The organism is Myroides sp. C6-3 (assembly GCF_050522425.1).
Taxonomy (GTDB): Bacteria; Bacteroidota; Bacteroidia; order Flavobacteriales; family Flavobacteriaceae; genus Flavobacterium.
This window is the reverse complement of sequence record NZ_JBMVQP010000001.1, coordinates 1-57671: the sequence shown is the minus strand read 5'-3', so window position 1 is coordinate 57671 and position 57671 is coordinate 1. Positions and strand designations below refer to the sequence as shown.

Annotated in this window: 59 protein-coding genes (1 of these 59 running past the window's edge); 42 read left to right on the top strand and 17 right to left on the bottom strand. The window is 36.4% G+C overall.

Annotation, left to right across the window (positions count from 1 at the left end):
* The 9 genes from ACPDG9_RS00295 to ACPDG9_RS00255 all read left to right on the top strand — a co-directional run.
* A protein-coding gene (locus ACPDG9_RS00295; RefSeq protein WP_430525868.1) for a heavy metal translocating P-type ATPase crosses the window boundary here: on the top strand, positions 1–1916 show its 3' portion. Its footprint begins 466 nt before the window's first position; the window shows 1916 of its 2382 coding nt (coding positions 467–2382); its start codon lies beyond the left edge, outside the window; it ends in the stop codon at positions 1914–1916.
* An 85-nt stretch (positions 1917–2001) separates the two neighbouring features.
* Positions 2002–2202, top strand: a complete 201-nt coding sequence (ccoS, locus tag ACPDG9_RS00290) for a cbb3-type cytochrome oxidase assembly protein CcoS (protein WP_430525867.1) — start codon at positions 2002–2004, stop codon at positions 2200–2202.
* A 12-nt stretch (positions 2203–2214) separates the two neighbouring features.
* Positions 2215–4398: a cytochrome-c oxidase, cbb3-type subunit I gene (gene ccoN, locus ACPDG9_RS00285; protein WP_430525866.1), complete on the top strand. Its 2184-nt coding sequence runs from the start codon at positions 2215–2217 to the stop codon at positions 4396–4398.
* Positions 4399–4415: 17 nt separating this feature from the next.
* A complete protein-coding gene (locus tag ACPDG9_RS00280) occupies positions 4416–4622 on the top strand; it encodes a cbb3-type cytochrome oxidase subunit 3 (protein WP_158961321.1) in 207 nt (68 codons plus the stop codon).
* Positions 4619–5596: a cbb3-type cytochrome c oxidase N-terminal domain-containing protein gene (locus ACPDG9_RS00275; RefSeq protein WP_430525865.1), complete on the top strand. Its 978-nt coding sequence runs from the start codon at positions 4619–4621 to the stop codon at positions 5594–5596. Before ACPDG9_RS00280 ends, ACPDG9_RS00275 begins: the two co-directional genes overlap by 4 nt.
* Positions 5597–5694: 98 nt before the next feature.
* Positions 5695–7116 carry a cytochrome c oxidase accessory protein CcoG gene (gene ccoG / locus ACPDG9_RS00270; protein ID WP_430525864.1) on the top strand — a complete coding sequence of 474 codons (1422 nt, stop codon included), beginning with the start codon at positions 5695–5697 and terminating at the stop codon, positions 7114–7116.
* Between the two features lie 19 nt (positions 7117–7135).
* A complete protein-coding gene (locus ACPDG9_RS00265) occupies positions 7136–7585 on the top strand; it encodes a FixH family protein (RefSeq protein ID WP_430525863.1) in 450 nt (149 codons plus the stop codon).
* A gap of 5 nt (positions 7586–7590) precedes the next feature.
* A complete protein-coding gene (locus ACPDG9_RS00260; protein ID WP_430525862.1) occupies positions 7591–8286 on the top strand; it encodes a sulfite exporter TauE/SafE family protein in 696 nt (231 codons plus the stop codon).
* A 512-nt stretch (positions 8287–8798) separates the two neighbouring features.
* Positions 8799–9197, top strand: a complete 399-nt coding sequence (locus ACPDG9_RS00255; protein ID WP_430525861.1) for a hypothetical protein — start codon at positions 8799–8801, stop codon at positions 9195–9197.
* A gap of 155 nt (positions 9198–9352) precedes the next feature.
* Here ACPDG9_RS00255 and ACPDG9_RS00250 read toward each other — a convergent pair whose 3' ends face one another.
* Positions 9353–9799: a hypothetical protein gene (locus tag ACPDG9_RS00250; protein WP_430525860.1), complete on the bottom strand. Its 447-nt coding sequence runs from the start codon at positions 9797–9799 to the stop codon at positions 9353–9355.
* A 232-nt stretch (positions 9800–10031) separates the two neighbouring features.
* Here ACPDG9_RS00250 and ACPDG9_RS00245 point away from each other — a divergent pair, with 232 nt between their 5' ends.
* The 13 genes from ACPDG9_RS00245 (at position 10032) to ACPDG9_RS00185 (ending at position 18302) form a co-directional block, all read left to right on the top strand.
* The gene (locus tag ACPDG9_RS00245; protein ID WP_430525859.1) at positions 10032–11060 is read left to right on the top strand and encodes a cytochrome-c peroxidase; all 1029 of its coding nucleotides are present in this window, start codon (positions 10032–10034) and stop codon (positions 11058–11060) included.
* 201 nt (positions 11061–11261) lie between these two features.
* Positions 11262–12035: an exonuclease domain-containing protein gene (locus ACPDG9_RS00240; RefSeq protein WP_430525858.1), complete on the top strand. Its 774-nt coding sequence runs from the start codon at positions 11262–11264 to the stop codon at positions 12033–12035.
* Positions 12036–12047: 12 nt separating this feature from the next.
* Entirely contained in the window at positions 12048–12659 is a 612-nt protein-coding gene (locus ACPDG9_RS00235) for a fumarylacetoacetate hydrolase family protein (RefSeq protein ID WP_430525857.1), read from the top strand.
* 6 nt (positions 12660–12665) lie between these two features.
* On the top strand, positions 12666–13019 hold the full coding sequence (locus tag ACPDG9_RS00230) for a hypothetical protein (protein ID WP_430525856.1): 354 nt from the start codon (positions 12666–12668) through the stop codon (positions 13017–13019).
* Entirely contained in the window at positions 13016–14260 is a 1245-nt protein-coding gene (locus ACPDG9_RS00225; protein WP_430525855.1) for a competence/damage-inducible protein A, read from the top strand. The genes ACPDG9_RS00230 and ACPDG9_RS00225 overlap by 4 nt, the downstream gene beginning before the upstream one ends.
* Positions 14261–14340: 80 nt before the next feature.
* The gene (gene rpmB, locus ACPDG9_RS00220) at positions 14341–14577 is read left to right on the top strand and encodes a 50S ribosomal protein L28 (RefSeq protein WP_002990304.1); all 237 of its coding nucleotides are present in this window, start codon (positions 14341–14343) and stop codon (positions 14575–14577) included.
* A gap of 26 nt (positions 14578–14603) precedes the next feature.
* Positions 14604–14786 (top strand): 50S ribosomal protein L33, encoded by a 183-nt coding sequence (gene rpmG / locus ACPDG9_RS00215; RefSeq protein WP_002990305.1) that lies wholly within the window; start codon positions 14604–14606, stop codon positions 14784–14786.
* Positions 14787–14793: 7 nt separating this feature from the next.
* The gene (locus ACPDG9_RS00210; protein ID WP_002990306.1) at positions 14794–14946 is read left to right on the top strand and encodes a DUF4295 domain-containing protein; all 153 of its coding nucleotides are present in this window, start codon (positions 14794–14796) and stop codon (positions 14944–14946) included.
* Positions 14947–15082: 136 nt separating this feature from the next.
* The gene (ftsY, locus tag ACPDG9_RS00205; protein ID WP_430525854.1) at positions 15083–16036 is read left to right on the top strand and encodes a signal recognition particle-docking protein FtsY; all 954 of its coding nucleotides are present in this window, start codon (positions 15083–15085) and stop codon (positions 16034–16036) included.
* A gap of 9 nt (positions 16037–16045) precedes the next feature.
* Positions 16046–16480, top strand: a complete 435-nt coding sequence (locus ACPDG9_RS00200; protein WP_430525853.1) for a lipocalin family protein — start codon at positions 16046–16048, stop codon at positions 16478–16480.
* 2 nt (positions 16481–16482) lie between these two features.
* The gene (locus ACPDG9_RS00195) at positions 16483–16815 is read left to right on the top strand and encodes a DUF721 domain-containing protein (RefSeq protein ID WP_430525852.1); all 333 of its coding nucleotides are present in this window, start codon (positions 16483–16485) and stop codon (positions 16813–16815) included.
* Between the two features lie 231 nt (positions 16816–17046).
* On the top strand, positions 17047–17760 hold the full coding sequence (ric, locus tag ACPDG9_RS00190; RefSeq protein ID WP_430525851.1) for an iron-sulfur cluster repair di-iron protein: 714 nt from the start codon (positions 17047–17049) through the stop codon (positions 17758–17760).
* Between the two features lie 89 nt (positions 17761–17849).
* A complete protein-coding gene (locus tag ACPDG9_RS00185) occupies positions 17850–18302 on the top strand; it encodes a CopD family protein (RefSeq protein ID WP_430525850.1) in 453 nt (150 codons plus the stop codon).
* Between the two features lie 65 nt (positions 18303–18367).
* On the opposite strand, the gene ACPDG9_RS00180 is transcribed toward ACPDG9_RS00185, so the two are convergent.
* The 4 genes from ACPDG9_RS00180 to recF form a co-directional block, all read right to left on the bottom strand.
* A complete protein-coding gene (locus ACPDG9_RS00180) occupies positions 18368–18943 on the bottom strand; it encodes an RNA polymerase sigma factor (protein WP_430525849.1) in 576 nt (191 codons plus the stop codon).
* On the bottom strand, positions 18940–20046 hold the full coding sequence (locus tag ACPDG9_RS00175; RefSeq protein WP_430525848.1) for a glycosyltransferase: 1107 nt from the start codon (positions 20044–20046) through the stop codon (positions 18940–18942). The genes ACPDG9_RS00180 and ACPDG9_RS00175 overlap by 4 nt, the downstream gene beginning before the upstream one ends.
* A 62-nt stretch (positions 20047–20108) precedes the next feature.
* On the bottom strand, positions 20109–21119 hold the full coding sequence (gene murB / locus ACPDG9_RS00170) for a UDP-N-acetylmuramate dehydrogenase (RefSeq protein WP_430525847.1): 1011 nt from the start codon (positions 21117–21119) through the stop codon (positions 20109–20111).
* Positions 21120–21143: 24 nt separating this feature from the next.
* Positions 21144–22226: a DNA replication/repair protein RecF gene (recF, locus tag ACPDG9_RS00165; protein WP_430525846.1), complete on the bottom strand. Its 1083-nt coding sequence runs from the start codon at positions 22224–22226 to the stop codon at positions 21144–21146.
* A gap of 134 nt (positions 22227–22360) precedes the next feature.
* Between recF and ACPDG9_RS00160 the strand changes: the two genes are divergently transcribed.
* From ACPDG9_RS00160 to ACPDG9_RS00135, 6 genes are all read left to right on the top strand, one after another.
* Positions 22361–23149: a tetratricopeptide repeat protein gene (locus ACPDG9_RS00160; protein WP_430525845.1), complete on the top strand. Its 789-nt coding sequence runs from the start codon at positions 22361–22363 to the stop codon at positions 23147–23149.
* A gap of 1 nt (position 23150) precedes the next feature.
* The gene (gene ribH, locus ACPDG9_RS00155; RefSeq protein WP_430525844.1) at positions 23151–23639 is read left to right on the top strand and encodes a 6,7-dimethyl-8-ribityllumazine synthase; all 489 of its coding nucleotides are present in this window, start codon (positions 23151–23153) and stop codon (positions 23637–23639) included.
* Positions 23640–23794: 155 nt separating this feature from the next.
* Positions 23795–25903 (top strand): DNA mismatch repair endonuclease MutL, encoded by a 2109-nt coding sequence (gene mutL / locus ACPDG9_RS00150; protein WP_430525843.1) that lies wholly within the window; start codon positions 23795–23797, stop codon positions 25901–25903.
* A complete protein-coding gene (locus ACPDG9_RS00145; RefSeq protein WP_430525842.1) occupies positions 25903–26652 on the top strand; it encodes a rhomboid family intramembrane serine protease in 750 nt (249 codons plus the stop codon). The genes mutL and ACPDG9_RS00145 overlap by 1 nt, the downstream gene beginning before the upstream one ends.
* Position 26653: 1 nt before the next feature.
* Positions 26654–27478 carry a rhomboid family intramembrane serine protease gene (locus ACPDG9_RS00140; RefSeq protein WP_430525841.1) on the top strand — a complete coding sequence of 275 codons (825 nt, stop codon included), beginning with the start codon at positions 26654–26656 and terminating at the stop codon, positions 27476–27478.
* A gap of 3 nt (positions 27479–27481) precedes the next feature.
* Positions 27482–28519, top strand: coding sequence for an endonuclease/exonuclease/phosphatase family protein (locus tag ACPDG9_RS00135; protein ID WP_430525840.1), 1038 nt, complete (start codon positions 27482–27484; stop codon positions 28517–28519).
* Here the strand turns inward: ACPDG9_RS00135 and ACPDG9_RS00130 are convergent.
* Complete coding sequence (locus tag ACPDG9_RS00130) at positions 28516–29655, bottom strand: MFS transporter (protein ID WP_430525839.1); 1140 nt, start codon at positions 29653–29655, stop codon at positions 28516–28518. The two genes, ACPDG9_RS00135 and ACPDG9_RS00130, sit on opposite strands and share 4 nt — an antisense overlap.
* An 88-nt stretch (positions 29656–29743) precedes the next feature.
* Here ACPDG9_RS00130 and ACPDG9_RS00125 point away from each other — a divergent pair, with 88 nt between their 5' ends.
* Positions 29744–30517 (top strand): AraC family transcriptional regulator, encoded by a 774-nt coding sequence (locus tag ACPDG9_RS00125; RefSeq protein ID WP_430525838.1) that lies wholly within the window; start codon positions 29744–29746, stop codon positions 30515–30517.
* Between the two features lie 67 nt (positions 30518–30584).
* Here the strand turns inward: ACPDG9_RS00125 and ACPDG9_RS00120 are convergent, their stop codons facing one another.
* Both ACPDG9_RS00120 and ACPDG9_RS00115 read right to left on the bottom strand, forming a co-directional pair.
* Positions 30585–31760 (bottom strand): MFS transporter, encoded by a 1176-nt coding sequence (locus ACPDG9_RS00120; RefSeq protein ID WP_430525837.1) that lies wholly within the window; start codon positions 31758–31760, stop codon positions 30585–30587.
* A 162-nt stretch (positions 31761–31922) separates the two neighbouring features.
* Positions 31923–32435: a GNAT family N-acetyltransferase gene (locus ACPDG9_RS00115; RefSeq protein WP_430525836.1), complete on the bottom strand. Its 513-nt coding sequence runs from the start codon at positions 32433–32435 to the stop codon at positions 31923–31925.
* A 333-nt stretch (positions 32436–32768) separates the two neighbouring features.
* Here ACPDG9_RS00115 and ACPDG9_RS00110 point away from each other — a divergent pair, with 333 nt between their 5' ends.
* Positions 32769–33332, top strand: coding sequence for a DUF1572 family protein (locus ACPDG9_RS00110; protein WP_430525835.1), 564 nt, complete (start codon positions 32769–32771; stop codon positions 33330–33332).
* 96 nt (positions 33333–33428) lie between these two features.
* The gene (locus ACPDG9_RS00105; RefSeq protein ID WP_430525834.1) at positions 33429–35462 is read left to right on the top strand and encodes a dipeptidyl-peptidase 3 family protein; all 2034 of its coding nucleotides are present in this window, start codon (positions 33429–33431) and stop codon (positions 35460–35462) included.
* 48 nt (positions 35463–35510) lie between these two features.
* Here the strand turns inward: ACPDG9_RS00105 and ACPDG9_RS00100 are convergent, their stop codons facing one another.
* Positions 35511–36290, bottom strand: coding sequence for a helix-turn-helix domain-containing protein (locus ACPDG9_RS00100; RefSeq protein ID WP_430525833.1), 780 nt, complete (start codon positions 36288–36290; stop codon positions 35511–35513).
* Positions 36291–36378: 88 nt separating this feature from the next.
* On the opposite strand from ACPDG9_RS00100, the gene ACPDG9_RS00095 reads away from it, so the two are divergent.
* On the top strand, positions 36379–37587 hold the full coding sequence (locus ACPDG9_RS00095) for a CynX/NimT family MFS transporter (RefSeq protein ID WP_430525832.1): 1209 nt from the start codon (positions 36379–36381) through the stop codon (positions 37585–37587).
* A gap of 70 nt (positions 37588–37657) precedes the next feature.
* On the opposite strand, the gene ACPDG9_RS00090 is transcribed toward ACPDG9_RS00095, so the two are convergent.
* From ACPDG9_RS00090 to ACPDG9_RS00080, 3 genes are all read right to left on the bottom strand, one after another.
* A complete protein-coding gene (locus ACPDG9_RS00090; protein ID WP_430525831.1) occupies positions 37658–38110 on the bottom strand; it encodes a hypothetical protein in 453 nt (150 codons plus the stop codon).
* Positions 38100–39401, bottom strand: coding sequence for a hypothetical protein (locus ACPDG9_RS00085; RefSeq protein WP_430525830.1), 1302 nt, complete (start codon positions 39399–39401; stop codon positions 38100–38102). The genes ACPDG9_RS00090 and ACPDG9_RS00085 overlap by 11 nt, the downstream gene beginning before the upstream one ends.
* 363 nt (positions 39402–39764) lie before the next feature.
* Positions 39765–41012 (bottom strand): DUF4886 domain-containing protein, encoded by a 1248-nt coding sequence (locus ACPDG9_RS00080; protein ID WP_430525829.1) that lies wholly within the window; start codon positions 41010–41012, stop codon positions 39765–39767.
* 230 nt (positions 41013–41242) lie between these two features.
* Here ACPDG9_RS00080 and ACPDG9_RS00075 point away from each other — a divergent pair, with 230 nt between their 5' ends.
* Positions 41243–41947: a DsbA family oxidoreductase gene (locus ACPDG9_RS00075; RefSeq protein WP_430525828.1), complete on the top strand. Its 705-nt coding sequence runs from the start codon at positions 41243–41245 to the stop codon at positions 41945–41947.
* An 82-nt stretch (positions 41948–42029) separates the two neighbouring features.
* On the top strand, positions 42030–42767 hold the full coding sequence (locus ACPDG9_RS00070; protein ID WP_430525827.1) for a toxin-antitoxin system YwqK family antitoxin: 738 nt from the start codon (positions 42030–42032) through the stop codon (positions 42765–42767).
* 113 nt (positions 42768–42880) lie between these two features.
* On the opposite strand, the gene ACPDG9_RS00065 is transcribed toward ACPDG9_RS00070, so the two are convergent.
* Positions 42881–43564, bottom strand: a complete 684-nt coding sequence (locus ACPDG9_RS00065; protein WP_430525826.1) for a hypothetical protein — start codon at positions 43562–43564, stop codon at positions 42881–42883.
* Positions 43565–43738: 174 nt separating this feature from the next.
* Between ACPDG9_RS00065 and ACPDG9_RS00060 the strand changes: the two genes are divergently transcribed.
* The 3 genes from ACPDG9_RS00060 (at position 43739) to ACPDG9_RS00050 (ending at position 49021) form a co-directional block, all read left to right on the top strand.
* Positions 43739–44956, top strand: coding sequence for a metallophosphoesterase family protein (locus ACPDG9_RS00060; RefSeq protein WP_430525825.1), 1218 nt, complete (start codon positions 43739–43741; stop codon positions 44954–44956).
* A 7-nt stretch (positions 44957–44963) separates the two neighbouring features.
* Positions 44964–48005 carry an AAA family ATPase gene (locus ACPDG9_RS00055; protein WP_430525824.1) on the top strand — a complete coding sequence of 1014 codons (3042 nt, stop codon included), beginning with the start codon at positions 44964–44966 and terminating at the stop codon, positions 48003–48005.
* 86 nt (positions 48006–48091) lie between these two features.
* Positions 48092–49021, top strand: a complete 930-nt coding sequence (locus ACPDG9_RS00050; RefSeq protein WP_430525823.1) for an energy transducer TonB — start codon at positions 48092–48094, stop codon at positions 49019–49021.
* Positions 49022–49054: 33 nt separating this feature from the next.
* Here ACPDG9_RS00050 and ACPDG9_RS00045 read toward each other — a convergent pair whose 3' ends face one another.
* From ACPDG9_RS00045 to ACPDG9_RS00035, 3 genes are all read right to left on the bottom strand, one after another.
* Positions 49055–49450 (bottom strand): ExbD/TolR family protein, encoded by a 396-nt coding sequence (locus ACPDG9_RS00045; RefSeq protein WP_430525822.1) that lies wholly within the window; start codon positions 49448–49450, stop codon positions 49055–49057.
* The gene (locus ACPDG9_RS00040) at positions 49431–50141 is read right to left on the bottom strand and encodes a MotA/TolQ/ExbB proton channel family protein (protein ID WP_430525821.1); all 711 of its coding nucleotides are present in this window, start codon (positions 50139–50141) and stop codon (positions 49431–49433) included. The genes ACPDG9_RS00045 and ACPDG9_RS00040 overlap by 20 nt, the downstream gene beginning before the upstream one ends.
* Before the next feature lie 302 nt (positions 50142–50443).
* Positions 50444–52111, bottom strand: a complete 1668-nt coding sequence (locus ACPDG9_RS00035; protein WP_430525820.1) for a formate--tetrahydrofolate ligase — start codon at positions 52109–52111, stop codon at positions 50444–50446.
* 254 nt (positions 52112–52365) lie between these two features.
* On the opposite strand from ACPDG9_RS00035, the gene ACPDG9_RS00030 reads away from it, so the two are divergent.
* Positions 52366–52947, top strand: coding sequence for a PhnA domain-containing protein (locus ACPDG9_RS00030; protein ID WP_430525819.1), 582 nt, complete (start codon positions 52366–52368; stop codon positions 52945–52947).
* A gap of 19 nt (positions 52948–52966) precedes the next feature.
* On the opposite strand, the gene ACPDG9_RS00025 is transcribed toward ACPDG9_RS00030, so the two are convergent.
* Positions 52967–53389, bottom strand: a complete 423-nt coding sequence (locus ACPDG9_RS00025) for an NUDIX hydrolase (RefSeq protein ID WP_430525818.1) — start codon at positions 53387–53389, stop codon at positions 52967–52969.
* Between the two features lie 315 nt (positions 53390–53704).
* Here ACPDG9_RS00025 and ACPDG9_RS00020 point away from each other — a divergent pair, with 315 nt between their 5' ends.
* The 4 genes from ACPDG9_RS00020 (at position 53705) to ACPDG9_RS00005 (ending at position 57341) form a co-directional block, all read left to right on the top strand.
* Positions 53705–54301, top strand: a complete 597-nt coding sequence (locus tag ACPDG9_RS00020; protein WP_430525817.1) for a cell wall assembly protein — start codon at positions 53705–53707, stop codon at positions 54299–54301.
* A gap of 37 nt (positions 54302–54338) precedes the next feature.
* Positions 54339–54713, top strand: coding sequence for a CD225/dispanin family protein (locus tag ACPDG9_RS00015; RefSeq protein WP_430525816.1), 375 nt, complete (start codon positions 54339–54341; stop codon positions 54711–54713).
* Between the two features lie 5 nt (positions 54714–54718).
* Positions 54719–55093: a DUF2752 domain-containing protein gene (locus tag ACPDG9_RS00010; protein WP_430525815.1), complete on the top strand. Its 375-nt coding sequence runs from the start codon at positions 54719–54721 to the stop codon at positions 55091–55093.
* A 229-nt stretch (positions 55094–55322) separates the two neighbouring features.
* Positions 55323–57341, top strand: coding sequence for a S8 family peptidase (locus ACPDG9_RS00005; RefSeq protein ID WP_430525814.1), 2019 nt, complete (start codon positions 55323–55325; stop codon positions 57339–57341).
* The last annotated feature ends 330 nt before the right edge of the window (positions 57342–57671 follow it).

Genomic DNA, 57671 nt, shown 5'->3' with positions numbered 1-57671 from the left:
ATTACGAAGAAAAACCCAACAGCATAGACCGCAGTTTGATTTACAAAATCGGGGTAGCCTTTTTCTGTTATGGAAATGTCATGATGTTGTCTTTTCCGGAATACTTCAATATTGATGATGTGTGGATGGAACAGTATAAGAGTTTCTTTCGTTGGCTGATTCTCGTTCTGTCTTTACCTGTTTTCTTTTATTCGGCTTCACCCTATCACAAGGCAGCTTGGACGGGAATCAAAACAAAAAATTACACCATTGATATTCCGATGTCATTGGGGATTATTGTGATGTTTATCCGCAGTACAGTGGATATTGTTTTTGATCTAGGACCTGGTTTCTTTGACAGTATGACCATGTTGGTGTTCTTTATGTTGTTGGGGAAACTGTTTCAACAACGCACCTATAATTTCTTGTCTTTTGAACGCGATTATAAATCGTATTTCCCAATTGCAATTACCAAGTTGAAAAAAGAAGGGGGAGAGGAACCTATTCAGGTTTATGAGGTTGAGCAAGGAGATCGCTTGTTGATTCGCAACCAAGAATTACTACCCGTTGATGCTATCTTATTGTCTGAGCGCGCTTTTATCGATTATAGTTTTGTAACAGGCGAGGCAATACCTGTTGAAAAGAAGTCAGGGGATAAATTATTTGCTGGAGGAAAACAGATGGGAGATGCAGTAGAAGTAGAAGCCATCAATAAGGTGTCTCAAAGTTATCTGACCCAATTGTGGAGTAATGAAGTGTTTCAAAAGCGCGTAGATTTAAAATATAAAACGATCACAGATACCGTTAGTCATTACTTTACTCCGACTTTGTTGACTATTTCTGTTTTGGCATTTACGGGTTGGGCCTTTGTTGATTTAAACAGCGCTTTTAATGTTGTAACTGCGATTTTGATTGTTGCTTGTCCGTGTGCTTTAGCTTTAACGGCACCATTCACACTTGGAAATGCAATTCGAATTTTAGGTCGGAAAAAATTCTTTCTTAAAAATGTAACGGTTGTTGAGCAAATGGCGAAAGTAGATACGCTTGTTTTTGATAAAACAGGTACTATTACGACCAATGCACAAGCTACAATCCAATACGAAGGAGCAGAACTCAGCAAAGATCAACAAAGCGATATTAAGAATCTAGTTCGAGCATCAAATCATCCATTGAGTCGAAAGTTATATGCTTTCTTACAAGCGAAGGTGGTGAGTAAACCTACCCAGTTTGAGGAAATTGCAGGAAAGGGAATTGTAGGAGAAATTGACGGCAAGGAGTATCGCATTGGTTCAGCAGTATTAGTTGGGATTGATCAGACAGAACGCCTAAATGAAACGGCTGTGCATATTGCTATAGCAGGACAGTATTGTGGGAAGTTTATTTTTGAGAATCACTACCGTCCCGGCTTAGCAACACTTTTTACAAACTTGCGCAAGCACAATTATAAACTCAGTATCCTCTCAGGAGATAATGAAGGAGAAAAGGAGTACCTGCAACGTTTATTGCCCCAAGATACGCGCTTAGCGTTTAATCAAAAACCCGAAGAGAAATTAGATTACGTCAAGCGATTGCAAGAACAAGGGGGAAATGTTATGATGATTGGAGACGGATTAAATGATGCAGGAGCTTTAGCACAGAGTAATGTGGGAGTTTCTGTTTCTGAAAACGTCAATGTATTCACACCTGCAAGTGATGCTATCCTTGATGCAAGTGTTTTTGATCAACTTCTCAGCTTTTTGGATTTCTCCAAACAATCTGTTAAAGTTATTAAGTTCAGCTATGTGCTTGCTTTGACGTATAATGTAATTGGAATTACGGTGTCAATTATGAATATGATGTCGCCTTTATTGGCTGCTATCTTGATGCCAATCAGTACGTTTACTATTATTAGTTTTGTTACTGTATTGACAAATTATTATGGAAAAAAGATAAAATAAAAAAACTAATTATTAGGTTTTTGGTGATATTTATCATATTTTTAGGTAATGTATATTGTTAACTTTGTTTTAATAATAATAAGGTATGAGTGTTATTTATTTCTTAATTAGTATCAGTGTTTTCGTGGCTGGGATCTTCCTATACATTTTTATTAAGTCAGTGAAAAGTGGTCAGTTTGACGACGCTTATACGCCTTCTGTTCGCATGTTATTTGACGACGAGTTGAAAAAAGAGGACAAAAAAGAAGAGAACAAAGACAAGGAAATTAATCAAAAAGAAAATTAAATATAAACAACTATGGAAGTGCAACAATTTTATTATGACAACAAAATTGTAAAGAAATTCCTTTACGCATCGATCTTTTTTGGTGCAATAGGGATGCTTGTAGGATTGCTATTAGCGGTAATGTTTATATTTCCTAACTTAACCGATGGTATTCCTTGGTTGAGCTATGGAAGACTACGTCCGCTACATACGAATGCAGTTATTTTTGCTTTCGTTGGAAATGCAATTTTTGCTGGGGTTTACTATTCTTTACAACGTTTGTGTAAGTCAAGAATGTACAGTGATGTTCTGAGTAACATTCACTTTTATGGATGGCAAACTATTATTGCTGCTGCAGCAATCACCTTGCCTCTAGGTTTTACTACTTCAAAAGAGTATGCTGAATTAGAATGGCCTATCGATATCGCTATTGCGGTTATCTGGGTTACTTTCGGGATCAACATGATTATGACGATCATTAATCGTAGAGAGCGTCATATTTACGTTGCGATTTGGTTCTATTTGGCAACTTTCGTTACAGTAGCAGTATTACACATATTTAACTCGTTAGAGTTGCCTGTTCACGGATTGAAATCATATTCTGTGTACGCAGGGGTTCAAGATGCACTGGTGCAGTGGTGGTACGGACATAATGCCGTTGCCTTCTTCTTGACAACACCGTTTTTAGGATTGATGTACTACTTCTTACCAAAAGCTGCTAATAGACCAGTGTATTCATATCGTCTATCTATTATCCACTTTTGGTCTTTAATTTTCTTATACATTTGGGCTGGACCACACCACTTATTATATTCCGCTTTACCTGAATGGGCGCAAAACTTAGGAGTTGTATTCTCTGTTATGTTGATTGCTCCATCTTGGGGAGGTATGATTAACGGACTTCTTACTTTACGTGGAGTTTGGGATAAGGTTAGAGTAGATCCTGTATTGAAATTCTTCGTTGTAGGTATTACAGGATACGGAATGGCGACGTTTGAAGGACCGATGTTGTCTTTGAAAAACGTAAATGCAATTGCGCACTATACGGATTGGATTATTGCTCACGTTCACGTAGGTGCTTTAGCATGGAACGGATTTATGACATTTGGTATGGTGTATTGGTTGATTCCTAGAATGACAAAAACAGAATTGTATTCTAAAACATTAGCCAATTTCCACTTCTGGATCGGTACGTTGGGTATTATTCTTTATACAATTCCTTTATATGTAGCAGGGTTCTCTCAACACTTAATGTGGAAAGATTTTGATCCTTCAGGAACGTTAAAATATGGTAACTTCCTTGAAACAGTAACAGCGATCATGCCAATGTATGTGATGCGTGCAATTGGAGGTTCATTCTACTTAATCGGATTATTTGTATTAATTTACTTAGTATACAAAACAGTAAGAGCTGGTAAACCAGTAGAAGATGAACTTGCAGAAGCACCAGAATTAAAGAGAATTTCTGCTTCTCGTTTAAGAGGAGAGGCTTGGCATACTTGGTTAGAAAGAAGACCAATTCAATTTACTATTCTTACTACAGTTGCTATTTTAATTGGAGGTATTGTACAGATTATTCCAACTATTTTTGTAAAGTCTAACATTCCTACAATCACAAGTGTAAAACCGTATACACCATTAGAATTAGAAGGTAGAGACTTGTATATCCGCGAAGGATGTGTGGGGTGTCACTCTCAAATGATTAGACCTTTCCGTTCGGAAGTTGAACGTTACGGAGAGTATTCAAAATCAGGAGAGTATGTATATGATCACCCGTTCTTATGGGGATCTAAACGTACAGGACCGGATTTAATGCGATTAGGACAGAAATATTCTGATAACTGGCATTTTAACCACATGTATAATCCACAATCAACGTCTCCAGGGTCTATTATGCCAGGATATAAATGGTTGTTCGATAACAAACAAGCTGATTTCTCTACTATTGAAAAGAAAATGAGCGTGATGAGAACGTTAGGTGTTCCTTATACGGATGAAGATATTGCAAATGCAAGACAATCCATGAAAGATCAAGGAGAGCAAATAGCGTTGAACTTACAATCAGATCCTGATTATACTGCATCATATTTAGCGAGCGAAAAAGCAGCTAGAGAAAATGGACAAGAGTTCGTTCCGATGAGTGAGCGTGAGATTGTAGCGATGATTGCCTACTTACAACGTTTAGGTACAGACATCAAAAATAGAGTTGAGGAATAATAAAAAGATGATACATTATGTTGAAATTTATTAAGCATACAATGGAAACAATAGGAGGAATAGAAATTTACCCTATTATCTCATTGCTGATATTCTTTACCTTTTTTGTTGGCCTATTCGTATGGGTATTTACCTACAAAAAGGAAACGATCGAAGAATTGAGCAATATGCCATTTCTAGATGATGAAAAGCACAATGTTGATCCTAATTCAGAAAAATTATGAAAAAGTATTTTCCAGTATATGTAAGAGTTCCATTACTATTCGTGCTATTTTACGTACTAGTAGAATGGGTGGCAGGCGGAACAGCACAAAGACCTGCTTTTGTAGATCATCCTGCGGTGCTTATTTTGTTGGGATTGTTTTTATTCGCTTTAATCGCTGTTGAAATTGTTGCTTCGGCAACCAATAGAGTGTTAAGACGATTGATGACAGCTGAAGAAATCGCAGCGAAAGAAAAAGAAGATAGTCTTTCGTTTGCGGATAGACCTTGGGTGAAGAAGTTAATGCAGAAAATGACGCGTACTAAAGCTATTAGCGATGAAAGCGAGTTGTTGTTAGAGCATGATTATGATGGTATTAAAGAGCTAGACAACGAGTTACCACCATGGTGGGTTGGGTTGTTCTACGTGACTGTTATCTTCTCTGTTGTTTACTTATTGAGATTCCACGTATTTGGAGGCGACAACCAAATTGTAGAATACGAAAAAGCAATGGCTATTGCGAAAGAACAAATCGAAGAGTATAAAAAAACGGCTGCTGATTTAATTTCAGCAGAAGATGCAAAATACTTAACAGATGAAGGTTCGCTAGCGGCAGGGAAGAAGATTTTTGATATGAACTGTGTAGCTTGTCACCAAGCTGATGGTGGAGGAGGAATCGGACCAAACTTAACGGATGATCATTGGATTTTAGGTGGAGGAGTGAAAAATATTTTCCATACCATCGCCAAAGGGGGTAGACCTGGAAAAGGAATGGTGGATTGGGAAAAAACACTAAAACCATCGGAAATCGAAAAGGTAACATCCTATGTTATTTCTTTAAATGGTACAACTCCAGCAAGCCCGAAAGAGGCAGAAGGAGATATCATTTGGTCTAAAGCGGAATTAGCAGCAACGAATGACGAGGCAGCTGATGAAGCAAAACCGGATGCTGTGGAAGCTCCAGCGGCTGATGAAGCTGAACCAGCTCAGGAGTAATCCATAGATCAAACAAAAAAAACTAATAAACACATAAGAAAAGGAGTTGAGTGAGTAGTATACGGGCTCAACTCCTTTTATAAAAAACACACAAGGCTATGGAAAATGGAAATAATGAGAGTTTTAGAGACTCGATAAGTACCATTGACAAAGATGGTAAAAGAGCATGGATTTATCCTAAAAAGCCGTCTGGCCCATTTTACAACAAGCGAAAAGTAGTTAGTTATCTTTTACTGGCTTTTTTGCTAACAGCCCCTTTCATTAAGATAAATGGAAATCAATTTTTGCTATTTAATGTTATTGATCGAAAATTCAACATTTTTAGCTTTCCATTTTGGCCACAAGATTTCTATCTGGTTGTAATTTCAATGATTATCGGTGTTGTTTTTGTAACCTTATTTACGGTTTCTTTCGGTCGTATTTTCTGCGGTTGGATCTGTCCGCAAACTATTTTTATGGAAATGGTTTTCAGACGTATCGAATATTGGATCGACGGTGATAGAGGAGCACAAATGAGATTAGACAAACAACCTTGGAATGCAGAGAAAGTGCGCAAGAGACTGTTGAAGTGGTTCATTTTCTTTGTGATATCTTTTATTATTGCCAACGTTTTTCTGTCCTATATCATCGGAAGTGACGCTGTACTTGCCATGATAGAAGATGGACCCTTTGTTCACATGGGGAATTTTATTGGACTGATTATTTTTACTTGTGCATTCTATTTTGTATTTACTTGGTTTAGAGAACAAGTATGTGTAATTGCTTGTCCTTATGGACGTTTACAAGGGGTTTTACTCGATGATAAATCGATTATTGTCGCTTATGATCACGTACGTGGAGAAAGTACAAATGGAAGAGCCAAGTTTAAAAAAGGCATGGACAGAAAAGCGGAAGGATTCGGAGATTGTATCGACTGTAAACAATGTGTCAATGTCTGTCCAACAGGTATTGATATCCGAAATGGAACACAGTTAGAATGTGTAAACTGTACCGCTTGTATTGATGAATGTGATTTCGTGATGGAGAAAGCAGGATTCCCTAAAGGGTTAATTCGCTATGCTTCTGAGTCAGAAATTGTTGAGAATAAACGCTATAAATTTACACCGCGCCAAAAAGGATATACCGCTGTTTTATCTATTCTGGTGGTTTTGTTAATCGGACTGGTGTTTTTAAGAACCGATGTTGAAGCTAGGGTATTGCGTGTAGCGGGTAAAACGTTTGAACACAAAGGAGCTAATATCTCTAATGTCTACACGTTTAAAATTATGAATAAAACGATGAAAGATTATGACAATCTTACGTTTAAAGTGAAAAAACCAGAAGGAGCACAAGTGCAAATGGTAGGGAAAGACGTCATCGAGGTGAAAAAAGAAAACTATAGTGAAGGAGTATTATTTATCGAAATTCCGCAAAAAGATCTCGATGGATATAGCACGAAGGTTATTATTGAAGTATATGATGGGGATCGTTTGATTCAAACAACCAAAACCAACTTCTTAGGACCTCGTTTATTGAATTAAAAATTAAAAATAGTTAGGTATGAAATTTAATTTTGGAACAGGTATCGTCATAGCAATTGGGCTATTTATGATATTCATTTTACAATATGTGATTCGCGTACAAGTTGATTCGAAATACGATAATCAACTCGTAACAGAAAATTACTATCAACAAGAAGTTGAGGTAGATTCCCGTCGTGAGAGAGAAATGGAAGCACTAAAACTCGAAGAACAAGTTACAATATACAGTACAACTGATGGAATAAAGATAACGTTTCCAGACAGTTTTGACTATAACAAAATACATGGAAAAATATTCCTATACAGACCGTCTAACCAGCAATTAGACTTTGATACTCTCATATCATTGTCTTCTTCCAATTTGCTCATACCTAACACAAATCTGGTAGACGGTCGTTGGGATATTGTGGTCGAGTGGAACTATAACGATGTCTCGTATAGAAATGTAAAAAAAATAACAATTAAGTAGAGGTATTGATTTCGGCACTTATTTTTGGCTTAGTAAGCAGTCTGCATTGTATTGGAATGTGTGGACCGATTGCGTTGATGTTGCCAATTAGCCAAAACAATCCGGTTTCAAAAATTAGGCAGATGTTCACCTATCACATAGGTAGGATATCTGCCTATTCTTTATTGGGCTTTGTTTTTGGTCTGTTTGGTAAAGGTTTGTATCTGGCTGGTTTTCAGCAACAATTATCAATTGTAGTAGGGGTTATTATGATTGTACTTGCGCTTATACCCACCAATAGAATTGGAAATTTTAACCTTTTAAAACCGCTGTATCGCTTTGTAAATTGGATTAAGTCTTCCTTGGGAAAACAGTTTAAAAAGAAATCACCGAGCGCCTTGTTCTTCATTGGTTTCTTTAATGGGTTTTTACCTTGTGGAATGGTGTATGTCGCCTTGTTTGGTGCTTTGGCTACGCAAGATGTACTACTGGGAATGGGATACATGGCTTTGTTCGGCCTTGGAACAATTCCCTTAATGAGCTTAGTTATTTACTTTAAAAATCTTTTCTCAGATTCGTTTAGAAGGGGAGTCATGAAGTACTATCCCCTTGTTATTATACTGATTGGTATGCTATTTATCATTAGAGGTTTGGGATTAAATATTCCTTTTCTCTCACCTGATACACTTAATCTCTTCGTTCGTGGAGAAGTAATGTGTTAAATAAAACTTAATTATGTGACTTTTGATCACCCCTCTTGTCTAAAGGATAGAACAGCAACAAAGTAAGATTGTTATTAGCTATGAAAAAGATTGCTAGTTGTTGTTCAAATGCTATAGAAAAAGAAAAGAAAAAAAAAGGAAAGACATTGTCTTTCCTTTTTTTTATACCTGTGTGATTCTACTATGTTGGACTCGTCAATCTATTGAAAGTTTTAAAACCTCTCTTTGTAGAAAATGACTACTTTGTATTCATAAATTTCTATTTTTAGTGTTTTATCATAAATTTTTGCATTTTTTGTTTGATTTACTTGTGTTTTTGGTGTTAATTTTTTGTATTTATGGTTGAATAGTCCTGTTGAGAATAACGTATTTATTTGTATTTAGTATAAAACATTTACTATTGCTTGTTTTTTTGTTATAAAAATGATGTATTTGTAAAAACAGAGTTGTGTTTTTTGGATAAAGTAATATTTCTTAAATTCACAGTAGAAAAAAATTAAAATTTGTTGTTTATGAAAGCAAAAGTACAGTATAACGATTTTAAAGGTACTGTGGCTGCGGACATATCAGATATGATCGCAGTTAACAAAGGGAATTACATCAGCAGTATTGGGGAGTACTTCGGTGTAGATCAAGAGCGTTTTAAGGTGGTAGGGGTTTCTCTACAGGGAATTCAAGATTTTGAATTAACTATGCTTTGTGTTGATAAAGTAAAAAGTACACCTTTCAAAGAGCATTTAGTAAAAATGCAATTTGATCTTGATGCAGAAGGACAAAAACGAATGTTAGGTTTGTTATTTAAACGATTAAATGTTGTTCTATTTGATTCAGGTGAAGAAGATTACGAAAATGACAACTATGATGAAGTTGTTAATTACGCAGATCACCATGAAAAAGAAGAATTAGAGTAAAAAAATCTAAATGGAATAAAGAGTTCTCGATGAAAGTCGGGGACTTTTTTTTTGGTTATGCGTGAACGGTTATGAGGTTAGAGAGTGCAGTGCAATTTTCTGGAATAAGAGGTACTCACCATCTCAACGCCTCACCATCTCGCCATCAACAAAAACTAATAATTGTCTTTTCTCCAAATCGCTACATCAGCTAGAATTTTTTCCGTATCAGGATGAACTTCTTCTAGGTAGTTTTCGGTATACAGTGTATAAGTAGCTTTGTCTAAGCGCAATTTAACTTGATTGTTGTTGATTACACGCACTGAAATCTGTTTGGATGAATCCACAAATAATTGATGTCTTTTTGACGTTTGATCTTCCTCTAACGTAAGAAAAATGGGTGTTTGCGTGCCGTTGAGTTTGCTGTCTTGTTGATACACCAATGTCGCCTTACCATCTTTATAAGTAAAATAGTAATTTTTAAAAAGTAGTGTTTTAGCGGTAAAAACTTTGGTTTTGTTTTTATCTAAGGTATAAGGTGAAGAAACTATGGTTTCAGTAGTTTGGCAACTCTGTACAAGAGGCGCCAAGGCTAATATAGTTAGAAGAAATAGTTTTTTCATAAGCTTGATTTGTGTAATTCAACAAGACCAAAATAAGATAATAATTCAATAAAACAAAATAATGTTTAGATAATAGTAGTTTTTCAACACATTTTAATTCAAAAGTAGTAGGGTTTGGGTGTTAATAATTGATTATTTTTAAATCTTAATTGTCAAAATGAAGTGATAATTATCAGTGTTTAAGAAAAAAATTGGCTGTAATTTAATATTAGAATTAAAAGTAGTGTGAATTATGATTAAAAAACTGATTTTAGTTGCTGTATTAGTATCATTTGTAGGATGTAAGCAGGATAAGTCAAATGCATTTGAATTTGTACAAAAAGAGGATGGCGGGTTATTTACCCAAGCCAAAACTTTTTTTCAACCTATTTCTTCAGTAGACGTTCCCGAAATAGATTCGGCAAAGGTGGTTTTAGGAAAGTATTTGTACTTTGATACGCGTTTGTCTAAAGAGGGGAATATCAGCTGTAACTCATGCCATAATTTGAATACCTATGGCGTGGATAATCTCGCTTTTTCTCCTGGAGATGATGGTTCGTTAGGAGGTAGAAATTCACCTACGGTTTTTCATGCAGCTTTGCACAGTATGCAGTTTTGGGATGGTCGTGCAAAAGATGTAGAAGAACAAGCAGGAGGACCAATCTTAAATCCTGTGGAACACAATATTAAAAACGAAAGAGAACTGGAAGAGCGCTTGCGTCAAGTTGAATTGTACAAGGAACAATTTGCGACGGTTTATCCAAGCGATAAACAACCTATTACGTTTAAAAATATCACCAATGCTATCGGAGCTTTTGAGCGCACCTTAATGCCCGCAAGTCGATTTGATCAATACCTAGAAGGCGATAGGGACGCATTGTCTGTTCAAGAACAAAAAGGACTTGAGACTTTTATGACTGTTGGTTGTATGACTTGTCACAGCGGAGTAGCCATGGGAGGTCAAATGTTTCAGAAATTTGGACTTTATGGGGATTATTGGGTCGCAACAAAGTCTGAAAAAGTAGATAAAGGCTTAGCTGATTTAAGTAATAAAGAAGCTGAAAACTATTTCTTTAAAGTACCTGGTCTGCGTAATATTGTACATACAGGGCCTTATTTTCACGATGGATCCGTAAGTGACCTAAAAGAAGCAGTGAAAATTATGGCTGATCTTCAAACCAATATTACCTTGACAACAGAACAGCTAGATGATATCGTAGCGTTTTTAGGTAGTTTGTCTAGTGATATTCCTGAAGAGGTTAAAAAATCACCTTTTAACTAAAGACTTCTTAGTAAAGTTGTTTGTATAGATGGACAAAAGCTATTCTTCTTTGAATAGCTTTTGTTCTTTGTATGTCTTGGAATCTCAGCTATAGGGTCGTAATGAGTTGAAACAAAAGTGAACGAATGAAAAGTTAACGGGTCAATCTATATCCCCTAAACTTTACATTTGTTATATTTGTAGCTAAATAAACCAAGAAGTATGGAGTTGAAATTACACAGACCTATTTGTTTTTTTGATTTAGAAACAACAGGAATCGATGTAGCAAGAGATCGAATCGTAGAAATAGCTATATTAAAAGTATTTCCCAATGGAAATAAAGAAAGTAAAACATGGTTAGTCAATCCTGAGCGTCCTATACCAGAAGCATCTTCTAAAATTCACGGGATTACGGATGATAAAGTTGCAAATGAGCCTACATTTAAAGAATTAGCTCCCTTGGTTTATCAAATAATTAAAGATGCTGACCTAGCTGGATTTAATTCTGATCGCTTTGATATTCCCTTACTAGCAGAAGAATTGCTTCGCGCGGGTGTTGATTTTGATTTAGGAAATCGCGTTACGGTTGACATTCAAACTATTTTTCACAAAAAAGAAGAACGCACATTAAGTGCTGCCTATAAGTTCTATTGTAACGAAAGCTTAGAGAACGCCCATTCAGCAGCAGCAGATACGCATGCAACCTATGAAATCCTAAAAGCTCAACTCGATCGATATGACGATTTGGAAAATGATATGCGTCTTTTGTCTGAGTTTACTACAAGAAAGAAAAGTGTTGATTTTGCAGGTTTTATTGCATTAAACGAAGAAGGGCAAGAGGTTTTTACTTTTGGTAAACACAAAGGTGTGTTAGTGGAAGAAGTACTAGAAAATGAACCGGGTTATTACGGTTGGATTCAAAATGCAGATTTTCCCTTGTACACTAAAAAGGTGCTAACTGGAATCAAGTTGAGAAAACTCAATAATAAACTATAAAAGAGAGGTTTTATGAAAATTATCTGTGTTGGAAGAAATTACGTTGAACACATTGCGGAATTGAATAACGAAAGACCAGATGAACCGGTATTGTTTATCAAACCCGATACTGCTCTTTTGGGAAAAGAGTTTCCTTTTGTACTTCCCGATTTCTCAGAAGATATTCACTATGAGGCTGAGGTGGTGGTGAAGATCACAAAAGTCGGAAAGTATATTGATGCAAAATTTGCCTCTAAATACTATGATCAAGTATCGTTGGGAATCGATTTTACTGCTCGAGATATCCAAGCGAAGTTGAAAGAGAAAGGCTTGCCTTGGGAGAAAGCAAAAGCATTTGACAATTCAGCTTTTGTAGGGGATTTTATCCCTAAAACGGAAGTAGGATCAGTGGATGAACTTGCTTTTTCTTTTGTTCAAAACGGACAAACAGTTCAACAGGCTACAACAGCGCAAATGATTTGGAAGATCGATGAGCTAATTGCTGAAATTTCAAGGTATTTCACTTTGAAAACAGGCGATTTAATCTTTACAGGTACACCTGCCGGTGTTGGGAAAGTTGCACCTGGTGATGTTTTAGAAGGATACATAGCAAATACTAAAGTTTTTGATTTAATCGTAAAATAACGAATTATGGCTCTTTTTTATGATGTAAGAGCGCTTTATGACAAGCACAGCAATAAGGAAGAATACGTAGTAGAAGAACTTATTGTTTATGTAGAGCAAATGTCAAAGCGATTGGATAAAATGAAAAAGCACATCGATGCAAAGAATTACGAAAAATTACAAAAGCACGTAACTGTTTTGCAACCCATTGTAGAAACCTTAGGGATGGATCAAGCCTGTGAGGAATTCAATGGAGTGCAAGAATGGATTGCGCAAAAAGGCAAAACCAAGGAGATTAAAGAAGTGTATAAATCACTGCGAAGACACTTGCGTTCTGCTGTGAAAGAAATTAAAAAAGATTACCAAATAACAGTCGAGTGAAAGCGAGTATCATTACCATAGGAGACGAGATTTTAATTGGACAAATTGTAGATACCAATTCAAATTTTTTAGCGAATTACTTGGATAAGTTGGGATTCGAAATCGTTGAAATACTCTCTATTTCCGATTCGGAATCCGCGATTAATGAGGCAATGCAAAGACAAGTAGATCGCGTTGATTTGGTTTTGATTACGGGTGGTTTAGGCCCGACAAAAGACGATTTGACCAAGCAAGTGTTTTGTCGTTTTTTCGAGGATGAGTTGATAGAGAATGCCGAAGTATTTCTTCATGTGAAAGCACTGATTGAGGAGTATTTTAAACGTCCTATTTCAGATCTTAATCGCAAACAGGCGCTGGTTCCCTCTAAAGCTACTGTGCTATTTAATCCGTTGGGAACAGCACCGGGAATGATGATGAAAAAAGGCAATACGCAATATGTGTCTTTGCCAGGTGTTCCTTTTGAGATGAAGGGAATTGTTGAAAATAGTTTAACTCCTCTGTTAAAAGAGCAGTTTACCCTGCGTTTTAACGTGCATAAAACTATCGTTGTCTACGGAATTGGGGAGAGTTTACTCGCTGAATATTTAACTGATTGGGAAGACGCCTTGCCGTCGGAAGTACAATTGGCTTATTTACCTAGTAGAGGTAGAGTACGTCTGCGCTTGTCTTCGGTTGGAACAAGTAAACAGCAGATTGAAGTTTTATTGGACGAGCTTATCGAAAAGATTCCCACAAAAGTCAAAGAAAATATTCGCGCTTATACCGATTTGAGTCGCGCTGAAGTCGTGATAGAAAAGCTAAAAGCAGAAGGGAGAACAATTGCTTGTGCAGAAAGTTGTACAGGAGGGAGATTATCCGTTCTTTTTAGTGAAAAAGAAGGAGCTTCCGCTTATTTTAAAGGCGGGATGGTTACATATGCTACAACGGCTAAAGAAACTGTTTTAGGGGTTCAAAAAGAAACAATAGCAAAGAATAGCGTGGTAAGTGAGCAAGTAGCTCGCGAAATGGCGGAACAAGTTCGCGCTAAATTTCAATCTGATTACGGCGTTTCAACTACAGGAAACGCAGGTCCGGCTAAGGGTGATTCCGAGGCAGATTTAGGTACAGTATATGTGGGGATAGCCTCGCATCACGGAAGCCATGCGCTGAAATTTGAATTAGGTCAACCGAGAGAGCAGGTTATTGAACGCGCCATTAGTCGCGCTTTGGAATTGGTATATAGCGAAATATTAAAAAAATAGTTGAAAGATTTTGTTTAGTAAAAATCTTTTTCGTTACTTTGCACCCTGATTTTGAATATTGAAATAAAAGATTAGATATAATGTCAAGAGTTTGTGAAATTACTGGAAAGAGAGCAATGGTTGGAAACAACGTCTCTCACGCGATGAATAAAACAAAAAGAAAGTTTTCTGTAAACTTAATTAAAAAACGTTTTTACATTGCTGAAGAAGACAGATGGGTAACATTAAAATTGTCTACCACTGCATTAAAAACAATTAATAAGAAAGGTATTACTGCTGTTTTGAAAGAAGCAAGAGTAAAAGGATTAGTGAAATAATTCGACCATAAAAAACAAGGAAAACGATGGCAAAGAAAGGTAATAGAATCCAAGTGATCTTAGAATGTACTGAACATAAAGCTTCTGGTTTACCAGGTACTTCAAGATACATCACAACGAAGAACAAGAAAAACACACCAGATAGATTGGAAATTAAAAAATTCAATCCTATCATGAAAAAAGTAACAATTCATAAAGAAATTAAATAATTAAGTCATGGCAAAGAAAACCGTAGCTACTTTAAGAACATCTTCTAAGAAGTTGACTAAAGCAATTAAAATGGTTAGATCTCCAAAGACAGGTGCTTACACATTTGTTGAGTCTGTTATGGCTCCTGATTTTGTAGATGAATTCTTGAGTAAAAAGTAATTTACCATTAAATATCTTGAAAAAAGCTGCCTTATTAGGTAGCTTTTTTCATTTTTAGTGCCTTCTAAGTTATAGCAAACAGCTATAAGATGGTATACTTTTATTCTTTATATTTGTACAAACTAATAGGAATGTTATGAGTTTTTTTAAACGAATTTTTTCTTCAGAAAAAAAGGAAACGTTAGATAAAGGATTAGAAAAATCTAAGACGTCTTTTTTTTCTAAGTTAACCAAAGCAGTAGCTGGTAAATCTAAAGTAGACGATGATGTTTTAGACAATCTAGAGGAAGTGTTAGTGACCTCAGATGTTGGGGTAAACACAACGCTAAAGATTATCGAGCGCATTGAAGCAAGAGTTACTCGTGATAAATACGTTGGAACAGAAGAGTTAAATCAAATTTTACGCGAAGAAATCGCAGGTTTGCTTTCTGAAACAGAAGTAGGTGAATCTACAGAATTTGAAATTCCAAAAGATAAGAAACCCTATGTTATTATGGTAGTTGGGGTAAATGGTGCAGGAAAAACAACAACGATCGGAAAATTGGCCTATCAGTTTAAAAAGGCTGGTTTAAAAGTGGTGTTGGGAGCTGCTGATACATTTAGAGCCGCAGCTATTGATCAGCTACAAGTTTGGGCTGATCGCGTTGATGTTCCTATTGTACGTCAACAAATGGGGAGTGATCCAGCCTCTGTCGCTTTTGATACCTTGCAATCTGCAGTGACTCAAAATGCGGATGTGGTTATTATTGATACAGCTGGTCGTTTGCACAATAAAGTAAACTTAATGAATGAGCTTGCTAAAGTGAAACGCGTGATGCAAAAGGTTATTGCTGATGCACCTCATGATGTTATGCTTGTACTGGATGGTTCTACAGGACAAAATGCATTTGAACAAGCCAAACAATTTACAGCGGCTACAGAGGTAACGTCTTTAGCTGTTACCAAATTAGATGGTACAGCAAAAGGAGGAGTGGTTATCGGTATTTCTGATGAATTTAGAATTCCTGTCCGCTATATCGGTGTAGGCGAAGGTATTGAAGATTTACAAGTGTTTAACAAATATGAATTTGTCGATTCATTTTTTAAATAAGAGTCAAGGATGCGTACATTAAAAATTTTTGCTAGCTTACTTCTTGTTGTTGTTTTACAAGCGTGTCAATCTAAAGCGGATACTGCGGCAGTTGTAGCTCATATCAATGGGTACTGGGAAATTGAAAAAGCCCAATTACCCGATGGTACCGAAAAAGACTATACGATCAATTCAACGATTGATTACTTTGAACTGAAAGAAGATCAAACAGGTGTACGTTATAAAGTAGTTCCTCAGTTTAATGGAGAGTACTTGACCAATGACAGACCTGAATCTTTTGTGCTCACAGAAAAAGAAGGTGCGCTTTGGTTGGTTTATAAAACCGATTTCGCAACTTGGGAAGAACAAGTGTTAAGTATTACCGATGAAAAAATGGTAGTCGAAAACGAAACCAAGATCAAATACTATTATAAACGAGCAAATCCCGTTCAAATTAAAGAGTAAACGTGAGTAAAAACTACAATCCTAATTACCGGAATAAGATTAGTCCTCGAGTAAGAGAAGCAAAGGGATTGTCTGATTTATTACAGCTCTTTAGAACAGAAAATAACCTCGATAGTGGACTGAATGAGTTTGATGTATATGAGGCTTGGAAAACGGTACTAGGGCCGGGTATTGTTTCGTATACGTTAGATGTAGCTTTTAAGCGAAATACCCTATACGTCAAGCTGTCTTCGTCTATCGTGCGGGACGAATTGAGCTACGGGAAAGAGAAAATTATCAAAATGTTGAACGAGGAATTAAAAAGGGAGCTAATTACAGCTTTAGTTTTAAGATAAAATGTACAGCGACAATACTCCAAAAGTAGTGTCGCTTTTTTTTAGTAAAAATAAAAGATAAAAAGGTCTTTTAATTAAACGCAAAGTTTTATCTTTGTGTAAGAAAGAGGAGAGCGAAACGTGTTTTCCTTTTTTATTCTCTAAATAAAAGATCTATATGTCTTTTATTTAAAAAAGAAGAAGCGGATTAACGCTAAAAAAGAGATTCAAAAACAACTAAAAAAAGAAGGTATGAAAAATAGAACAATAGGCTCATTTGTAGCAGAAGATTTTAGAACAGCAGCTATATTCAACAAGTACGGAATTGATTTTTGCTGTAAAGGCGGACGCACCTTAGCGGAGGTATGTGATAAAAAGAACCTAGAGGCAACAGCGTTAATTGGAGAACTAGAGCGTTTGATGAGTCAACAAGCGGAGAATACGATTGATTTTAGACATTGGCCTTTAGATTTGCTAGCGGATTATATTGAGAAAACGCACCATCGCTATGTTGAGGAAAAGATACCTGTACTCTTGCAGTTTCTCAATAAATTGAGCAAGGTCCATGGAGAAAGACATCCAGAGCTACATGAAATTAACGAATTATTTATCGGCTGTGCGCAAGAGCTTAGCCAACATTTGAAAAAAGAAGAATTGGTTTTATTTCCCTTTGTGCGCAAAATGGTAGCTGCAACCCTAACAGGTCAAGCTATAGAGGCACCTCATTTTGGTACGGTTGAAAATCCAGTAAATAAGATGATGCACGAGCACGACGGAGAAGGAGAGCGATTCCGTAAAATTGCGGCTCTTTCTAATCAGTATACACCGCCTGCTGATGCGTGTAATACGTATAAGGTGACTTTTGCCATGTTGAAAGAGTTTGAAGAAGATTTGCACAAACATATTCACTTAGAAAATAATATTCTCTTTCCAAGTGCGGTTCTCTTAGAACAGAAAGTAAACTAATAAACGATTCAGTCAAGACAAGAGTGCCTCTTCCTATAGAGGCACTTCGTGTTTCTGTTCGTTCTAATGCAAAAAGTAAAGAAGGCGTTATGAGTGAAATCCATATTTTATTGCTGTTTCATTTACTCAGTGCTACTATTTGGGTAGGTGGACATCTCGTGCTGAGTATTGTTGTATTGCCTCAAGTTTGGAAGGAAAAGAACATTGCGATGCTATTCAATTTTGAACGTAGATATGAATGGCTAGGGATGCCAGCTTTAGCTATACTACTTCTAACAGGAGTGCGAATGGCTTATGTGTATAACGTGAAAATAGCAACTTGGTTTGCGTTTAAAACCCCAATTGAAACAGTTGTTTCGCTTAAACTGCTCTGTCTGCTCAGTATCGTTTTATTTGCTTTGAGTGCGCAGTGCTATGTTTTACCGCGATTAAAAATAAATAGTAAAAAACTGCCTTTAATGACTTTTCACATTATTGCTGTAACCCTCATCAGTATTTTGATGTTGATTTTAGGGAGTTTTGTGCGCTATGGAGGGATATAAAGGGATTTTTTGACTTCTTCCTCGATTGTTGTTCTTCAAAAGGAACAGCGCCAATAGCTATTCAACTAAATGGTGAAATTCTGATCAATTTGTTTTAAAATAATTTCTGCTAGCAATTTTTTTGCGCGCATAATTTTAATTTTGACATTATTTAACGGTTCATTGAGTATACTGGCAATTTCATTATAAGAAAGCTCTTGAAAGAAACGCAATTCGATTACTTCTTGATAATGCGGTTTTAAAAGGCGGATGTAATTCTTGAAAATTTCTAAATTCTGTTCCCGAATTAATTCATCTTCTATGGTTTCCGAGTCGTCAATAATATTGTTGTATTGTTGTTCTTCATCCGTAATATCCACAAAGTGTACATTTTTTCTTTTGCGAATGAGATCAATATGTACATTTTTGGCAATAGTGATGAGCCACGTATTAAAAGCGTACTTACTGTCATAAGACTCAATGCTACTAAACGCTTTAGAGAACGTCTCAATAGTAATGTCTTCTGCATCTGATTCGTTTCCAGCTTGTTTTAGAATGAAATGATATACTTCAGACCAATACTGGTTTAATAGGGAGGTAAAAGCAGATTGATCTCCTCTTTTAGCTGCTTCTATATTTTGATTTGTTACACTTGTTTTCAAATTTTCTTACGTGTGATGAAATGTTTAAACGCAAAATAATGACCAGATAGTATATGAATTAGTTCAAAAAAAGGAAATATCCAAATCAAGTCTTTTTCATGGAAATTCTTCAGTAATTTTGCAAAGTAGAAGGTAGTGATTATATATCGAATTACAACTATACCTACTACTATTTCCCATAGATGTAAATGAAGTAAAAGAATGAGTAATACCACGTAAAAGGCCAAAACACTAAAGTGGTAAAAACGCACTTTCAGTTGGTTGAAAATACCTAGGCGTTTGAGTAACAAGCTATATTTTTTTTGCGTTTGAAAAGCACTGCTCCAGGAAGACTTTTGCTCTAAGGTGTTTAAGCTTTCGGGAGCTATGGTAAGAGCAGTATTTGCTTTTGTTGCAATTTGTCTAATAAACTCTTGTTCTTCCCCTTGAACGATTTTCATTTCCTTAATGAATCCGTTTACTTTGTAAAAAAGACTTTTCGTATAGGCCTGATTGTAGCTGTTGCCATAAAGGGGTTTGCCCATTTCGATCCACACAAAATTGTGCAGTGATTTAAGGAAATATTGAAACCTCTCATATTTGTTGCTCCAGCTTTTTTTCTTCTTCGCTAATGAGGTGTGGGCTAAAACTACTTGTTTTTTAGCAGAGAATTGTGCACTCATACTAGCAATCCAAAGAGGAGAATTGGGAAGTGTTTTCGGCTCTGTAAACAAAAGATGTTCAAATGAGGTAATCTTTATGCCTAAGGTCAAAGCGTATTTTTTATTTCCCCAAAAAGCCTCGTTATTTTCTACGTTGACTAATCGAGCAAATTTGTGTTGAGCTACAAATTGTTCAAGTAGTTCTAAACTCTCATCTTCTGAAGCATTATTGACTAAAATAAGCTCGAAAGTTCCATACTCTTGTGTGAGTATAGCTTGAAGAAAGGCAGGAAGTTCTGCTTCATTATCTTTGATATACACGACAACAGATACGGGAATACTCTGTTGGGTTGGTCTGTTTTTTAAGGCTCCATTGAAGGCAATATTGCTGTACAATACAACGTAATAAAGCGCGTGAAACAGTAAAATACCAATCAGTATGTAAAATAAGATGGTTAGCATGGTGTGTATACAATTTTATCGAGGAGCAAAGGTACCAATAATCGCTTTTTTGTGCAATACCTCTAAAAGATATTGACTTCGGCTTCTAAGTGAATATTAAAAATGTTAAAAACCTCATTTTGAATACTTTCGGATAGTTTTTTGATTTCGATGCCTTGGGCTTTACCGTAATTAACTAAGACTAGTGCCTGCTTGCTATGTACTCCTGCATCCCCAATTCGATAGCCTTTGTATCCAATGGTTTCAATTAACCAACCCGCAGGAATTTTGGTATTGTGTTCGTCTATGGGATAAGCAGGGATTGTCGGATACTTTACGCGTAAATGTTCATATAGCTCATTGCTGATAATCGGATTTTTAAAGAAACTACCACTATTGCCCAGTTCTGCTGGGTTTGGCAATTTACTGCTTCGAATCGCTATGACAGCCTGACTAACATCTTGAATCGTTGGTGTTGTAACCCCCATCTTTTCTAGTTCGCTGTGGATTACGCCATAGTTGGTATGTAAGTGGTGATTTTTCTTTGTTAATTTATAGGTTGCTGATAGAATAATGTATTGGTCTTTAGCTTCTTTTTTGAAAATACTCTCTCTATAGTCAAATTGGCACTGTGCATTGGTGAATTCTTCAATGTTTAGTGTTTTTATATTCAGTGCTTTGCAGCGAATCATAGTGTCTTTTATTTCTACACCATAAGCCCCAATATTTTGAATGGGAGTAGTGCCAACATGGCCTGGAATTAGCGATAAGTTCTCTAAACCTCCATAGTCTCTTGCTAAGGTCCATTGTACAAAATCATGCCATACTTCACTCGCATTGGCTTCAATCCAAATAAAATCGTCGCTTTCTTCAACGATTTCGATACCTTTTATATTGAGTTTAATAACTAGATTATCAAGGTCTTGCGTCAATAACATATTACTTCCGCCACTTAGAATAAAATAGTCCTCTCCAGGTGTAGATTGAATAATTGTCGTTAATTCAGTATGCGTGTTTACTTGTACAAATCGCTTAGCCTTTACGTCAAGGCCAAACGTATTATAGGGTTTTAGAGAGACATTTTCTTGAATCATAGCGTATTCTTGTATCAGTTTGTTTTATTCTACAGTAAAGATTTTGAAATCTTGGTTGATCGAGTTGAGTAAGGCTTCTGTTCGATCTAAATGGGTGTCTGTAATGAACATTTGCCCAAAGGTATCTAAGTTGACGAGTTCTAAAATTTGTCGCACGCGAAGTTCGTCTAATTTGTCGAAAATATCGTCAAACAATAAAATTGGCGCAATGCCATGTTGCTTCTTTAAGAATTCAAATTGAGCGAGTTTTAAGGCAATTAAAAAAGATTTTTGTTGCCCTTGGGAACCGAATTTTTTAATGGGACTTCCCTTGAGTAAAAAAATAAGATCATCCTTGTGAATACCCACTGAAGTATATTGTAAAGCTCGGTCTCTTTGTATATTTTGAGCAAACAATTCACGCATGCTGTGTTGTTCTAATTGCGATTCGTAAACTAAGTTGACATCGTCTTTATTTCCTGTAATCAATTGGTGGTAATGGTTGAAAATCGGAATAAATTCCCGTAAGAAATCACGGCGAATTTCATAGATTGGTTGCGCAATTAATTCAATTTGCTCGTTGTAAACTTCTAATGTGTCTCGATCAAAATAATTGTTCGTTACAAAGCTTTTCAATAGCGCATTGCGTTGTGTAATCAACTTTTGATGTTGAATAAGCAATTGCAAATAACTGCTGTTCATTTGGGAGATCACGCTATCTAAAAATTTGCGTCTAGTTTCACTACCTTCAATAATGAGATCGCTATCCGAGGGTGAAATAATAACCAAGGGAATAAAGCCAAAGTGATCTGAAAAGCGCTCGTAATTTTTATTGTTGCGTTTGAGGATTTTTTTTTGCCCTTTTTTTAGACTGCATAAAATCTGCTCGCGTTGTCCATTTTTTTCAAAAGTACCATCTATAACAAAAAAATCTGCTCCGTGTTTGATATTCTGGACGGCAATAGGATTAAAATAACTACGACCATAAGCGATATAGTAGATCGAATCTAGTATATTAGTTTTGCCAACGCCATTTAATCCAATAAAACAGTTTATTTTAGCATTAAATTCAAAAGATTTATCTTCAATATTTTTAAAATTTAGAAGATCTATTTTTTTTAAATACACGGGAATAAAGGTATTTTTAACGAGTGAGTGATTGTATTGTCTAATTTGGTTGCAAATTATCAAAAATATTAATAGTAAGCACTTTTATATTACAATAAAAATCATATTTTTGCCTTTCATTAAACTTTTTATACATGGCAACTTATAATAAAAGAGGTTATAAAGCTCCTAAACCGCAAGACGAAACGGTAGATAACGAATTTGATCAGTATAGTTCAGTTGATACTTCTAACAGTACTACGGCAGAGGTATTTAATTCCTTAGATCAAGGAGCAAATAAAATGGAAGGTTGGGTAGCGAGAAATCAAAAAGCAATTTTTGGTATCGTTGGAGCAATCGCTTTGGTTACTATTGGTTATGTTGGATATAATAAGTTTGTAGTTGAGCCTAAAAATGAAGAAGCAGCAAATGAGATGTTTCAAGCTCAATCTTATTACACTGACGCTTTCAAAAACGAAGCGGATAAACAAAATCTATTTAACTTAGCTTTAAATGGAGGAGAAGGTAAATTAGGGTTCTTAGGAATCATCGACAACTATAAAGGAACATCATCTGCTAACTTAGCGCACTACTATGCTGGAACAACTTACCTAAACCAAGGGGAGTTTAAAAAAGCAATTGAGCAGTTAGAGCAATATAAATTGGGTTCTGATATTATGATTGGATCATTGGCATTAGGTTCTATTGGAGATGCTTTCTCTGAATTAGGACAACATGCAGATGCTTTTGATTACTATAAAAAAGCAGCAGAACACAACAAAAATGATTTCAGTACACCTCGATTTTTATACAAAGCAGGTATTGCTGCTTTAGAAGATGGTAAGAAAGCGGAGGCGTTGAAAATGTTTAATGAGGTTAAGAACAACTATTCAACAGCTATGGAAGCGACGTTAGTTGAGTCTTTAATCGGTCTTGCTCAATAATATGGCAACAGCGAATAAAAACTTATCGGCTTACGATAAAACAAAATTACCTTCAGCTGCAGACATGAAAGTCGGAATTGTCGTATCAAATTGGAATGATACAATTACGGAAGGCTTATTTGAAGGAGCAAAGAAAACACTTTTAGATTGTGGTCTCCAAGAAGAGGGGTTAATTCGATGGGATGTACCTGGAAGCTTTGAACTGGTTTTCGGTGCTAAACGAATGATTGAGCGCTTTGAAGATTTAGACGCCGTGATTGTGATCGGTTGTGTAATCAAAGGAGAAACTATGCACTTTGAATTTGTTTGTGAAGGAGTTACACACGGAATCAAAGATTTGAATTTAATAGCAGATATTCCAGTTATCTTCTGTGTACTTACAGATAACACCCTAGAGCAATCATTGGCTCGAAGCGGTGGAGATATGGGGAATAAAGGGGTTGAGGCCGCGGTCACGGCTCTGAAAATGATTGCTTTAAATCGTTTATAATAAAATAAAGATAAGCCTGTGTAAAAGCAGGCTTTTTTTTATCAGGTCTATGTAATAAGTGAAAAAATAGTTAAGAAGGTAATTCCCCTATTTATTTCTTTAAATTTGTAAGCATAGAGTTCAAAGTTTTAATTAAAAAAATCTTCCTTTTTTAAATGTCTAATAGTATTCGATTATTACCAGATCACGTAGCTAATCAAATTGCGGCAGGAGAAGTGGTTCAACGACCTGCTTCTGTTGTGAAGGAATTGGTAGAAAACGCTGTCGATGCTGAAGCAACCGAAATTAAATTGGTGCTAAAGGATGCTGGTAAAACCTTAATTCAAGTAATCGATAATGGGAAAGGGATGAATGAAACAGATGCTAGAATGGCCTTTGAACGCCATGCTACATCCAAAATATCCAAAGCAGAAGATTTATTTTCCCTGCATACGAAAGGTTTTAGAGGAGAAGCACTCGCTTCTATTGCCGCTATTGCACACGTGGATTTGAAAACGTGTTTACGCGGTAGTGAATTGGGTACTCACCTGATTATGGAAGGATCTAAGGTAGTAACGCAAGAAGTTGCAGTAACGCCTCCTGGTACGGTTTTTTCTGTAAAAAATCTATTTTTTAATATTCCAGCACGTAGAAATTTCCTCAAATCGGACAATGTTGAATTTCGCAATATTGTAGACGAATTTGAACGAATTACGCTAGTGCATCCTGATATTAGTTTTACGCTCATTCACAATGGGAGTGAAGTGTTTAATTTACCGAGTTCTAACTTGCGTCAACGCATTGTCAATGTGTTTGGAGCAAAGACCAATGAGAAGCTCGTGCCCATTGAGGAAATTACAGAAATCGTAACGATTCGCGGCTTTATTGGTAAACCTGAATTTGCCAAGAAAAGTAGAGGGGAACAGTTTTTCTTTGTCAATGATCGATTCATTCGCAGTGGCTATTTGCATCATTCCGTTTTAGCTGCCTATGAAGGCTTGTTAAAAGATGGAACGCATCCTACGTATTTCATTTACCTCTCTGTGCCAACAAATTCAATCGATATTAATATCCACCCAACGAAGACGGAGATTAAATTTGATGATGAACAAGCACTATACAGCATTTTGCGCTCGTCGATTAAACACAGTTTAGGGCAATTTAACGTTGCACCTGTGCTTGATTTTCAACGAGACGAAGGTTTAGACGTTCCGTATGAATTTAAGGATAGAGAAGCTGAAACACCTTTGATAGAGATTGACACCCATTATAACCCTTTTACCAACGAAGGGATTAGTCCAACAGAAGAAGTGTACAATCCGTTCAAACAAACACCGAGTAGTTTGCGAGGGGAGCGTTCTGATTTTGTTGATCGAGGGTTTAACCCCTTTGAAGAGAGCTCTTTTTTGCGAAAAGATGCCCCAGAAGAGGAAGAAGAAGAAAAGGAAGATATCTTTGAAAGTAAACTGACAACCGCTAAATCAACTATTGATTTTTCATCTTTCAAACAAGAGGGAAGAAAAGCAGATGAAGCCGTTTTCTTTGCTAGTAAGTCCAATAAAACTGAAATCAAGAAATCATCAGCCAATGAAGTTGGGGCTTGGCAAGAAGTTTTTGAAGGATTAAAAGGGAAGGGAAGTTCACTAGATGTCAGCGGAATTACCTTTGAAGAAGAAGAGGTAACAGGAAGTTTGTTTGACGAAAGTACAGAAACAACAGTGGCCTCTCGTACCTTTCAAATTCAACGAAAATACATCGTCAGTCCGATTAAATCAGGAATGGTGATTATCAATCAAGGAAGAGCGCATCAACGTATTTTGTACGAGAAATTTATTGGAAATATAACGAAGTCCAATGCCGTTTCTCAACAGTTACTTTTTCCATTGACCTTATACTACGCGCCTTATGAAGTCGTTTTATTAAAAGAAATACGCACTTCTTTAAAGCAGATGGGGTTTGACTTTGAAGATATGGGGGAAGATCACGTTATTTTATCCGGTTTACCTGTTAATGTAGCAGAAAGTGAAGCGCAAATTGTATTAGACGATTTGATCATGAGTTTTCAGGAGGGAATTCCAGAAACGAATTACATTCAAACAGAGCGCATAGCCAAAACCTTGGCGCAAAGTTTGGCCGTAAAATCGGGAACCATTTTAAATGAAACCGAACAAGAGGATATTGTGAATTCTTTATTTGGATGTAAAGAACCCAACATATCACCATTTATGAAGCCTACTTTTATCACGATGAAAGTAGAAGATATTGAACGAAAATTTATACTGTAATGAGACTAACAGAAGGAGTAAAACAGTTATTGATTATAAACATCCTTTTTTTCGTAGGAAGCATGCTCGTACCTGCAACTTATGATTATTTAGCGATGTACTATTTTGGAAATGCTAAATTTCAATTTTGGCAACCGTTGAGTTATATGTTTATGCATGGAGGAATGATGCATATCTTTTTCAACATGTTTGCGCTATTCTCATTTGGTTCAACTTTGGAGATGATTTTTGGAACAAAACGCTTGTATGCGCTGTTTCTCATCTCTGGATTTGGGGCCGCTTTGTTGCATATGGGAGTAAATTACTATTCGGTATCTCACGGTGTAAATCAACTTATAGCCGCAGGCTACCAAGAAGGAGAAATTTACAGCTTATTGAAAAAGGGAATGTACAACACGGGGTGGGAATCTGTTTTAGGTTCTGGCGATTTGCGTGCAATGATTGCTGCTTTTAATACGCCAGTTGTTGGAGCTTCAGGAGCCGTTTACGGGTTTTTAGTTGCCTTTGCTTATATGTTTCCTAATGCGGAACTGATGATGATGTTTATTCCCGTACCAATTAAAGCCAAGTATTTTGTACCTGGTATTTTAGCGATTGATTTAATAGGTGGATTAACAGGAGGATTTAGTATTTTTGGCGGGGGAACAGGTATTGCTCACTTTGCACATGTCGGTGGGGCATTGACGGGTTTCTTACTCGTGCGTTACTGGAAGAAAAATCAGTTCAACCAAAATCGTTGGGATTTGTAAAATGAAAGCAATAGAGGATGTAAAGCGCAAGATCAACTTAGGCGATAAAGTACAACTACTTATTATCGTGAATATTGTTGTCTTTGTCTTGCTATATGGACTATCAATTCTCGCAACAGCTGTATATCACAGCATTTTTCCCTATGTGGCTTTTGTCGCAGATGGGGTAGAGACGTTCATGCGTTTTTGGACATTTATTTCCTATTCTTTTGTGCATGCGAATATTTGGCATCTACTGCTGAATATGATTATGCTCTTTTTTGTTAGCAATCTCTTCTTTACTTTTTTTACTACGAGACAATTCTTGTTTGTCTATTTTGTAGGTGCACTGGGTGGAAGTTTGCTATACTACCTATCGTCTTTCTTTTTCTCGATGGGCTACGGCTTAGTAGGCGCTTCTGCTGCGGTAATGGCTCCTTTAATTGCTGTGGCTAGTTTTGCCCCAAAGATGGAGGTGCGATTGGCTTTGATCGGAAGAGTAAAAATGATCTATATCGCTGCTGTGATTATTATAATTGACCTTTTTCAACTTTCATCTAGTAATGTAGGAGGACATTTGGCGCATTTAGGTGGTGCCTTAGTTGGCTTTGGTTATATCGCTTTGTTGAAGAACGGCGTGGATCTCGCTAAACAAAAAAAGAAGAGCGCAAAAAATAAATCGACATTTAAGAAGGTTTATGTCAATAAACAAGGAGATAAAAACGTTAATAGAGAAGAATCAGCGCAAAAGCAAATCGACACTATCTTAGACAAGATCAGTAAGTCCGGCTACGAAAGTTTAAATAAAGATGAAAAAGAGTTCCTTTTTCGTCAAGGAAAGAAGTAAGAGATGAAAAAGCTATCTTGGTTTAATAGAGTTGTATTTTTCCTTAATGTTCTGGTGGCGATCGGAACGTTATTGGGCTATCTATTGCCTTTTTTAGCACCTAAGTTGTTTCCCTTCCTTTCTGTATTTACTCTTATGCTTCCTTCGTTGCTCTTAGTGAACTTTTTCTTCCTAGTCTATTGGAGTATTCAAGTGAAAAAACAAGTGATCTTATCGGCTTTAATTTTGCTTTTAGGTGTTACTTTTATTACGAAATTCTATAAGATTACCGGAAAAAATGAACCTACGGCATCCGATGATATTGTATTGATGACCTATAATGTTCGCCTATTCAATCTTTTTAAATGGATTCCCGATGAATTTGTTCCACAAAAAATCAAAGAATTCATTGATTTACAAGATCCTGATATCCTGTGCTTGCAAGAATACTCAAAAAGTGCAGCTTTAGATTTTAAACAGTATCCGTATCAATACATCGTCTCTCATGGTGATAAAATCATGACTGGACAGGCTATTTATTCCAAACATCGCATTATTGATAAGGGAGAAATTAATCTTCCCAATTCAAATAACAATGTGATTTTTGCCGATGTACTCATCCAGTCTGATACGATTCGCGTATATAGTATTCACTTGCAGTCGATTAGTATTAGTCCGGATATTCACGAGAAATTAGATGAAGAAAAATCAAAGCGTATTTTTAAGCGTATCTCTAGTGCCTTTAAGGAACAGCAACTGCAATCGGAGTTAATTCAATCGCATATGAAAGACGCTACTCACCGCAAAGTAATTTGCGGCGATATGAATAATAGCGCTTTTTCTTATGTGTACAGTAATATTAAAGGCGATCTAAAAGATGCCTTTATAGAAGCAGGAAGTGGATTTGGAAAAAGTTATGATTTTCCCTATTATCCCATGCGTATTGATTATGTTTTTGTCGATCCAAATATTCGTGTTAAATCATTTAAAACGTATAGCAATTTTAAAAATTCAGATCACTTTCCGATCGTTACTCGTTTAGCTTTAACAGGCGATCACTAGGATTTTTGGCTGGGTAAAGTCAAGGCTAAGCACAGCGCAATTCCCGAAAACAGCACCAATACATAGCCTAGATTCGGCAACAAACTACTGAGGTATAATCCCAAGCCAATAAGTAAGTAGTAGAGCAGACCAAATAATGCTCCCGCCGAACCAATTGCCGTTTTGTATAGACTAAGAGCTTGACTCAGTATATTGGGAATCGCGATACCAAAAGCGGCAACAATCAGTAAGACTGGTACCAAAAACCACATCGTATCCAACAGAATTACGGCAATACACGCATTGGCCAAAGCCAATACCGCTGACCCTAAGATGAGTCTGTTACTAGCAACTCCTCGCTTAATACAGCTTTTATTAAAATAACTACCTAGAAAAGATCCTAAGGCTAATACGACTCCGCTATATCCATAAACGGAAGAATCATACCCATGCGATTCAAAAATAAAAGGTGCAAAGGAATAGTAGCTAAATAACATGACATTATAACTCATAACTAAGAGTGCAAAACGCCAAATACTGCGATCTGTATATATTTTTCTTGCAAGTTGAAGCAGGATACGTAGGGTGATTTTCTCTTTGGTTTGCTTGGTTTCAGGCAATTGATAGTGCGCCTTTACGACGAGGAACAAAGCGAGTAACGCCAGTAGGGCAAATACACCAACATGGCCAAAGGTTGAAACTGTAATTCCCCCTAGTAACAGTCCTATAACAGGACTGATCGACAAAGCAATTCCCATAATAGAAAAGACTTTGTTGAGTTCCACACCCGTATATACATCGCGCATCATGGTTTGGGTAATGACTGATCCTACTGCAATACCGAAAGCCGCAAGGACTCTAGCCGCAAGTACGATTTCGAAAGTCGGCGCAACCAAGGCCATGAGGGATGCTACCATATACGTTGTTAATCCCCATATCATCGCTTTTCTTCTTCCTATATAATCACTCTGTATTCCCCACCAAATAACCCCTAATGCAAACGCTATAAAGTAGGTGCTAATTGTCAGTAAGGCCTTGGTTTCTGTAACTTGATAGTGTTGAGTAATGCTCGGTAAAGCTGGACTATAGATGGTCTCAACAAATTGTGGAAACATCATTAATAGAACCATAAAGCTCAATTGTACTTTTGTTTTCATTTCTTTTTGAATTTCTCCTGCAAAATTCTGCCTAATTCCCCTTATCTTTATAACAGTATAAAAACAAAAAATATCAAAAAACGGACAAATGGCGTATTTAACTAGGGAACAAGAATTAAATTTAGAAGCGATCAATCAAGATGTTATTGGCTTAGCTTCGGATTTAGTACAGCATGATTCGGGTTTTCACAGCCATGAAAAGCACGCCCAAATACTCTATGCTTCTAGTGGATGTATGACTTTATTAACGCGAAATCGCCAGGTGATTTTGCCCCCACAAAAGTTATTGTATATACCAGCAGGACTTGAACATCGGGTGACGTTTCGCAATGTAGTGGCCTATCGATCGATTTATTTAGCTGTAGATCAACTGCAATTGGATGATTTAAACTTGCAAGTAAGAAGCGTGTCCTCATTGTTAGCGGAAATTATTGAACGCATTTGTTGGTGGGAATGGAAAGGTACCCCTACGGAGCAACAACAGCATATTTTACGTGTCTTCTGGGATGAATTCCAAGATGCTAAAGAAGAATCTTATGCCCTAGAAATTCCTTCTGACTATCGGCTTCAATCACTGATGACCGCTTTTATGATCGAAAAAAAAGTTCCTCCTTTTTTAAAGGAACTCACGCATCGCGTCGGAGCAAGCGAAAAAACGATTACCCGCATATTTAAACGGGAAACGAAGATGACGTATCAAGCTTGGCGCCAACAATGGAGGCTGTATCGCGCCATTGAACTCCTAGCAGAAAGCGAAATCATCTCGGATGTTAGTACCCAATTAGAATTTTCTTCAGACAGTGCTTTTATTGAGTTTTTCAAAAACCACACGGGGGTAACACCCACTAAATATTTTTTGTAAAAGCTTTTTTTGTTTGTTGATTGTGTTCCCACAACGCACAAACTTCACCACGCACAAAGCTCACTACCTACTTTACTGTAAATTTTCTAGAAAACATATAGACTAAACTCAAGATAATAATTGCGGTACTGACATACATGATTATGGGAATATGTTCGATGTGATCCTTGTAATACCACCCAGCGGCGAAAGCGCCTCCACCAATTCCAGCTTCTAAAGCGATATACATGGTCGAAACGGCTCTTCCTCGTTGGTCAGGTGAGCTAAAGTCGATCGTCCAAGCATTTAACGCCGGTGATAAGATTCCCAACGAAATACCATACATAAAGGCTCCCATGTACAAGCCGTTAACTGTCTGGAAAAAGGCGATGATCAAAAGTGAGAGGATAAGTAAAACCAACCCAATATTGATAATGAGTACTCGACCATATTGATCGGATACTTTACCTGCAAAAAAGCGAACCAATAAAGAAGAAACGGTAAAGATCATAAAGAAAACACCTTTGTTTTCAATACCGAGATGTCCCGTCCAATCGGGAATCAACGTAAGGATAACTCCATAGGCAATATAGGATAGAAACGTAACTAAGGCAGCGGGTAATACATTAAAGTCAAACAGATCTTTGCGCGAAATCTTAAAGAGAGAGAAGGAAAATTTTTCTTTCACCTTTAATGTTTCCTTCATATTGAGTAAAATAAGAATAGACAATAAAGCAAATAGAGCAGAGGTATAGAATAAAAAATTAATGGAGGTATAGATCTTGATTGTACTTCCAATAGCTGGACCAATAGCCATTCCTGTGCTAAAACAAATCCCGTGTAAGCCTAAGGCTTCTCCCCAGCGTTCTTTCGGAACAATGTCTGCTACATAAGCCGCGGTTGCTGTCGGTTTAAAACCAGTTGAAAATCCGTGTAACAAACGCAGAAATAAAAAACCCGATACGGTAGTTAAAATCGGATAAAGTAAGCTGCAAATAAAACAGACAATAGAACCAATCGCCATGATAGGTACACGTCCAATTTTATCGGTTAACTTTCCACTAAAAGGTCTTGAAATTCCCGCTGTAATAGTAAACAAACCAATGATTAACCCCTTGTATTCTGCTCCACCTAAACTCGATAAGTAATCAGGTAATTCTGGAATTAGCATATTGAAACTAGCAGAGAATAACAGCGAACTTAAACAAACCAGCATAAATTGAAGGTTGTATATCGGATGCGCGGATCGGGAAAATAAAGACATAGTGGTATTTAATTACTGCAAATTTATTGGAATAAATCGGGCTAGGTAATTTTTTTGTTGTGAGAAGGTGAGTTGATTAGAAGGTGAGTTGATGAGGAGTTAGAGCTAAAAAAATGTATCAAAATTCACCAATCTCTCTTCTAACTGCTAACAGTTAATCGATTACAAAAAATACTCAAAGTAGCTCTTGTTTTCTTTTGCTTCAATAAACGAAAAATTCATGCGATTGATCATGCGCACAGATTTTTCATTGGGAGTTTGTGCAACTGCGAGAATGCGTTTAACTTGGGGGTGTTGTTGTTTGATCAATTCTATTAATCCCAACGTGCCTTCTGTACCATAACCACCTTTCCAGAAAGCTCTTCCAATGGAGAAACCAATTTCAGCAGCTGTATCATCAACAAGTGTATAAACTGCTGTTCCCATCAATTGTTGGGTTTCACGATGAACAAATCCACAGCGAAATTTTTTACCTGATGCATTTTCTCGCTCTACTTGCTCAAGGTAGGTTTGTACCTCCTCCATCGTTTCAAAAGGAAGTGTTGTTCGATATTGCATCGCATCTTTATCAGAGTAAATAGCGAAAAGTGCTTGTGCATCGTTGGAGGTTAGAAATCGAAAATACGTGCGTTCCATTTCAGCTAACATATTGAAATCTTTTTTAGGAGTTTCCACAAAGTAAAGAAATAGTTTTGCTGTTTTTCGTTTTTCACTTGGGATTTAGTTCTATTTTTTCCTTTTTCTGATAAAAAAATGCCCTATACGATATTTGGGGGGCGTATAGGGCAAAAGTAGTATGAAAAAAAGTTTTTACTTGAATCACAATTACTGTGCCAAATAAGTAAATTAGACATTAAAATTAATGGAATATTGGAGGAAATTTAGAATTAAAAGAAAAACTTCATAGAAATGAAAATGGAGTATTTGATTTTTATAAAAAAGCATTTATTTTTCTTATAAATAAATTAAATTAGTGGAAATCAAAATACTAAACAAAAATAACGCACCATGACAATACAGGAGGTACAAGGCATTCGCAAGCAGTTTGAATACTACCGTATGCTAGCAGATAAAACGATTTTAATTCTTTCTCAGGAGGAGTTGAATTGGCAATACAACGAGGAAAGTAATTCTATTGCCATGTTGATGCGCCATATAACGGGAAATCTAGCTTCTCGTTTTACTAATTTCTTTACAGAAGATGGCGAAAAACCATGGAGGGATCGCGATAGTGAATTTGCTACTGGGGTTTATGATCGTCATGAATTGATTAGCAATTGGGATAAAGGCTGGTCTATTTTATTTCAAGTGATTGATGCTATTACAGAAGATAATGTAAACGCCATGGTCAAAATTCGAAATCAAGATCACACAGTAGGAGAGGCGCTTTATCGTCAATTAGCACACTATCCTTACCATATTGGTCAAGTTGTTTTCTTGGGAAAACTCATTAAAAATAAAGAATGGCAATCTCTTTCGATTCCCCGCAACAAATCCAACGATTACAATCAAGAAAAATTTAATAATCCAAGTTCAGATTCGCATTTTACTGATGATTATTTAAAGAAATAGAAGAAAAAAAATAGAATCTTGTTTTTTGACCGGGATAAAAGGCGAGGGTATAACCGTTTTTTATATATTTGTTGAAAGACGAATAAAGCACAGATTATGAAATTAAACACAATGGCATGTATTGTATTGGCTTCGGCAATGGCATTATCATGCGGAAAAAACAAAGAAGAAAACAAAAAAGATACGGTGGAAGCAGTTGAAAATTTTGAATTTAGTGTAGATCAATTTGCTGATATTGAAGTTTTGAGATATCAAATTCCAGGTTGGGATGATTTGACATTAAAAGAGAAGGAATTGGTATACTATTTAAGTCAAGCTGGATATGCAGGACGAGATATTATTTGGGACCAAAACTACAAACACAACCTAAAAATTCGCAAGGCTTTAGAGAGCATCTATGAAAATTATGCTGGGGATAAGGAATCAGAGGATTGGAAAAATTTTGTGGTATATGTAAAGAGAGTATGGTTTTCTAATGGTATTCACCATCATTATTCCAACGACAAGATTAAACCTGCGTTTACACAAGCGTACTTTACCTCTTTGTTAGAAGCTACAAATACGCCACTAGATGCTGCGGTTGTGGATATTCTTTTCAATGACGTGGACAGTAAAAAAGTAAATTTAGATTTAGCGAAAGGTCTAGTAGAAGGATCTGCAGTAAACTTCTATGGAGAGGGAATTTCTGAAGCTGAGGTAGAGGCATTCTACAACAATATGAAAAGCCCAGATCCTTTGCGCCCTTTGTCAACAGGACTGAATTCTAAGGTGGTAAAAGAAAACGGAAAACTAGTTGAAAAAGTTTGGAAAAGCGGGGGGATGTATGGTCAAGCAATTGATAAAATTATCTTCTGGTTGGAAAAAGCAGTTACTGTGGCTGAAAATCAAAAACAAGCAGATGCTTTGAAGTTATTGATCCAATATTACCAAACGGGTGACCTCAAAACATGGGACGACTACAACGTTGCGTGGGTTGCTGCCACAGATGGTAATATCGATTATAACAATGGTTTTATTGAAGTGTACAATGATCCATTAGGACACAAAGCCTCTTACGAAAGTGTAGTACAAATCAAAGATTTTGATATGTCTAAGAAAATGGAAGTACTTTCTAAAGAAGCACAGTGGTTTGAAGATAACTCACCTTTAATGGCAGAACACAAGAAGAAGAATGTAACAGGGGTAACCTATAAAACGGTAATAGTTGCTTCTGAATCTGGTGATTCATCGCCGTCTACACCAATTGGGGTGAACTTGCCAAATGCTGATTGGATTAGAGCTGAACACGGATCTAAGTCCATCTCTTTAGGAAATATCATTGATTCATACAACCACGCTGGTGGATCGGGTAAATTGAAAGAATTTGCACACGATGAGGAGGAAGTGAAATTAGAAGAACAATATGGTGAGTTGGCAGATAAGTTGCACACGGCTTTACACGAAGTAATCGGACATGCTTCTGGACAAATCAATCCTGGTATTGGTCAACCAAAAGAAACACTAAAAAGTTATGCTTCTACTTTAGAAGAAGGACGTGCTGATTTAGTAGGGTTGTTCTATTTATACAATCCTAAGTTACAAGAGATTGGACTGGTAGAAGATTGGAAAGCTGTAGGTATGGCTGCTTATGATGGTTATATCAGAAATGGTTTGATGACGCAATTAGTGCGTTTAGAACCAGGTGCAGATATCGAAGAAGCACATATGAGAAACCGTCAATGGGTGAGTGCTTGGGTTTTTGAAAAAGGAAAAAAAGACAATGTAATTGAAAAAGTAGTACGAGATGGAAAAACGTATTTTAACATCACAGACTATGAAAAATTACACGCTTTATTCGGTGATTTACTAAAAGAAACGCAGCGTATTAAATCTGAAGGTGATTACAAAGCTGCTAAAGCATTAGTAGAAACATACGGTGTAAAAGTAGATCAAGCGATTCACAAGGAAGTATTGGAACGCAATGCGAAGTTTAATTCTGCTCCTTATAGAGGATTCGTAAACCCTTATATTGTACCTGTTACAAATGATAAGGGAGAAGTTACGGATTATGTAATTAAACAACCGAAAACATTTGAAGAGCAAATGTTGTTCTACGCAAAAGAATACAATTTCTTACCAGTAGAAAACTAATTCATACACAAAAGGTCAACTTCTAAAAGTTGACCTTTTTTTATGGTGTTATTTTGGATCTGATTCGAAATAGTCGCTTGGACGTTTACCTAGTAATTTAGTGAAAACATTGCTGTAGGATTGGGCACTGCTATAACCAACCTGAAGGGCGATCTCTCCTATATTCAACTGCCCCTCACTGAGTAATTCAAGTGATTTGATAATGCGTACCATCTGAATGTACTTCGCCAAACTAAGACCCGTTTCTTTCTTGAATTGACGTTCTAATGTGCGTATGCTAACAAAGCCCTTAGAGGCTAATTCTTCAACCAAAATAGGCTTGCTATACATCTGATGGATATAAGCTGTTACGGCTAGTAAATTAGGTGATTTAGGGACAGGCGTAATCAAGGGAATGGACTCCTGAATGAAAGAAGGAAGTTCTTCTAAAATGGCAAGTAAGAAGGTCTGCTCACTTTGGCGATATTCCATGTTCAACGACCACTTTTCGGTGTACATAATCATCTCTTTCAACACAGGAGGAACGGAAAATAGATACAAATCGTCATAAAAGGGAGGCATATCATCCGTATTAAAATACAAGGTTCTCAAAGAAACAGATTCGGATGCAGCTGTTGTTTTATGTGGAAGATTTGAAGGAATCCATGCTGCGTGATGTTGAGGTAGTAAAAATTGATTGTTTGACGTGTGTAAGTATTGATAACCCGATTCAACAAAGACAAGCTGTGCCTTGTGGTGCTGGTGAAATTCATTGTTGTGTTTCCAATTTTCTGCATGCCAAACAAAACCGTTTTTTTTGACTTGATCTACTAATTCTGGTCCAACCATACTTGTCGTTTTAGTTATGATATATGGCGAATATAATCATTTATTTCCTATTACTTTTGAACCTGTAAAACAAACGCATCAAATAAATATGAATAATAGGATAGGAAACGAAGGAGAAAAAGTTTCAAAAACGAAAGAAATTTTAATGTTGCTGGGTGTGATTTTTATTGCATCAAATCTCCGTGCACCTTTAACATCTGTAGGACCTGTTATTGGTGAAATAAGTCAATCATTGGCTTTATCTAATACAACAGCAGGATTGGTAACGACTATTCCCCTGATGGCTTTTGCCTTTTTATCGGGGATTGTACCTAAGTTCTCTAGAAAATACGGCATGGAAATCGTTTTGTTGATTTCCTTGATTTTGTTGAGTGTGGGATTGTTGATTCGTCCGTTGGGAAATATTGTTTCTCTCTTTCTAGGTGCTGCTTTGGTAGGAACGGCCATTACTGTGGGAAATGTTTTAATGCCTGCGTTTATCAAAAACAACTTTCCACATAAAGTAGGCAGTATGATGGGGATTTATTCCGTTGCCATGAATTTAACCGCAGCGTTAGCCGCTGGATTCAGTATTAGTTTGGGTTCTTATACGACAATGGGATGGAAGGGATCAATCGGTATTTGGTTGGTACTTTCTTTTGTAACAATTTTCGTGTGGCTTCCCCAAGTAAAAAAGAAGAAAAAAGATACGGTAAAAGGGGATTTTGCTGTAGAAGAACAAACCGTAAATCTGTATAAGTCGAGCTTAGCATGGGCGGTAACTGTTTTTATGGGGGTTCAGTCACTCCTATTTTACTGTTTAGCTGCTTGGTTACCTAAAGTAATGCAAACTTGGGGAATGTCTGTAGAAGATTCGGGTTGGATCTTGTCTTATGTACAATTCGCTCAATTGCCAATGACGTTCATAGGAGCCATTATTGCCAGTAAAATGAACAACCAAAAACTATTGTCCGCTGCTGTAGGTGTGCTGTTTATAATTGGAATCGGAGGTATCTTACTTTTCCGTACGGACTATATTATTCTTTGGTGTATTCTTATCGGATTAGCGAGTGGTTTAGCTTTTAGTTTGTCTATGTTATTCTTTGTATTGCGTACGAGAAGTACCGTACAATCAGCGGAGTTGTCGGGAATGGCACAGTCTTTTGGGTATTTAATTGCCGCGTGTGGACCTCCTATTTTTGGAGCATTATTTGATCTTTCCAAGGATTGGATGTATTCCCTTGTGTTTTTGTTACTCATGTCTGCTACGCTTTTAATTTCTGGAATTATCGCAGGAAAAGACACTTGGGTGAAGTAAAAACGCAAAGGTATAACACGTAATTTATAAATGTTTTGGTCAAAAAAAAGGAAGCTCATGGCTTCCTTTTCTAATTGATCGCTTCCGTAAAGGATATGTTTTTGAAGAGCAAATCACCTCCATGTGCTTTAACTAGTTTTTCTAGTTTAGTTCTCTTAGTTGATCGCAGTGCAGGAGATTTTGCTTTTCTGCTAATAATTCTAGCTTGTAGTCTTGAAACTTCAATACGTGGTGTTGTGACTAATACTTGAATCGTTTGTAAAAGCTGTTCGATTCCGTCTTCTACATTACTCCCTTTGAGTTCGATAAATCGCACAGTATTAGAGGATGGGATGTAGATTGCAAAATCACATTGTTTAGTTCTGTTGTTATTGATCAGGCCACCATCTACGTTGTAAACAATATAGTCTAATGGTGTAGAATTTGATATAATATATTGCACTCCTTTTGTTTCTTCTAAGACAAGTGTTCTACGATTGTCTTGACAATAGATAGATGAGGTATATCGTTGATTAAACCTCATGATATTGCGTATTTAAAAGATTGTCAAATTCATCGTTTAAAAGTTGAGACACTTCATCAATCTTGGTTGCATCAATTTGCCTTTCTTCTTGATCTAAGATATCTTCAATCATTCCGTTTTTTACAAACCACACACCTACATCATCAAAGTTTACCCAATAATCTTCAGCAAGAATATCTTTTACTTCTTCACTGTTTTTTGCACAATCATGAGCATAAATCAAATTGTTTAACGTAGTCAAGATGTAAGGACTATGCGTAGTGATAAACAAATTATGCGCTCTCCCTTCTTCATTGTGATAGGTTGATTGGATCAAATACTTCACAAGTTCTCTTTGAGTGGTAGGAAATAAGTTGACTTCTGGTTCTTCTAAAAAGATACTAGATTGTTGAGTGTTTTCGATATGATTTAAAATATACTCAAAAGTGCTTTGACGTTGTTCCGTATTAAATTCAAAATTCCAATCTTGTAATTTAGATTTGTAATGGGTATTCAAAATTTCATTTTGATTTTTTTTATAGAGTTCATCTAAAACAGCTATAGAGTTCAATAAATACTTTTGTATATCTAATCTTAGTCCTTTAATAATACTATCATAATGAATGCTATTCTTGTTTTTCTCTATAAAAATTTCTTTAGTTGTATAGCCAATTAGAGTACATAAAGGTATTAGAGATTGTAGACCGCTTGATGCATTTTTTAAACTAATCTTCTTTCCTTTCTCTGTCAAAGTTAATTGATCTGTATTTGTTTTTTTGTTATAAACATATTCCACACCTAAGTTCAGTATGGGAAACGATGATGTATTATAAAAATTTCTTGCCTCTTGCCAAGCGGACATAAAACTTCTTAGATTAGAGTTATCTAATCTAATATCAAACCAATTAGGGATAACAGCTACAATATTACGTTCTGCAGGAATGTATAAAGTTTTTGTTCTTCTATATTGTAAACGAGCTTCTTCTGATTTCCATTTAAATGAGAATTTACTCTCTTTTTTTGAATAGCTGAAATGCATAAAATCGGTTTCAAATTCAATAAAAGACTTTGAATTCATAAATCCTTCAAGTTTATGAAACTCTATTAATTGATTCTCAAAATAGGATTCAAATTCAAAATCTCTAGGAGATTGATTGATGTAAATTTCCTTTTCTACCCAAGAACAATGACAAGCAATTTTATTAATTGTACTTTTTCCAGAGCTTTGAAGACCTATTAAAACGTTGATGCGTTTTAAATCAAGGCGAATTGATTTAATTGGACCAATATTTTTTATAGTCAATCTTCTCATTTTTATTTGTTATTTTTAGTGAATAGAATTTGTATAAACAAAAGTAAGGAAAATAGAAATACTTTTGATCGAATTATTTAACTTCAAATAATATCGGACATACATTATGCAAAGTAGCCATATAAAAAAGGTGAACGAATGGTCTGAGATTTGAATATACTCTAAGACGGATAGAACGATTAAGTTCTCATAGAAAAAAGGAAGCTCATGGCTTCCTTTTCTTTACTCTATAAAGTTGATGGTTGGGTAATAAATTGACAACTGTATAAAAATGTATAAGGTGAATTAATAATTAATTTATACACAGTTGTAAATCTAGGTAAAAAAAGTGAAAGATTTATTTTCCTTCCTTAAATATGTAGATTATTTTAATACAAATCGGTAGTTTTCTTGTCCATTTGTCGTTTTTATTCGCAATAAATACGTGCCTTTCGCCAGGTGGCGAACGTCTAGTTTGTAGAAGCCTTCTTGTGCGTCAACTACAGTAGATACGCTTTTCCCCGCAAGATCATAAATCTGAAAAGTTACTGTTAAATCCGTCTGAACAATAAGGTAATCTTGTGCTGGATTAGGGTAAATGGCAAAATTTGCATCGTCAAATTTCAACAGACTCAAATTCTCAATGGTAATTGTATCTTGATAGGTGTACGTATCATTGCAAGTCGTGACGGTAGCCGTAACGGTGTATTGACCAGTCTCTGTATAGGTATGAACGGGATTTAATTCTGTTGCTGTTGTCCCATCGCCAAAATCCCATGTTGTGCTTGTCGTGTTTGGTGTCGTATTGGTGAAGTGTACTGTCGCTGAATCGGTAATCTCATATTCAAATTTAGTATTGTTGTAGTGCACACCTACAAACCAACGTTCAAGGTCATCGTAAACGATTTCTTTTACAATTCGCTTTATGTTATTCGCTTGATCTGTTGAAAGAGAACCTTTGAAGGAAATTAAGGTTGGATCCTTTTTGTATATGATCGTATAAAAAGTATATGCTGCAGCCATAGACCCCAAAGGAGAGGGATGCGAATTATCAGATACGTACAATTCATACGTTGGATATTGTTGACGAATTGCTCGCCAAACTCTTCCTACAGGTGAAACATGCGCTCGGTTTTCTGTCGCTAGAAGCATATAAGAATCATAGATTTTATCATCCATTCTCTCGTACGTACACATATGCGTTAAACCAGCATCGCAATTTCTTTGATCCCCAGTTTTGTATCCCCAGGTCATATAAAATAACGTCTTCGCACAAGGGGAGGAGTTTTTAATGCGATCGTTTAAAACAGCCGCGTATGGAAAAGTATAGCTGTCGTCTAGCGCAGGACGTTGACTTTGTTCTTGTAAAACAACATAATCCCAAGATCGACTATTGATTTTATCCGTTACTTCTTGATTGTATAAATGATTTTGTAAACTAGCTCCCCCTGGTGTTGTTTGTTCAAAGAAAAGTGCATCATTAGTTGATTCTGCCACTTTTTTGATCAGATTAGGAAGATCGTTGGAGTACGTATAACTATTGCCAATAAAATACACGCTCTTAGATGCTTGTCCGTAAGAAATAAAAAGGGAAAACAAAAAGAGAAAAAATAAGTAAAGTTGTTTCATCATTTGCAGTTGTTTTTAGTTGGGTTAAAAATATTAAAAAAATGTTAATATAAATTAGCGTTGTTAAATTAAAAATGAGCAATTTGTAAGCTACTAGTTTTATATCAGCTTGTTTGATCGTGATAACCCCTTGGTAACTGTTAAAGGTGTAGGTTAAAGTGGGAGGTAAATCGTATATTTGAAGGATAGGGGTAGGAAAAAAAGCTTCTCATTAATTTTAAAAAAGTAGAAATATGAAAGTAGAAATATGGTCAGACGTGATGTGTCCTTTTTGTTATGTAGGAAAGAAACACTTCGAAAATGCATTGGAACAATTGCCTTTTAAAGACAAAATAGAAGTAGAATGGAAGAGTTTTCAATTGGATCCTACTTTACCTGTAGAAGGCGCATCTCAATCAACAATTGATTATTTAGTGAATAGAAAAGGCATGCCGAAAGAGCAAATAGAAGGCATGATGAATCACTTACAACAAGCGGGATCAGCTGTAGGAATTGATTTCAAACAGGATATTTCTATTCCTGTGAATACTTTCAGAGCGCATCGTTTGATTCACTTTGCACAAAGTCAAGGTAAGGGAAATGAAATGGAAGAGGCCTTGTTCTTCGCTCATTTTACGGAAGGAAAAAACGTAGGGAAAATAGAAGTATTAACAGAACTAGCGATGCATATTGGCTTGAATAAAGACGATGTAGTTGCTTTGTTAAACAGTGAAGCGCAAACACAGGAAGTTAAAAATGATATAGAAGAAGCACAAACATTGGGAATTTCAGGTGTGCCGTTCTTTGTAATCGATCGAAAATACGGTATTTCAGGTGCTCAACCGATTGATACCTTTGCCGAAGCAATTACACAAGCATACCAAGAAAGTCAACCACAATTTGAAATGAAAGGCAATACAGATGCTAATGCATGTGGTCCTGATGGATGTGAGATATAAAGTATAAACTACCAATTTGATTTAATAATTTTAAAGACTCTTACAATGAATTGTCAAGAGTCTTTACTTTTTATAAATACGGATGAAAAAAATTTCACTGCTTTTGACTATCGTTTCTATCTTGCTTAGTTGTAAAGAAAGAGAAATTGACTTCAATCAACTCGAGCTTAGAGACGGAATGTATTTCGAACTGAATCAACAAACTCCTTATACAGGGATTGTCAAACAATATCATGACAACGGTGCCCTAAAAGAAGAAGGCTACTTACAAGAGGGAAAACTCGATCGTTTTTTTACTTCCTACTATGAAAATGGACAAGTATGGGAAGAGCGAAAGTTGAAAGACGGAAAGAAAGAGGGACAAACCTTTGTTTATTATGAAGATGGGCAGGTGAGAGAACACTCCTATTGGAGTAAGGGATTGAAAATAGGGGTTTTTAAAGCATATTATCCCAATGGAGATTTAGCTGCTGAGACCCCGTTTAAAGAAGGAAAAGAAGACGGATTGCATCAAGCATTTTATGAAAATGGACAACTTTATGAGAAAGGTCTTTTTATAAAGGGAAAGAAACAAGGCTTTTTTATTGGGTATTTTGAGGATGGAAAAATAAGAGAAGAAGCAAATTGGAATGAGGGCTTAAAAGAAGGCTTGTACAAAGATTACTACAAAAATGGCTATCTAAGTACTGAGGCTATTTTTATCAAGGGAAAAAAGGAGGGTATTGTCAAAGAGTATCATTCAACCGGGACCTTGATGATTGAATCCTTATGGGAGAATGGTGAGCAAGTAGAGCTTATAAAAATATACGAGGATGACTAGTCACAAGGTACTATAGCTTAAGGAATCAAACCACAATAAAAAAACCGTTGTCTTACAAGGTTAATTTGTTTAAGACAACGGTTTTTGTTTTGATGTGTGTTCGTCTAGTTTAGTTATGCTTTATCTGCACGTATTTGTCTTTCTTCCTGTATGAGGTTGAAAACTTCTTTAAAATCGCGTTTGATATTGGGATTTGTTTTAAATTCATTTGCAGACAATAACATGATTAACAGTTCTTTATTTGTCATTTCGTTTGCTTTTTGAGCATCTCTTAGTACCGTTTCTGAGATTATTCTTGAGTCAAGCATACTGTATTTCCACTGTCCTTCTTCTTTATAAAAATGAGCTGGTTGTAGACCAAAAATAGTTCCTGTGGCTTTGTCCTCTTCAATATCCAAATTAGAAAGCACAGCACTAGAAAGTACCTCTATCTTTTTCTCATCCACGGCAGAGTTTAAAAATAAAATTTCAACAAATTTCTTGGTATCCGTGGTCTGTAAATCCTCATCACTCAATAGAAGCAAACCATTAGCGATATTCATTTGATCCACTAAAGTCCCCTCTATATTTTTAGCTTTAACTGCCGTCAATATTTCTTCATAGTATGCAATAGACTCTTGATCTAAATTATCGTATAACAAGATTCCGTCTTTGTTGAGTAAAGCACTGTTTATTCTGTCGTACACAATATTGATCTCATCGTAGGCATCTGCTAGGGCTACTGGATCTAGGGTTTTCTTATTTTGACAAGAAATAATAAGAAGGAGGATAAGGATAAAGGGTATAATCTTTTTCATACTGGTGTTTTGGTGTAAAATTAGACCATTTACTGGTATAAACCTTTTTTTGTTTGCTAGATATAACAAAAAAAGTTTTTATCACCGATCTCTGATCACCGCTCACCAATCATTAAAAACACTAGCGATTCCCCGATATAACTTTTATCTTTGAGAGGTAAACAAAAGGGAAGGATGAAAGTTAAGATATTACATACCGCAGATTGGCATTTAGGAAAGCGATTAGACAATTTTTCGCGTATAGAAGAGCAACGTGAAGTACTCGATGAAATCTGTGTTGTTGCGGACGAACAACAAGCAGATATGATCGTCATTGCTGGAGATTTGTTTGATGCATTTAATCCTCCAACGGAGGCAGAAGATTTATTTTATCGCACCTTGCGTCGATTAACGCAAAATGGTCGTCGTCCGGTTTTGGCAATCGCTGGGAATCACGATAGTCCAGAGCGAATTGACGCACCAGATCCTCTAGCACGAGCTAGTGGAATTCTTCTAGTAGGATTGCCCAATACAGTGGTTCAACCTTTAGAAGAAAAGGAATATTATACTCTTACAAAGTCAGTAGAAGGCTTCATAGAGCTGCAATTGGCCCATATTCCTTTTCCCATTCGCATCATTCACACGCCTTATGCCAATGAAGTACGCTTAAAAAAAGCACTGAATGTAGCAGATAAGACAGCCGCTTTAAGTGAAGTTTTACAATCCAATTGGGAAGATCTCGCGCAAAAATATTGTGATGAGCAAGGAGTTAATATGCTCGTTTCACATTTGTATATGATGCAAAAAGGAGGAGAAGAACTTGAAGAACCCGATGGAGAAAAACCGCTAAAAATTGGAAATGCAGATCTGATTTACAGCGAGAGTATTCCTACACCCATACAGTACACTGCTTTAGGACACTTACATCGCGCCCATCAAATAGGAGAAGCAGAACGCCCTGTGGTTTATGCAGGAAGTCCATTGTGCTATAGCTTTAGTGAAGCAGGACAAGAAAAGTATGTGATGCTTGTAGAGATGGAACCGAATATACCAGCAACCTATCAAAAGATTGCCTTGCTAAAAGGACGTCCCTTAACACGGAAAAAGTTTGAGTGTGTTGAAGATGCTGTAACTTGGCTGCAACAGCACCCTCATCACTTGGTTGAGTTGACTTTGGTAAGTGATACCTTCTTAAAAGCAGATGACATGAAGCGTATCTACCAAGCGCATGACGGAATTATAACGGTTATCCCCTTAGTGAATCTCGCCAATCAAACGGATGCAACGAAAAAGCATCAAGTGAATTTAGAACAAGATATTCAAGGCCTTTTTGTTGATTACTTCAAACAAAAAAACAGTGGACAGGTACCGAATGAAGAAGTGATGAACCTATTCAAAGAAATTATAAATTAACGTTATCATGATACCTATACAATTAGCTTTAGAAGGTTTTTATTCCTACCAAGACAAGCAAGTGATTGATTTTACCCAGTTAATTCAAGCAGGTTTATTTGGAATTTTTGGAAAGGTAGGATCAGGTAAATCCTCTATTTTAGAAGCCATTTCCTTTGGGTTATATGGTGAAAGTGAACGACTCAATGCTCGAGATAATCGCGCGTATAATATGATGAACCTAAAATCGAATCGCATGTCGATTGATTTTGAGTTTTTTAATTTTAAAGAAGAGAAATATCGCATCTATAGAGAGTTTAGACGTAATTCCAAGCGCTTCGACGACGTTAAACGAGGAGATGCCGTATTGTATCAATGGAAAGAAGAGCAGTGGATTCCCTTACCTCATACAGATGTGGAAAACGTGATAGGTTTGAGTTATGACAATTTCAAGCGAACGATTATCATTCCTCAGGGAAAGTTTAAAGAGTTTATCGAATTAGGAGGAAAAGATAGAACCAAGATGATGCAGGAGATTTTTGGTTTAGATCGTTTTGATCTAACGGGAAAAACCAAAGCATTATACAGCGAAACGCGACAAAAATTTGATCACTTACAGGGACAGCTACAGCGTTTTACTCCTTTAACTTTAGAGCAAATAGAAGAGCAAAAAACACAGCATAAAAAAGAAGAAGAACAGCTAAAACAACTTACCACAACCTATAAAAAAGAACAAGAACGCTATCAACAATTAAAAGCAGTAAAAAGCGATTTTGAAACCTTAGAGGAAAGTCGCAAGGCGTTAAAAGCGTTAGAAGAACAAGCGGGAAATGTTCGCGCTCAAGAAGGTGAACTCGCACAATATGAGAAAGTTGATAAAATCTTTCGTTCTTTACTTTTAGAAAGCCAACAGACAAAGAATAAACTCGAAGAGAAACAGACGCGTTTATTGGAAAAGGAAAAAGAACGGCGAAGCAAACAAGAACAGTATGCTCAAATTAAAGTGGAGTTTACAGCTGTGGATAAAAAAATTGAGTCGATAGACAAAGAGAAAGCAGAACTAGTTGAGCTACAATCCGTACAATCCATTCAAGAAGCGACTCAAGTGCAAAAGACTTTAGCAGAGCGACTACAGAAAGGAAAGGAAGTGGTGGTTGAAGCGAAGAAGGAATTGGAAAAACAACAAACCCTGATCGAACGAGGGGAGCAACAACTTCTACAACTAAAGCAGAATCGCATTGATCCCATGCGTCTAATGGCGCTAGACAAATGGTTTACTGATTTTGAATATCTAGAACGAGACACGATCGAATTGACAGAGAAACAAACACAAATTCAACAAGAGATCTTGCGTTTGGATAAGGCACTAGAACAAGTTGACTTTACAACAGAAGCAGCATGGAAAGCGGTTTTAATTGAAAAACGCACATTAAATCAGCAGCTATATTCTTTGGTTACGAAAGAAATAAATCAATTGCGTGTGGCTCAACAATTATCGCATTACGCCTCAGCTTTACATGAAGGTGAAGCTTGTCCGTTGTGTGGAGCTTTAGAACATCCTGCTGTTTTAGTAGGCGAAGATGTATCTACAGTAATAAGAGATTTAGAGTCAAAATTAGAAAAGATACAGGAGGATGAACAGGCTTTAAATCGAAAAGAAAGAGAAATACAGGCCTTATTGGATAAAAAACACTTGTTACAAGTACAAACTAATGAGTTTCAAAGCCAAGTTCAATCGAAGCGTGAGTTGATAGATAAACACCGAGAATTATATTGTTGGAAGGAAATAGAATGCGGTAATAAAATACAGCTTGAGCAGTTTAAACAGCAAGCCATTGAACAAAATAAAGCGATTGAAAGTGCAGAACAGCAGCAACAGCAAGTAATAAAGAACGCAGAAAGTATTAGAAATAATGTAGGTAAATACACAGAAGCGTTAACAGATATAGAACTTAAACAAGCAAGATTAGAAGCAGAAATAGAAAGTAAAGTACAGCAGATTCAACAAATTGATCTCCGTGAAAAATTAGCGGTTGGCAAGATACTATTAGAGCAAGAAATACAAGAAAAAGCGAAGTATATTGTTGAGATAGAACAATCATACAGAACACTTACTCAAAACTTGCAACAGTTGGTACCTGTTTTAGCTTCATTAGAAACAGAGGTAAAGAATGAGAAAACCACCGTAGAGGAGTTGACCATTGCTCTTCAGGATACTACCCTTGTTCTGGATCGAGAGCTCGAAAAACTCGAGTTCCAAAGCATCCATGAAGTCGAAGCAATTCTCGCTAAAAATATACAAGTCGAAGAAACGCGTGCTTCTATTCAAGCCTTTATCCTAAAGCTAGAAGTATTGCGCAATCAAGTGACACAGTTGTCAGTCAAACTTGAATCTATTGCTTTCGATTTGTCTGGTTATGAGCAACAGGAAGCGAAAGTGATCACATTAGAAGCACAAGTCAGTAACCAATCGACTTTAGTAGTAAAATTAGCAGGTGAAATTGAGCGTTTGGAACAAGATTACAAAGAAAAAGAACGCTTGTTAGACGTATTTAATCACTTGGACAAGCGATTAAAAAACATCAATGTCTTAGACAATATGTTTAAAGGGGCTGGTTTTGTTAACTATGTATCGAGTATTTACTTGAGTAATCTTTGTGAGATAGCCAACCAACGCTTCCATCGCTTAACTAATAACCAGCTGAGTTTACAACTAAACGAAAGCAATGAATTTGAAATTATTGACTATTTGAATAACGGAAAAGCGCGTAGTGTCAAAACACTATCAGGTGGGCAAAGTTTTCAAGTGTCGTTATCTTTAGCCTTGGCACTTGCGGAAAGTGTACAAAGTCTGTCTAAGTCCAATAAGAATTTTTTCTTTATTGATGAAGGATTTGGTACACAAGATACCGAGTCAGTGAACATTGTATTTGAGACGTTGAGTAAGTTGCACAAAGAGAATCGAATTGTCGGAATTATCTCCCATGTGGATGAATTGCAGGAGCGAATTCCCCTGTCCTTGTCTATTGTGAAGGATGAAGAAAACGGCAGTAGAATAGTTACGTCTTAAAAAGAAGTGAAGAAAAAGAGAGAAATCAAAAAAATAAGTACATTTGTTAGAATATAGGAACGAATTAATAGCATCGAATAGTTGATATGAATGTAAAATATACAAAAGAAGAAAAGACGTCTATCGTTATTACATTGGGAATTACCCTATTATTTTTCCTTCTTTTATTTTTTATCAAATTTATGGATAACCATACGTCGTATACTAGTTTTAGTGGCGGTGGTGGTGGTGGAGATGGTGTTGCTATTTCATTAGAGGGAACGCCTGGAGATCATTTGACAACTTCGACTCAACCAATTGTAGAAGAAGAACAGCAGCAGCAGATTGCTAAAGCAGAACCAGTAGAAGAAAAAGAGGTGCTGGCCTATGAAAAGGGAGAAGAAACGGCTGTGGTAGTAACGAAGAAAGACGAAGCGAAGAAAACCAAACCTGCTGAAGCGAAGCCAATGGAAAATGTAGCAAAGAAAACAGCGGAAAAGAAAACAGCGGAAAAGAAAGTTGAAACTACAGAAAAAAAAGCAACAACCCCTGCTAAAGCAGATGTTTCCAATACCACAAAGGACGCCATTAGCAGCTTTATGAATGGAGGAACAGGTTCTGGTGGTGGTGGAACAACAGGAAGTGGAACAGGCGGATTGTCTACCAATGGAGGCTATTACGGCACAGGTACAGGGAAGGGAACAGGAAGCGGAAGTGGGTCTGGAGGTGGAGTTGGCAACGGACATGGAGATGGTAGAGGAGACGGAATCGGTTACTCTTTAGATGGACGAAGTGCAACAGTTAAAGCAATCCCAAAATATACGTGTAATGAGATAGGAACAGTTGTGGTTGAAGTATGGGTAGATCAAGCAGGAAATACTGTAGATGCACGAGCAGGTGTAAAAGGAACAACCAATACAGCGAATTGCCTGTTGGAACAAGCTAAAATAGCTGCCTTGCAAACCAAATGGCAAGCAAATGATAAAGCCCCTGCCAAACAAGTAGGAAAAATCGTATACCAGTTTAAACTGAATTAAAAATAAAAAGGAGCGAATATTTCGCTCCTTTTTTTATTGCTTTTGGGTAGCAATTACAAATTTGATGTTGTGCTTAACACCAATTTGTAAAACATCTACTAATTCTTGAATCTGTGAGTTAAACGGAATTCGAATCACAACAGATTGATCTGTATTACCGCCTAGTTCCGCTAATAACGACTGCTCTAATTCTTCGTAGGGAACTTCCGTCTTATTGATGAAAAAACGCTTGTCTTCTGTAACGGAGATAGTCAAATGTTGCTTGTTTGTCTTCTCATTTGATGCCGCTTTCGGGAGCATCATCTTTATCACATTGGGATTGGCTAATGTTGATAAAATAAGAAAAAACAAAAGCAAGAAAAACATAATATCACTCAAAGAGGACGTTGCGATTTCCGCTTTAAATCGTTTATTTCTTTTGATTGCCATTTGGTCGTTGAATTGCATTAATAAAATCTAAAATCGTTTGTTGCGTGTTCAACAAATAATTATCAATAGATGTATTCAATAAGTGGTAAGCGGCATACGCGATAATACCCACAACCAAACCAGAACCACTACTAATCATCTTTTCATAAAGTCCTCCTGAAATATTGGCAATACTAATATCCTCTGAAATACTAATATTGTAGAAAATACGAATTACCCCTAAAATTGTTCCAACGAAACCTAATGTTGGCGCAATACCTGCAATCAAACCAAGATGGCTCATCTTTTTTTCCATTTTTCCAATTTCAATAGTCGCTAGGCGCTCCATATTTCCTTCAATCTCTGTAATAGGTCTTCCGATTGAATGTGTTCCTTCTAAAATAACCTTCGTATACGAGTTGTTATCCTTAGACAACGTTAAATCAACAGAATCCATCTGACCTTTTTCCAATAGGTTGAGTGTATTCGGTAGAACCGTAGCATCGTATTTCGTTTGTTTTTTGATGTACAAATAACGCTCTATCGATAGATAAATCGTATAAATAAACAAAAAGATGATCGGAATCATAAAGATTCCACCTTTCATAACAAAATCTAAAGCTGAAATTTGACTTTCTTGAGTTACTACTTCGTTTAAATCAGTGACAGCAGTAGTAATTACATCGGGTGAAGTTTGCAAAAATGTAAACATTAATGATAGTTTAAAATATGATCAAATATAAAAATAAAAATGAACAATTGAGTGGCGATTAGTGATTCAATTGTTAGAGAATATATAAAATTAGTTTGAAACGTCCAATTGAATAAAATGATGCTAAAAAGGAGTAGGCAACACTTGGTTTAGACCGTTTTCTAACTTCGAAGTTTATAGTTAGTTTGAAATATAAAACTATGAAATAGAACAAGAAAGGGCAGTTATCTTTATTTACAAAGGACAAAAAAAGCGAAAAACTCAATTTTTCGCTTTTATATCGTTTAATAAGTTGCTTGAGATTAGCTTAGTCCTTCTACTAAACCATCTACAAGATCAATTTTTGTTGCCTGTGGAATTTTGGGAAGCCCTGGCATGCGCATAATATCACCAGCAATGGCAACAATAAACTCTGCACCATTGTTGATCACGATATCATTGATGGCTATAGAAAAGTCTTTTGCTACACCATACGCACTAGCATCCGCAGAGAAAGAATACTGGGTCTTGGCAATGCAAACAGGGAATTTATCCATGGTCGTCTCTTTAATCTGATTGAGTTTTTTCTGTGCAATAGGGCTGAACGTAACTGTAGTAGCACCATATATTTTAGATGCAACAGCTTTTACTTTATCGGCAATAGATAGCTCATCTGAATAAGGAAACTGTAAGGGTGTACTAGGATTGTGATCAATCATCTGTACGACTTCATTTGCCAGGGCTATTGCACCAGCGCCTCCTTCAATAAAAGCATTATTTACAGCAAATCCCAAGCCATTCGCGCGACAGTAGTCTTCTACTAATTGAATTTCCTCCTTGCTATCTGTCGCATATTTGTTGAAAGCCACTACAATACTTTGACCAAAGGATTGTAAGTTACTCACGTGTTTTTGTAAGTTTTCTAATCCTTTTTCGATTCCTGCTATATTTTGTTCTTTGATGTTTTCTATCGCAACGCCACCGTGCATTTTTAAGCCTTGAGCTGTTGCGACTACAACCGTTAGTTTGGGCTGTAAACCTGATTTTCTACACTTGATGTCAAAGAATTTTTCCGCTCCTAAGTCTGCACCAAATCCTGCCTCTGTAATTACATAGTCCCCATAGCTCATTGCCATCTTGGTCGCAATAACAGAATTACAACCATGTGCAATATTTGCAAAAGGACCTCCGTGAATAAAGGCAGCCGTGTTTTCTGTCGTTTGTACTAAGTTTGGATTTAATGCGTCTTTTAGCAAAACCGTAATAGCACCAGCTACCCCTAGTTCTTTTACGGTAAAAGGACTTCCGTCATGGCGATACCCCAATAGAATATTTTCAATACGTCTACGCAAATCATCGATATCAGTAGCCAAACAGAGAATAGCCATGATCTCAGAAGCAGGTGTAATATCAAAGCCACTTTCTTGTGGAATGCCGTTTGCATTTCCTCTTAAACCTGTTGTGATATAGCGTAAACTGCGATCATTGACATCTAATACGCGTTTCCATAAAATTTCTTTAAGCCCATTAGCTTCCGCTCTATTTTGGTAGATGTAGTTGTCTAGTAAAGCACTTAGTGTATTGTGTGCTGAGGTAATGGCATGAAAATCTCCTGTAAAGTGTAAGTTGATGTTTTCCATGGGTAAAACCTGTGCATATCCACCACCAGCAGCTCCGCCCTTCATACCAAAACACGGTCCTAATGAAGGTTCTCTCAAAGCAACAACAGCATTCTTTCCAATTTTGTTTAAACCAAGGGCCAAACCAATCGATACAGTTGTCTTTCCAATTCCCGCTTTGGTCGGAGTAATAGAGGTAACTAAAATGAGATTGGACTTCTTTTGTTGTTCAAGCTGTTGGGCTTCTAACTCAACTTTTGCCATATTTTTGCCATAAGGAATAAGATGCGCCTCTGGCAATTGGATATCTTGCGCAATTTCGTAAATGTTTTTTAATACACTTTCTCTTGCGATTTCAATGTCTGTTTTCATTGTCTATATAAATGTGTTGTTGAGGAGTAAAGTTAAGTCTTTTGAGAGAATATTGAAATAGTGTTTGTGCGGTTTGTTCTTTGTTTGGTTAGATGGTTAGAGATTGACGAACGACTAACAACTAACAACGAACAATATTATCAAATTAGAGGTATTATGGTGTATTTTATTTTAATATAAAGGAGTTTTATTGTTTTTTATAAATAGATTTTTAAAGTTATATTTGCACTTTTAAATTATATTCTATAAGTATTATGAAAACAGAAGCGGAGTTAAAAGACAGAAGTGGAAATAAATGTGAACTATGTGAATCTACTGGACAATTAAAGGTTTATGAAGTTCCGCCTGTAGCTGCTAATGAGGCAGATAAAGAAATTTATATTTGTGAAACTTGTTTAGATCAAATTGAAAAAAGACAAGAATTAGATAGCAACCATTGGCAGTGTTTAACGACATCGATGTGGAGCGAGGTTCCTGCTGTTCAGGTTGTAGCTTGGCGTATGTTGAACCGTTTTAGACAGGAAAGTTGGGCGGCAGATAATTTAGAAATGATGTACTTGGATGATGCGTTGATGGAATTTGCTAAAGCAACAGGAGATCATACAGGAGATGGGTCGGTTGAATTACATAAAGACAGTAACGGAAATATTTTATCTGCGGGCGATACCGTTACCTTAATCAAAGATCTCGATGTAAAAGGGTCCTCTTTAAACGCTAAAATTGGTACGGCTGTTCGCAACATTCGCTTAGATCCGAATAATGTAGAATATATAGAAGGTAAGGTTGACGGACAAATGATCGTGATTCTTACTAAATACGTAAAGAAACAAGGATAAGAAATACTAAAAATCTCAGCTATGGCTGAGATTTTTTATTTTGTAACCAGATTGGAATGCTAAATTCTTCTATTAAATGGGCTAATGGAACTTGTTGATAGGTGTCATAGGTCAGCCATTTGATCTCTTCTAGTTCTGCATGGGGCCTTAGTGTAGCATTGGTAAGCTCGATGTGATAAATAGAGGCATGAACAAGTGTGTTGGCCTCATTCACTGCTTGTGTTTGATGACTACCTAAGTAGCGCATATGATGTGCGTCAACCGTTAAGTCTAGTTCTTCCTTTAATTCCCGTTGTAAGGCTTCCACAGGTGTTTCTCCCTGTTCAATTTTTCCTCCCGCCATCATATAAAACATCGACCCTTTTTTGCGCACGGTAAGTAGCGATCCCAAGGTATCGGTGATTAAAGCAGAAGCTAAGTATAGCGTTTGTGATCTAGACATAAGGCAGATTTTAGAGTCCAAAAATAAAAGATTTTGTCTAATAAGTGGAAGAAATTAAAATGAGGTTTAGAACACTAAAGGAAGAAATACGAGCTTTAGTTTTGTTAAAATAGAAGAGATAGGTATTTTTTTTGATTGTAAATCATAATTTTATAGGAGGATGAAAGAAAAAAATAAGAATATTTACAGAATTGTTTTTTGTAAAAGAAAAAATTTTATCTTTATTCGATCAAAGCAAGGTTCAAGATTAGAGAAGAATCTTGTATCAATTAATTTTAATTTAAGTTGAAAATAGAGCCTCTATCCAAGGCGAAAATGAACAGTACAATGGTAAAACAAGAATTTACTGCATTATTTAAAGGGTACAAAATTCCTAAGGAATTAAAGAGCTTATTAGAGTTTCAAGTATCAGAAAACATTCCATCTTATTATTCAAATGCAATTTACTTAATGACGGAAGAAACTTCATTAATTGAGAATTACTCAGCAGATGAAGCTTTTCTAAAGGCATTTATTCCCTTTGCAGAAGCAAATAGCTCAGGAAGTATTTATGCATTTTGGATTGAAAACACAGAAATAACGGATTTATCCAATGCCCCAGTTGTCGCTTTTGGCGATGAAGGAGGAATTTTTGTTGTCGCTCGAAATATCCAAGAATTATTGCAGATTGCTGCTTATGATGTTGAAGCAGTGGTATATGAAAATGAATTTTACTTTCAAGATAAAGAAGTTTTAGAGGAAGAAGGTGAGTTTACCGCAGCTGAATTTAATATGGAATATTTAGACTGGTTGCGTACAGAGGCTAAACTAAAACCCGTGTTGACAATAGACGATGTTGATGCAATTGTAGACCAAGCGCAAGAAGTGCATCAAGAAAAATTAGAACAATATATCAAACGCTTTATAGAATAAAACGAAATAGTAGTATATTGCGTTAAAATTTTAAGAAATGGAACAGAATAACTTCGAACAGAATTTTGATGCTTTCTCAACGCAAGCACAAAATCAAATGCCAGCTAAACCGAATAATTACTTAGCTTTATCAATTATCTCAACTATTTTGGGATTTTGTTCGTGTATTGGTTTGATCTTAGGGATCGTAGCGATTGTTATGTCGGCTCAATCGGGATCAAAATATGATAAAGGTGATTATGAAGGAGCTGTAAAAGCAGCGAAAACAGCAAAAATTTTAAGTCTTATTGTATTAGCTACAGTAGTGCTTAGTTTTATTTATTCTTGGTTTAGTATTCAAGCAATCGGTGGATGGGACGCTTATATGGAGATGTTTGAAGAAGGGATGAGACAAGGAGGAGCAGGAATGTAAGAACAATGATGCGGATAGTATATCGAATCCTCTGTTATTTGGTACTACCTCTTCTTGTAGGAGTGCTGTTGATGAAAGGATTTAATAGCTTTCCTATTACTGTAACTTGTTCAATTAAAGATTATACAGGTCTTGATTGCCCAGGTTGTGGAGGACAAAGAGCCATTGATGCATTACTCAAAGGAGAATGGAAACAAGCGTTTTATTACAATCCACTCATTTACGTATATCTAGGAGTGTTTATTTATATCTATATTCTCTTCGTCGAAACGTATTTGGTTCAGAATAAAGTCTTCAAACAACGATTTGGTTTTGCAAATTGGTTTGTTGTAGGTTTTATCGGATTAATTCTCTTGTTTTTTATTATAAGAAATTTATGAAGGTTTGAATGTTTACATTCAAACCTTTTTTTTTACACTTATCAATCTTATAGAATTACAAGTTAAAAACCTTAGATTTTTCCTGTTTTGAATCTAAAAACAAAGGAATGTTTTTTTTGTTTTTATATAAAAACTTGAGTTTTTATTTTTTTTAGTTAAAATTAAGGTTGATTTAATGTATAATGCTTAACTTTAACATCCCAAAAAAGACAATTAAAACACACCCTTTATGAAAAAAAATACTTTGTTGTTATTCAGCTTATTAACTTTGTGGGGAGTAAGTTCGAATGCCCAAACAGCTCAAATAAGAAAGAAAATTACGGCTACTTATGATCAAACGAAAGTAGAAGAGTTTCAATCTTTAGAGAAAAAACGCGTTTTAGCCCGTGATACCGCTTTTAAAATAGCTAAAGCAGCGGGTAAACCAACTTCTGGAGTTACAAAAGATGGAAGGGTTTTCTCCTTACAACGCATAGATGATAGAGGGAATTATATTTACTACATTACAAGTAATGCTGGAAGTAGAAAAACAGCAAATGTAAATGACGTTGCGCCAGGTGGAAGTTTAGGACTAAATCTTGACGGAAGAAATATGACCGTTGCAATATGGGATGGTGAACCTGCATTAAATACACATGTCGAATTTCAAGGTGGTGCGAATGGTGGAAGTAGAATGGAGTTGCGAGATGAGGTGAAAAATATACAAAGCATGTCACAAGATGAACGTTTGTATTTTGAAGAAGGTCGCTCTCATGCTACACACGTTTCTGGAACAATCGGAGCTACTGGTGTGAATGCAAATGCTAAAGGTATGGCACCAGCTGCAAAAATCTTGAGCTATGATTGGGAGAATGATGTGGTAGAAATGGCTAAAGCAGCTGAACAAGATGGATTGTTGGCTTCTAATCACTCGTATGGTATTGGAGTTGTTGACGATTTAGGAGAGGCTGTTTTTTCTAGTGATATTTTTGGAGCCTATATGGAGGAAAGTATAGGTTTTGATCAACTTGCTTTTCGCTACAAATACTATCAACCCGTAGTTGCTGCAGGAAATGATAGAGAATACTTTAGTATAATTAACCGTGTTAAAAACGGAAATGACTTACTGACAGGTACAGCGGTTTCAAAAAACGTAGTTGTGGTGGCAGCTGTTGATCAAGTTAATTCGTATACAGGACCGTCAAGTGTGCGTATGTCTACGTTTAGTAACTTCGGGCCAACGAATGATTTTCGTATTAAACCAGATATCTCAGCAAAAGGAGTTCGCGTGTTTTCTACAAATTATACCTTACCCGTGCCAGTAACAGGGGCACCTAATAATGCAAGATACATTGGAATGGATGGTACTTCTATGGCAGCACCTGCTGTTACCGGTATTATTACTTTGTGGCAACAATGGGCAATGGAAAATAGAGAAATGCCTTTAAAATCTGCAACAATCCGCGCATTAATGACCCATACAGCTAGTGAGGCAGGAACTGCCCCGGGACCAGATCACAAATTTGGCTGGGGAGTGATCAATGCTAAAGCTGGAGTGCAAATCCTTGAAGGAAGTAAAATCAGCGGTGTAGTGTTGGAGGAAAATGAACTGGAACAAGGACAAACCTATGAGAAGCAGTTTAATGTAAGTGATAGTGGGGTTACTATTTTAGTGACTCTCGCGTGGACAGATCCTGCGGGAAGATATTCGGATAATAATTACGACGAGAACTATGCGAAAAATAACCCATCCTTGGTTAATGATTTAGATGTGCGTGTCTACAAAGATGGGGAAGAGTTCTTACCTTGGAAACTAAATAAAGATTTTAATAATCTCGTGGCATTAAAAGGTGATAACGATGTAGATAATATAGAGAAAATTGAAATCGATGCTGCTGAAACGGGGACTTATGTAGTTAGAGTTACACATAAAGGAAACTTACAAGGTGGGAAACAAGAGTATTCCTTAATTATGAGTCGCAGTGACTTCAGTAATTTATCAACAGAAGAATTTAAAATTGATGAGTCGCTGTTTGCGGTATGGCCGAATCCAGTGATGGAAACGTTGAATGTTTCGATTCCGGAAGAAGCGGATTTAAACGGCGCGTCAATAGAATTGTTTGATTTGAGTGGACGTCGCGTTCAGTATCAAGCTACACTGAGTACACATCAAGTAGAGTTAGACGTGAAAGGACTCTCATCTGGGGTTTATATCATGAAAGTAAAAGGCAAAAACTTTGAAAAGACAGAGCGAATTGTGAAGAAATAAAAAAAGGAGAGCGGACGCTCTCCTTTTTTGTTGATTGTTGTGCGTCGTTACTTGTTGATTGTAGCGATTATCGTTTAAAGAGCACACCTTTCTTATTTCAGAAGAATCTACCGATACCTCCTAACAGATCACGGATCACTTTTTGTTGTTCGTTGTAGATATTATTATTTAAAGAGCACACCTTTCTTATTTCAGAAAAATTGACCGATACCCCCTAACAGATCACAGATCACTTTTTGTTGTTCGTTGTAGGGATTATCGTTTAAAGAGAACACTTCCTTATTTTAGAAGAATCTACCGATACCTCCTAACAGATCACAGATCACTTTT

What these genes read in the sequence shown, in the direction of transcription:
- ACPDG9_RS00045 (WP_430525822.1), bottom strand. Translation starts at nt 49,450, where the DNA reads ATGGCAATCAAAAGAAATAAACGATTTAAAGCGGAAATCGCAACGTCC.
- ACPDG9_RS00010 (WP_430525815.1), top strand. Translation starts at nt 54,719, where the DNA reads ATGATGCGGATAGTATATCGAATCCTCTGTTATTTGGTACTACCTCTT.
- ACPDG9_RS00100 (WP_430525833.1), bottom strand. Translation starts at nt 36,290, where the DNA reads ATGGTTGGACCAGAATTAGTAGATCAAGTCAAAAAAAACGGTTTTGTT.
- ACPDG9_RS00245 (WP_430525859.1), top strand. Translation starts at nt 10,032, where the DNA reads ATGATTAAAAAACTGATTTTAGTTGCTGTATTAGTATCATTTGTAGGA.
- ACPDG9_RS00250 (WP_430525860.1), bottom strand. Translation starts at nt 9,799, where the DNA reads ATGAAAAAACTATTTCTTCTAACTATATTAGCCTTGGCGCCTCTTGTA.
- ACPDG9_RS00005 (WP_430525814.1), top strand. Translation starts at nt 55,323, where the DNA reads ATGAAAAAAAATACTTTGTTGTTATTCAGCTTATTAACTTTGTGGGGA.
- rpmB (WP_002990304.1), top strand. Translation starts at nt 14,341, where the DNA reads ATGTCAAGAGTTTGTGAAATTACTGGAAAGAGAGCAATGGTTGGAAAC.
- ACPDG9_RS00135 (WP_430525840.1), top strand. Translation starts at nt 27,482, where the DNA reads ATGAAAAAGCTATCTTGGTTTAATAGAGTTGTATTTTTCCTTAATGTT.
- ACPDG9_RS00185 (WP_430525850.1), top strand. Translation starts at nt 17,850, where the DNA reads ATGAGTGAAATCCATATTTTATTGCTGTTTCATTTACTCAGTGCTACT.
- ftsY (WP_430525854.1), top strand. Translation starts at nt 15,083, where the DNA reads ATGAGTTTTTTTAAACGAATTTTTTCTTCAGAAAAAAAGGAAACGTTA.
- ACPDG9_RS00040 (WP_430525821.1), bottom strand. Translation starts at nt 50,141, where the DNA reads ATGTTTACATTTTTGCAAACTTCACCCGATGTAATTACTACTGCTGTC.
- ACPDG9_RS00235 (WP_430525857.1), top strand. Translation starts at nt 12,048, where the DNA reads ATGAAAATTATCTGTGTTGGAAGAAATTACGTTGAACACATTGCGGAA.
- mutL (WP_430525843.1), top strand. Translation starts at nt 23,795, where the DNA reads ATGTCTAATAGTATTCGATTATTACCAGATCACGTAGCTAATCAAATT.
- rpmG (WP_002990305.1), top strand. Translation starts at nt 14,604, where the DNA reads ATGGCAAAGAAAGGTAATAGAATCCAAGTGATCTTAGAATGTACTGAA.
- ACPDG9_RS00065 (WP_430525826.1), bottom strand. Translation starts at nt 43,564, where the DNA reads ATGAAAAAGATTATACCCTTTATCCTTATCCTCCTTCTTATTATTTCT.
- ACPDG9_RS00200 (WP_430525853.1), top strand. Translation starts at nt 16,046, where the DNA reads ATGCGTACATTAAAAATTTTTGCTAGCTTACTTCTTGTTGTTGTTTTA.
- ACPDG9_RS00020 (WP_430525817.1), top strand. Translation starts at nt 53,705, where the DNA reads ATGAACAGTACAATGGTAAAACAAGAATTTACTGCATTATTTAAAGGG.
- ACPDG9_RS00280 (WP_158961321.1), top strand. Translation starts at nt 4,416, where the DNA reads ATGTTGAAATTTATTAAGCATACAATGGAAACAATAGGAGGAATAGAA.
- ACPDG9_RS00075 (WP_430525828.1), top strand. Translation starts at nt 41,243, where the DNA reads ATGAAAGTAGAAATATGGTCAGACGTGATGTGTCCTTTTTGTTATGTA.
- murB (WP_430525847.1), bottom strand. Translation starts at nt 21,119, where the DNA reads ATGATTCAAGAAAATGTCTCTCTAAAACCCTATAATACGTTTGGCCTT.
- ACPDG9_RS00035 (WP_430525820.1), bottom strand. Translation starts at nt 52,111, where the DNA reads ATGAAAACAGACATTGAAATCGCAAGAGAAAGTGTATTAAAAAACATT.
- ACPDG9_RS00230 (WP_430525856.1), top strand. Translation starts at nt 12,666, where the DNA reads ATGGCTCTTTTTTATGATGTAAGAGCGCTTTATGACAAGCACAGCAAT.
- ric (WP_430525851.1), top strand. Translation starts at nt 17,047, where the DNA reads ATGAAAAATAGAACAATAGGCTCATTTGTAGCAGAAGATTTTAGAACA.
- ACPDG9_RS00015 (WP_430525816.1), top strand. Translation starts at nt 54,339, where the DNA reads ATGGAACAGAATAACTTCGAACAGAATTTTGATGCTTTCTCAACGCAA.
- ccoN (WP_430525866.1), top strand. Translation starts at nt 2,215, where the DNA reads ATGGAAGTGCAACAATTTTATTATGACAACAAAATTGTAAAGAAATTC.
- ACPDG9_RS00160 (WP_430525845.1), top strand. Translation starts at nt 22,361, where the DNA reads ATGGCAACTTATAATAAAAGAGGTTATAAAGCTCCTAAACCGCAAGAC.
- ACPDG9_RS00275 (WP_430525865.1), top strand. Translation starts at nt 4,619, where the DNA reads ATGAAAAAGTATTTTCCAGTATATGTAAGAGTTCCATTACTATTCGTG.
- ACPDG9_RS00090 (WP_430525831.1), bottom strand. Translation starts at nt 38,110, where the DNA reads ATGAGGTTTAATCAACGATATACCTCATCTATCTATTGTCAAGACAAT.
- ACPDG9_RS00070 (WP_430525827.1), top strand. Translation starts at nt 42,030, where the DNA reads ATGAAAAAAATTTCACTGCTTTTGACTATCGTTTCTATCTTGCTTAGT.
- ribH (WP_430525844.1), top strand. Translation starts at nt 23,151, where the DNA reads ATGGCAACAGCGAATAAAAACTTATCGGCTTACGATAAAACAAAATTA.
- ACPDG9_RS00025 (WP_430525818.1), bottom strand. Translation starts at nt 53,389, where the DNA reads ATGTCTAGATCACAAACGCTATACTTAGCTTCTGCTTTAATCACCGAT.
- ACPDG9_RS00085 (WP_430525830.1), bottom strand. Translation starts at nt 39,401, where the DNA reads ATGAGAAGATTGACTATAAAAAATATTGGTCCAATTAAATCAATTCGC.
- ccoG (WP_430525864.1), top strand. Translation starts at nt 5,695, where the DNA reads ATGGAAAATGGAAATAATGAGAGTTTTAGAGACTCGATAAGTACCATT.
- ACPDG9_RS00060 (WP_430525825.1), top strand. Translation starts at nt 43,739, where the DNA reads ATGAAAGTTAAGATATTACATACCGCAGATTGGCATTTAGGAAAGCGA.
- ACPDG9_RS00240 (WP_430525858.1), top strand. Translation starts at nt 11,262, where the DNA reads ATGGAGTTGAAATTACACAGACCTATTTGTTTTTTTGATTTAGAAACA.
- ACPDG9_RS00120 (WP_430525837.1), bottom strand. Translation starts at nt 31,760, where the DNA reads ATGTCTTTATTTTCCCGATCCGCGCATCCGATATACAACCTTCAATTT.
- ACPDG9_RS00050 (WP_430525823.1), top strand. Translation starts at nt 48,092, where the DNA reads ATGAATGTAAAATATACAAAAGAAGAAAAGACGTCTATCGTTATTACA.
- ACPDG9_RS00145 (WP_430525842.1), top strand. Translation starts at nt 25,903, where the DNA reads ATGAGACTAACAGAAGGAGTAAAACAGTTATTGATTATAAACATCCTT.
- ccoS (WP_430525867.1), top strand. Translation starts at nt 2,002, where the DNA reads ATGAGTGTTATTTATTTCTTAATTAGTATCAGTGTTTTCGTGGCTGGG.
- ACPDG9_RS00140 (WP_430525841.1), top strand. Translation starts at nt 26,654, where the DNA reads ATGAAAGCAATAGAGGATGTAAAGCGCAAGATCAACTTAGGCGATAAA.
- ACPDG9_RS00210 (WP_002990306.1), top strand. Translation starts at nt 14,794, where the DNA reads ATGGCAAAGAAAACCGTAGCTACTTTAAGAACATCTTCTAAGAAGTTG.
- ACPDG9_RS00265 (WP_430525863.1), top strand. Translation starts at nt 7,136, where the DNA reads ATGAAATTTAATTTTGGAACAGGTATCGTCATAGCAATTGGGCTATTT.
- ACPDG9_RS00255 (WP_430525861.1), top strand. Translation starts at nt 8,799, where the DNA reads ATGAAAGCAAAAGTACAGTATAACGATTTTAAAGGTACTGTGGCTGCG.
- ACPDG9_RS00080 (WP_430525829.1), bottom strand. Translation starts at nt 41,012, where the DNA reads ATGATGAAACAACTTTACTTATTTTTTCTCTTTTTGTTTTCCCTTTTT.
- ACPDG9_RS00030 (WP_430525819.1), top strand. Translation starts at nt 52,366, where the DNA reads ATGAAAACAGAAGCGGAGTTAAAAGACAGAAGTGGAAATAAATGTGAA.
- ACPDG9_RS00095 (WP_430525832.1), top strand. Translation starts at nt 36,379, where the DNA reads ATGAATAATAGGATAGGAAACGAAGGAGAAAAAGTTTCAAAAACGAAA.
- ACPDG9_RS00110 (WP_430525835.1), top strand. Translation starts at nt 32,769, where the DNA reads ATGACAATACAGGAGGTACAAGGCATTCGCAAGCAGTTTGAATACTAC.
- ACPDG9_RS00105 (WP_430525834.1), top strand. Translation starts at nt 33,429, where the DNA reads ATGAAATTAAACACAATGGCATGTATTGTATTGGCTTCGGCAATGGCA.
- ACPDG9_RS00125 (WP_430525838.1), top strand. Translation starts at nt 29,744, where the DNA reads ATGGCGTATTTAACTAGGGAACAAGAATTAAATTTAGAAGCGATCAAT.
- ACPDG9_RS00055 (WP_430525824.1), top strand. Translation starts at nt 44,964, where the DNA reads ATGATACCTATACAATTAGCTTTAGAAGGTTTTTATTCCTACCAAGAC.
- ACPDG9_RS00130 (WP_430525839.1), bottom strand. Translation starts at nt 29,655, where the DNA reads ATGAAAACAAAAGTACAATTGAGCTTTATGGTTCTATTAATGATGTTT.
- ACPDG9_RS00175 (WP_430525848.1), bottom strand. Translation starts at nt 20,046, where the DNA reads ATGCTAACCATCTTATTTTACATACTGATTGGTATTTTACTGTTTCAC.